Annotated in this window: 50 protein-coding genes (1 of these 50 running past the window's edge); 24 read left to right on the forward strand and 26 right to left on the reverse strand. The window is 54.1% G+C overall.

Annotated features, from left to right (window positions below):
* On the reverse strand, positions 1-751 hold a 751-nt coding region (locus RT613_RS00725), incomplete at its 3' end, for a LysR family transcriptional regulator (RefSeq protein ID WP_313612166.1).
* Between the two features lie 96 nt (positions 752-847).
* Between RT613_RS00725 and RT613_RS00730 the strand changes: the two genes are divergently transcribed.
* From RT613_RS00730 to RT613_RS00740, 3 genes are all read left to right on the forward strand, one after another.
* Positions 848-2,035, forward strand: coding sequence for an acyl-CoA dehydrogenase (locus tag RT613_RS00730; protein ID WP_313612168.1), 1,188 nt, complete (start codon positions 848-850; stop codon positions 2,033-2,035).
* A 323-nt stretch (positions 2,036-2,358) separates the two neighbouring features.
* Positions 2,359-3,795 carry an NAD-dependent succinate-semialdehyde dehydrogenase gene (locus RT613_RS00735; RefSeq protein WP_313612170.1) on the forward strand — a complete coding sequence of 479 codons (1,437 nt, stop codon included), beginning with the start codon at positions 2,359-2,361 and terminating at the stop codon, positions 3,793-3,795.
* A 117-nt stretch (positions 3,796-3,912) separates the two neighbouring features.
* A complete protein-coding gene (locus RT613_RS00740; protein WP_313612171.1) occupies positions 3,913-5,010 on the forward strand; it encodes a DNA alkylation repair protein in 1,098 nt (365 codons plus the stop codon).
* Between the two features lie 11 nt (positions 5,011-5,021).
* Here the strand turns inward: RT613_RS00740 and RT613_RS00745 are convergent, their stop codons facing one another.
* From RT613_RS00745 to RT613_RS00765, 5 genes are all read right to left on the reverse strand, one after another.
* A complete protein-coding gene (locus RT613_RS00745; protein WP_313612173.1) occupies positions 5,022-6,047 on the reverse strand; it encodes a sulfate/molybdate ABC transporter ATP-binding protein in 1,026 nt (341 codons plus the stop codon).
* The gene (gene cysW / locus RT613_RS00750) at positions 6,044-6,937 is read right to left on the reverse strand and encodes a sulfate ABC transporter permease subunit CysW (RefSeq protein ID WP_313612174.1); all 894 of its coding nucleotides are present in this window, start codon (positions 6,935-6,937) and stop codon (positions 6,044-6,046) included. Before cysW ends, RT613_RS00745 begins: the two co-directional genes overlap by 4 nt.
* A gap of 4 nt (positions 6,938-6,941) precedes the next feature.
* Positions 6,942-7,763, reverse strand: coding sequence for a sulfate ABC transporter permease subunit CysT (cysT, locus tag RT613_RS00755; protein ID WP_313612176.1), 822 nt, complete (start codon positions 7,761-7,763; stop codon positions 6,942-6,944).
* A 72-nt stretch (positions 7,764-7,835) separates the two neighbouring features.
* Positions 7,836-8,822 (reverse strand): thiosulfate ABC transporter substrate-binding protein CysP, encoded by a 987-nt coding sequence (cysP, locus tag RT613_RS00760; protein WP_313612178.1) that lies wholly within the window; start codon positions 8,820-8,822, stop codon positions 7,836-7,838.
* 177 nt (positions 8,823-8,999) lie between these two features.
* Positions 9,000-10,079: an enoyl-CoA hydratase/isomerase family protein gene (locus tag RT613_RS00765; RefSeq protein ID WP_313612179.1), complete on the reverse strand. Its 1,080-nt coding sequence runs from the start codon at positions 10,077-10,079 to the stop codon at positions 9,000-9,002.
* Between the two features lie 304 nt (positions 10,080-10,383).
* Here RT613_RS00765 and RT613_RS00770 point away from each other — a divergent pair, with 304 nt between their 5' ends.
* Positions 10,384-10,608 (forward strand): DUF2934 domain-containing protein, encoded by a 225-nt coding sequence (locus tag RT613_RS00770; protein ID WP_313612257.1) that lies wholly within the window; start codon positions 10,384-10,386, stop codon positions 10,606-10,608.
* 45 nt (positions 10,609-10,653) lie between these two features.
* On the opposite strand, the gene RT613_RS00775 is transcribed toward RT613_RS00770, so the two are convergent.
* Both RT613_RS00775 and nspC read right to left on the reverse strand, forming a co-directional pair.
* The gene (locus tag RT613_RS00775; RefSeq protein ID WP_313612180.1) at positions 10,654-11,895 is read right to left on the reverse strand and encodes a saccharopine dehydrogenase family protein; all 1,242 of its coding nucleotides are present in this window, start codon (positions 11,893-11,895) and stop codon (positions 10,654-10,656) included.
* Positions 11,896-11,978: 83 nt separating this feature from the next.
* Positions 11,979-13,076: a carboxynorspermidine decarboxylase gene (gene nspC / locus RT613_RS00780; RefSeq protein ID WP_313612182.1), complete on the reverse strand. Its 1,098-nt coding sequence runs from the start codon at positions 13,074-13,076 to the stop codon at positions 11,979-11,981.
* Positions 13,077-13,464: 388 nt separating this feature from the next.
* On the opposite strand from nspC, the gene RT613_RS00785 reads away from it, so the two are divergent.
* The 3 genes from RT613_RS00785 to galE all read left to right on the forward strand — a co-directional run bounded on the left by RT613_RS00785 (position 13,465) and on the right by galE (position 15,346).
* Positions 13,465-13,806: a DUF883 domain-containing protein gene (locus tag RT613_RS00785; RefSeq protein WP_313612183.1), complete on the forward strand. Its 342-nt coding sequence runs from the start codon at positions 13,465-13,467 to the stop codon at positions 13,804-13,806.
* Positions 13,807-13,815: 9 nt separating this feature from the next.
* A complete protein-coding gene (locus tag RT613_RS00790; protein ID WP_313612184.1) occupies positions 13,816-14,232 on the forward strand; it encodes a hypothetical protein in 417 nt (138 codons plus the stop codon).
* A gap of 136 nt (positions 14,233-14,368) precedes the next feature.
* Complete coding sequence (gene galE, locus RT613_RS00795) at positions 14,369-15,346, forward strand: UDP-glucose 4-epimerase GalE (protein ID WP_313612185.1); 978 nt, start codon at positions 14,369-14,371, stop codon at positions 15,344-15,346.
* Positions 15,347-15,420: 74 nt separating this feature from the next.
* On the opposite strand, the gene RT613_RS00800 is transcribed toward galE, so the two are convergent.
* Positions 15,421-16,002: a PRC-barrel domain-containing protein gene (locus tag RT613_RS00800; protein ID WP_313612186.1), complete on the reverse strand. Its 582-nt coding sequence runs from the start codon at positions 16,000-16,002 to the stop codon at positions 15,421-15,423.
* Positions 16,003-16,358: 356 nt separating this feature from the next.
* Here RT613_RS00800 and RT613_RS00805 point away from each other — a divergent pair, with 356 nt between their 5' ends.
* On the forward strand, positions 16,359-17,990 hold the full coding sequence (locus RT613_RS00805) for a sensor histidine kinase (protein ID WP_313612258.1): 1,632 nt from the start codon (positions 16,359-16,361) through the stop codon (positions 17,988-17,990).
* Between the two features lie 256 nt (positions 17,991-18,246).
* On the opposite strand, the gene RT613_RS00810 is transcribed toward RT613_RS00805, so the two are convergent.
* Both RT613_RS00810 and RT613_RS00815 read right to left on the reverse strand, forming a co-directional pair.
* Positions 18,247-19,266 (reverse strand): sensor histidine kinase, encoded by a 1,020-nt coding sequence (locus RT613_RS00810; protein WP_313612187.1) that lies wholly within the window; start codon positions 19,264-19,266, stop codon positions 18,247-18,249.
* Positions 19,267-19,375: 109 nt separating this feature from the next.
* Positions 19,376-20,170: a response regulator gene (locus RT613_RS00815; protein WP_313612189.1), complete on the reverse strand. Its 795-nt coding sequence runs from the start codon at positions 20,168-20,170 to the stop codon at positions 19,376-19,378.
* A 139-nt stretch (positions 20,171-20,309) separates the two neighbouring features.
* Between RT613_RS00815 and RT613_RS00820 the strand changes: the two genes are divergently transcribed.
* On the forward strand, positions 20,310-20,513 hold the full coding sequence (locus RT613_RS00820) for a NepR family anti-sigma factor (RefSeq protein WP_313612190.1): 204 nt from the start codon (positions 20,310-20,312) through the stop codon (positions 20,511-20,513).
* Positions 20,510-21,076: an RNA polymerase sigma factor gene (locus tag RT613_RS00825; protein WP_313612192.1), complete on the forward strand. Its 567-nt coding sequence runs from the start codon at positions 20,510-20,512 to the stop codon at positions 21,074-21,076. The genes RT613_RS00820 and RT613_RS00825 overlap by 4 nt, the downstream gene beginning before the upstream one ends.
* A 98-nt stretch (positions 21,077-21,174) precedes the next feature.
* Here the strand turns inward: RT613_RS00825 and RT613_RS00830 are convergent, their stop codons facing one another.
* Complete coding sequence (locus RT613_RS00830; protein ID WP_313612193.1) at positions 21,175-21,645, reverse strand: Lrp/AsnC family transcriptional regulator; 471 nt, start codon at positions 21,643-21,645, stop codon at positions 21,175-21,177.
* Between the two features lie 178 nt (positions 21,646-21,823).
* On the opposite strand from RT613_RS00830, the gene putA reads away from it, so the two are divergent.
* Entirely contained in the window at positions 21,824-25,513 is a 3,690-nt protein-coding gene (gene putA / locus RT613_RS00835) for a trifunctional transcriptional regulator/proline dehydrogenase/L-glutamate gamma-semialdehyde dehydrogenase (RefSeq protein ID WP_313612194.1), read from the forward strand.
* A 94-nt stretch (positions 25,514-25,607) separates the two neighbouring features.
* Here the strand turns inward: putA and RT613_RS00840 are convergent, their stop codons facing one another.
* The 6 genes from RT613_RS00840 to speB all read right to left on the reverse strand — a co-directional run bounded on the left by RT613_RS00840 (position 25,608) and on the right by speB (position 31,371).
* Positions 25,608-26,387, reverse strand: a complete 780-nt coding sequence (locus tag RT613_RS00840) for a carbon-nitrogen hydrolase family protein (RefSeq protein WP_313612195.1) — start codon at positions 26,385-26,387, stop codon at positions 25,608-25,610.
* 5 nt (positions 26,388-26,392) lie between these two features.
* Positions 26,393-27,193, reverse strand: a complete 801-nt coding sequence (locus tag RT613_RS00845) for an ABC transporter permease (RefSeq protein WP_313612196.1) — start codon at positions 27,191-27,193, stop codon at positions 26,393-26,395.
* Positions 27,190-28,044 (reverse strand): ABC transporter permease, encoded by an 855-nt coding sequence (locus RT613_RS00850; RefSeq protein WP_313612198.1) that lies wholly within the window; start codon positions 28,042-28,044, stop codon positions 27,190-27,192. Before RT613_RS00850 ends, RT613_RS00845 begins: the two co-directional genes overlap by 4 nt.
* Complete coding sequence (locus RT613_RS00855; protein WP_313612199.1) at positions 28,041-29,078, reverse strand: ABC transporter ATP-binding protein; 1,038 nt, start codon at positions 29,076-29,078, stop codon at positions 28,041-28,043. Before RT613_RS00855 ends, RT613_RS00850 begins: the two co-directional genes overlap by 4 nt.
* Before the next feature lie 74 nt (positions 29,079-29,152).
* Positions 29,153-30,241 carry an ABC transporter substrate-binding protein gene (locus RT613_RS00860; protein WP_313612200.1) on the reverse strand — a complete coding sequence of 363 codons (1,089 nt, stop codon included), beginning with the start codon at positions 30,239-30,241 and terminating at the stop codon, positions 29,153-29,155.
* Between the two features lie 77 nt (positions 30,242-30,318).
* Complete coding sequence (gene speB, locus RT613_RS00865; protein WP_313612201.1) at positions 30,319-31,371, reverse strand: agmatinase; 1,053 nt, start codon at positions 31,369-31,371, stop codon at positions 30,319-30,321.
* Positions 31,372-31,542: 171 nt separating this feature from the next.
* On the opposite strand from speB, the gene RT613_RS00870 reads away from it, so the two are divergent.
* A complete protein-coding gene (locus RT613_RS00870; protein WP_313612203.1) occupies positions 31,543-32,505 on the forward strand; it encodes a LysR substrate-binding domain-containing protein in 963 nt (320 codons plus the stop codon).
* A 60-nt stretch (positions 32,506-32,565) separates the two neighbouring features.
* Here the strand turns inward: RT613_RS00870 and RT613_RS00875 are convergent, their stop codons facing one another.
* Positions 32,566-33,900, reverse strand: coding sequence for an aspartate aminotransferase family protein (locus RT613_RS00875; protein ID WP_313612205.1), 1,335 nt, complete (start codon positions 33,898-33,900; stop codon positions 32,566-32,568).
* A gap of 141 nt (positions 33,901-34,041) precedes the next feature.
* Between RT613_RS00875 and RT613_RS00880 the strand changes: the two genes are divergently transcribed.
* Positions 34,042-34,590, forward strand: coding sequence for a cupin domain-containing protein (locus RT613_RS00880; RefSeq protein ID WP_313612206.1), 549 nt, complete (start codon positions 34,042-34,044; stop codon positions 34,588-34,590).
* A 12-nt stretch (positions 34,591-34,602) separates the two neighbouring features.
* Here the strand turns inward: RT613_RS00880 and RT613_RS00885 are convergent, their stop codons facing one another.
* The 4 genes from RT613_RS00885 to RT613_RS00900 form a co-directional block, all read right to left on the reverse strand.
* Positions 34,603-35,499 carry an amino acid ABC transporter substrate-binding protein gene (locus tag RT613_RS00885; protein WP_313612207.1) on the reverse strand — a complete coding sequence of 299 codons (897 nt, stop codon included), beginning with the start codon at positions 35,497-35,499 and terminating at the stop codon, positions 34,603-34,605.
* A 50-nt stretch (positions 35,500-35,549) separates the two neighbouring features.
* Positions 35,550-36,446 carry an amino acid ABC transporter substrate-binding protein gene (locus RT613_RS00890; RefSeq protein WP_409558731.1) on the reverse strand — a complete coding sequence of 299 codons (897 nt, stop codon included), beginning with the start codon at positions 36,444-36,446 and terminating at the stop codon, positions 35,550-35,552.
* A 49-nt stretch (positions 36,447-36,495) separates the two neighbouring features.
* Positions 36,496-38,775, reverse strand: a complete 2,280-nt coding sequence (locus RT613_RS00895; protein ID WP_409558732.1) for a putative bifunctional diguanylate cyclase/phosphodiesterase — start codon at positions 38,773-38,775, stop codon at positions 36,496-36,498.
* Between the two features lie 276 nt (positions 38,776-39,051).
* On the reverse strand, positions 39,052-40,863 hold the full coding sequence (locus RT613_RS00900; RefSeq protein ID WP_313612209.1) for an IlvD/Edd family dehydratase: 1,812 nt from the start codon (positions 40,861-40,863) through the stop codon (positions 39,052-39,054).
* Positions 40,864-41,251: 388 nt separating this feature from the next.
* On the opposite strand from RT613_RS00900, the gene RT613_RS00905 reads away from it, so the two are divergent.
* Positions 41,252-41,983, forward strand: coding sequence for a FadR/GntR family transcriptional regulator (locus RT613_RS00905; RefSeq protein WP_313612211.1), 732 nt, complete (start codon positions 41,252-41,254; stop codon positions 41,981-41,983).
* An 18-nt stretch (positions 41,984-42,001) separates the two neighbouring features.
* Here the strand turns inward: RT613_RS00905 and RT613_RS00910 are convergent, their stop codons facing one another.
* Together RT613_RS00910 and RT613_RS00915 are read right to left on the reverse strand one after the other, a co-directional pair.
* Positions 42,002-42,796 (reverse strand): metallophosphoesterase, encoded by a 795-nt coding sequence (locus RT613_RS00910; RefSeq protein ID WP_313612213.1) that lies wholly within the window; start codon positions 42,794-42,796, stop codon positions 42,002-42,004.
* A gap of 34 nt (positions 42,797-42,830) precedes the next feature.
* Positions 42,831-43,385, reverse strand: a complete 555-nt coding sequence (locus tag RT613_RS00915; RefSeq protein ID WP_313612215.1) for a hypothetical protein — start codon at positions 43,383-43,385, stop codon at positions 42,831-42,833.
* A 474-nt stretch (positions 43,386-43,859) separates the two neighbouring features.
* On the opposite strand from RT613_RS00915, the gene RT613_RS00920 reads away from it, so the two are divergent.
* A complete protein-coding gene (locus tag RT613_RS00920; RefSeq protein ID WP_313612217.1) occupies positions 43,860-44,975 on the forward strand; it encodes an O-antigen ligase family protein in 1,116 nt (371 codons plus the stop codon).
* Here RT613_RS00920 and RT613_RS00925 read toward each other — a convergent pair.
* On the reverse strand, positions 44,970-45,185 hold the full coding sequence (locus RT613_RS00925) for a KTSC domain-containing protein (protein WP_313612219.1): 216 nt from the start codon (positions 45,183-45,185) through the stop codon (positions 44,970-44,972). The genes RT613_RS00920 and RT613_RS00925 overlap by 6 nt on opposite strands.
* Positions 45,186-45,956: 771 nt before the next feature.
* Here RT613_RS00925 and RT613_RS00930 point away from each other — a divergent pair.
* From RT613_RS00930 to RT613_RS00970, 9 genes are all read left to right on the forward strand, one after another.
* The gene (locus tag RT613_RS00930) at positions 45,957-46,946 is read left to right on the forward strand and encodes a fibrinogen-binding protein (RefSeq protein ID WP_313612221.1); all 990 of its coding nucleotides are present in this window, start codon (positions 45,957-45,959) and stop codon (positions 46,944-46,946) included.
* Positions 46,947-47,116: 170 nt separating this feature from the next.
* Positions 47,117-49,144, forward strand: a complete 2,028-nt coding sequence (locus RT613_RS00935; protein ID WP_313612223.1) for a hypothetical protein — start codon at positions 47,117-47,119, stop codon at positions 49,142-49,144.
* A 24-nt stretch (positions 49,145-49,168) separates the two neighbouring features.
* Positions 49,169-51,385, forward strand: a complete 2,217-nt coding sequence (locus RT613_RS00940; RefSeq protein ID WP_313612224.1) for a type I secretion system permease/ATPase — start codon at positions 49,169-49,171, stop codon at positions 51,383-51,385.
* Positions 51,382-52,743 (forward strand): HlyD family type I secretion periplasmic adaptor subunit, encoded by a 1,362-nt coding sequence (locus tag RT613_RS00945; protein ID WP_313612225.1) that lies wholly within the window; start codon positions 51,382-51,384, stop codon positions 52,741-52,743. The genes RT613_RS00940 and RT613_RS00945 overlap by 4 nt, the downstream gene beginning before the upstream one ends.
* Positions 52,744-52,798: 55 nt before the next feature.
* Positions 52,799-53,290, forward strand: coding sequence for a hypothetical protein (locus RT613_RS00950; RefSeq protein ID WP_313612226.1), 492 nt, complete (start codon positions 52,799-52,801; stop codon positions 53,288-53,290).
* 82 nt (positions 53,291-53,372) lie between these two features.
* The gene (locus tag RT613_RS00955; RefSeq protein WP_313612227.1) at positions 53,373-53,804 is read left to right on the forward strand and encodes a GNAT family N-acetyltransferase; all 432 of its coding nucleotides are present in this window, start codon (positions 53,373-53,375) and stop codon (positions 53,802-53,804) included.
* 121 nt (positions 53,805-53,925) lie between these two features.
* Positions 53,926-55,539 carry a GNAT family N-acetyltransferase gene (locus tag RT613_RS00960; protein ID WP_313612228.1) on the forward strand — a complete coding sequence of 538 codons (1,614 nt, stop codon included), beginning with the start codon at positions 53,926-53,928 and terminating at the stop codon, positions 55,537-55,539.
* A gap of 448 nt (positions 55,540-55,987) precedes the next feature.
* A complete protein-coding gene (proV, locus tag RT613_RS00965; RefSeq protein ID WP_409558733.1) occupies positions 55,988-57,220 on the forward strand; it encodes a glycine betaine/L-proline ABC transporter ATP-binding protein ProV in 1,233 nt (410 codons plus the stop codon).
* A gap of 120 nt (positions 57,221-57,340) precedes the next feature.
* Positions 57,341-57,671, forward strand: partial view of an ABC transporter permease gene (locus tag RT613_RS00970; RefSeq protein ID WP_409558734.1) — the 5' end (the start) only. The gene runs 554 nt beyond the window's last position; 331 of the gene's 885 nt are visible here — the first part of the coding sequence; it begins with the start codon at positions 57,341-57,343; its stop codon lies off the right edge, out of view.

The raw sequence follows: 57,671 nt of genomic DNA on the forward strand, positions 1-57,671 counted from the left end.
GTTCGATTTCAATCAGGAACAGCGGCATCAACGCCACCCCGAGGCCAGCGATACAGGCCTGCGCAACGCTGGAAAACTGCTCGAACCGCATGCCCTTGGACGGTGCGGAAACGATGCCCGCACTCTGGAACCAGTGATCCCAGGCACCGGGCCTTGACGCCATATGTAACAGTGGCAGATCGGCAATATCCTGCGGTGTGGCAATCGGGTGTTCAGCCAGAAACGCCGGACTGCAGACTGGCGCCACCATTTCCGGCATCAGAAAGGTGCTTTCGGCCGCAGGCCAATCCGCCTGTCCGATATGGATGGCCATATCGAGGCCCTCCTTTTCGAAATCGAACTGGCCGATACGGGTAGCAAAATTGATGGTGATTTCGGGGTGGCTATCAACGAAATCGGGAATGCGCGGCAACAACCAGCGTGTACCAAATGTCGGCAACATCGCAAGGTTTAAAACACTCCCATGCGTTTTAGTCATAAGCTGCAGTGACGCCGCCCGTATTTCACCCAAGGCCGCGCCAATCGCCTTGGCATAGGAACGACCCTCTGTTGTCAGTGTAACACCCCGCGCGCCACGTTCGAAAAGCCGCACACCAAGCTGCTCTTCCAGCGACATAACCTGACGGCTGATCGCCCCTTGCGTCAGGGAAAGCTCATCAGCTGCCAGCGAAAAACTGCCAAGCCGCGCAACGGAATCGAAGGCAGCCAACGCACTGGAAGACGGCAATAATTTGCGGCTGAGCGTGGTCATGTTTCATTACTATAAGGAATAGGAAGATGAGTAAACATTGCTTGCCTGCGGCGACCGAATGGCCAATTATTCCAGCCATAAACAGGAGACGTGATTGTGAGCGAGCGTGTTGCATTCAACTGGCAGGATCCATTCCTGCTTGAAGACCAACTGACAGAAGATGAGCGGATGATCCGCGATACGGCAGCGGCATTTGCTGAAGCCGAACTTCTGCCTCGCATTCAGGAAGCCTATCTCGCAGAGACATCCGAACCGGAACTGTTCCGCCTGATGGGCCAGACCGGTCTGCTGGGTGTGACGTTGCCGGAAAAATATGGCGCAGCCGAAGCTAGTTATGTGGCCTATGGTCTCGTTGCACGCGAAGTCGAACGCATCGACAGCGGTTACCGCTCGATGATGAGCGTGCAGTCCTCGCTGGTTATCTATCCGATCTTTGCCTACGGCTCTGAAGAACAGAAAGACAAATATCTGCCGGGCCTCGTATCCGGCGAGTTGATCGGCTGCTTTGGCCTGACGGAGCCGGACGCCGGCTCTGACCCCGGCGGCATGAAAACCCGCGCCGAGAAGATCGAAGGCGGTTATCGTCTGCGTGGTGCCAAGACATGGATTTCCAACGCACCGATCGCAGATGTGTTTGTGGTCTGGGCCAAGTCCGAAGCCCACAACAATGAAATCCGTGGCTTCGTGCTGGAAAAAGGCATGAAGGGTCTTTCCGCCCCTAAGATCGGCGGCAAGCTCTCCCTGCGAGCATCCATAACAGGTGAAATCGTCATGGACGGCGTAGAAGTGGGCGAAGACGCGCTGCTGCCAAACGTCTCCGGCCTCAAGGGCCCGTTCGGCTGCCTGAACCGTGCACGCTACGGCATTTCCTGGGGTGTGCTGGGTGCCGCCGAAGATTGCTGGGTTCGTGCCCGTCAATATGGCCTTGACCGCAAACAGTTCGGCAAGCCGCTGGCTGGCATGCAGCTTTACCAGAAGAAACTTGCGGACATGCAGACGGAAATCACCCTTGGTCTGCAGGCTTCCTTGCGAGTTGGTCGCCTGATGGATGAGCACAAGATGGCCCCTGAGATGATTTCCATCGTCAAGCGCAACAATTGCGGCAAGGCACTGGACGTGGCGCGTCAGGCACGCGACATGCACGGAGGCAACGGCATCCAGATCGAATACCACGTCATGCGCCACGCGCAGAACCTGGAAACTGTCAACACCTATGAGGGCACCCATGACGTACATGCGCTGATCCTCGGGCGTGCACAGACCGGCATTCAGGCCTTCTTCTGATCTTAAAAAGGCATCGAAAGCAAGCAACCGGCATCCGTACAGGTGCCGGTTTTTTCATGGCTGAATATGGTTTGAACCGCATAAAATGCGCCCAACTGTGCCTAAAACGACGTTTCAGTTCAATAAATTTGACGGCAAATCATATTGCAATGCAGCAGGTGAGACCTAATATAAGACGTGTCCGGTCCCCACCCTTTAACGGCACAAGATTTTACAACGCGCTGTCAGCCAGTTTCACGTCTATGGTTTTCTAACCACCGGACAAGTCCTGGAATTGGTCCCTCGTTTGGCGCGTTGAGCACACCAAATCACAAAGGTTTGACATGTACAGCTATCCAGACATCCAGCTTTTCATCAATGGCGAATGGCGCAATGCCATCAACGGTGAGACGATTGCCGTCAGCGATCCAGCCACCGACGAAATCATTGGCAAGATCGCCCATGCCACCAAACCTGATCTCGATCTGGCACTGGCTGCGGCTGACGAAGGTTTCAAGGTCTGGCGTGATACCTCGCCTTATGATCGCTCCAAGATCATGCGTCGCGCCGCCGACATTCTGCGCGAACGCAAGGATTACATTGCCTGGATCATGACCCGCGAACAGGGCAAGCCGCTGGCACAGGCAGCCATGGAAGTGGTTGGCGCAGCCGACACCATCGACTGGTTCGCCGAAGAGGCCCGTAGAACCTACGGTCAGGTCATTCCGTCACGCGCCACTGGCGTTTCGCAGCTTGCCATCAAGCTGCCGGTTGGCCCGGTTGCAGCCTTCACACCGTGGAACTTCCCGATCAACCAGATCGTGCGCAAGCTGTCCGCTGCCCTGTCCACAGGCTGCTCCATCATCGTCAAGGCGCCAGAAGAAACCCCGGCATCGCCAGCTGAACTGATCCGTGCCTTTGCTGATGCCGGCGTACCAGCTGGCGTCATCAATCTTATCTACGGTGTACCGGCAGAAATTTCGGAATACCTCATTCCGCATCCGGTCATCCGCAAGATATCGTTTACCGGCTCGACCCCAATCGGCAAACACCTTGCGGCCCTGGCTGGCAAGCACATGAAGCGCGCCACCATGGAACTGGGCGGTCACGCACCGGTCATGATCTTTGATGACGCCGATATCGAAAAGGCAATTGCTGTTACCTCCCTGTCGAAGTACCGCAATGCCGGACAGGTCTGTGTTTCGCCTACCCGCTTCCTGGTTCAGGAAGGTGTCGCCGATCGTTTCCTTGAAGGTTTCGTAGAAGCTGCCAAGGCCATCAAGGTCGGCAATGGTCTTGAAAGCGATGTCACCATGGGCCCGTTGGCCAATGAATGCCGCATTCCGGCCATCGAAGCACTGATCAACGATGCTGTTTCGCATGGCGCCGAATTGAAGACCGGTGGCAACCGCATCGGCAACCGCGGCAACTTCTTCGAGCCTACGGTTCTGGCCAATGTGCCAACCCACGCCAAGATCATGAATGACGAGCCATTTGGCCCGGTCGCCATCATCAACAAGTTCTCGAAGTTCGAGGACGCGGTGACGGAAGCAAACCGCCTGCCCTTCGGCCTTGCCTCTTACGCCTTCACCGGTTCTGCCAAGACAGCCCACGACCTCGGCCGTCAGGTGGAAGCAGGCATGCTGACCATCAACCACAATGGTCTTGCCCTGCCGGAAGTGCCGTTTGGCGGCATCAAGGACAGTGGTTACGGCACGGAAGGTGGTTCAGAGGCCACACAGGCCTATCTTGAAACCCGCTTCATCAGCCAGATGAGCTGATAACAGCACAGCTTTTCAGGAAAACCCGGCGCCACAAACGCCGGGTTTTCTTTTATCGATTGCCTCGCAATTGTTTTGCGATTAAGGAACAAAAAGAGAACAATTGGAGCGCAGAAAATGGCGCAAGAACCGCAACCCGCCCTGAAGGAAATATTCAATCGCGACCGCCTGTTGCATCTTGCGTCCATTACCAAGGCGGCACATGCACCGTTTGATGAAGCGGCTTTCATGCATCACGCCATGTTGGGGTTGGATGATCTCGGCATCATGCAACGCATGCGTCAGGTGGCCACGGCATGGCACGCCGTGTTGCCCGGTGATTACAGCCGTAACCTCGAAATTCTTTCTGCGCTCGCACCTCATATCCAGCATGGCTTTACCTCGATCAGCCTTGCAGAATATGTGGCGCTGTATGGTCAGGACCACTTCGAAAAGTCGATGCAGGCCCTGCACTATTTCACCCGATTTGGTTCATCGGAATTTGCCGTCCGGCATTTTCTGGCAAAAGACTTGCCGCGCACTCTGAGCGTCATGCAGACATGGGCCTCTGACGAAAACGAACATGTCCGCCGCCTCAGTTCAGAAGGTTGCCGTCCACGCTTGCCATGGTCTTTCCAGCTGAAGGCATTGGTGGACGACCCCGCCCCTGTTATGCCGATCCTTGAGGCACTGAAAAGTGACCCTTCGCTTTATGTTCGCAAGTCAGTGGCCAATCATCTCAATGACATCACCAAGGACAATCCGGCCTTCGTTTTGCAGACGGTAGCGACATGGCCAACCGACAATCAGCACACCACCTGGATCATCCGGCAGGCGCTGCGTACCCTGATCAAGAAAGGCGACAACGCGGCTCTCGCCATCCTTGGTGTGAAGGGCAAGGCGGACGTCGAGATTGAAAGCTTTCAGGTGTCACCCGACAACATCTCACTTGGCGAGAATGTGCGAATTGCCGCTGCGATCACGGCGACCGGTACGGAGCGACAAAAGCTGGTGGTGGACTATGCCCTGCATTACGTCAAAAAAGCCGGCAGCACGGCGCCCAAGGTTTTCAAATGGAAAGAACTTCATCTGGAACCCGGCGAGAGCGTCGACCTAAGCATCAACCGCGCCATCAAAGACTTTACGACCCGGACACATTATCCGGGCCGCCATCGGGTCGATCTGCTGATCAATGGTGAAATCAAGGCGCAGGGTGAGTTCACCCTCACTTCATAAGACCCCAAGGTTTAGCTTGCCGGAAAAATGCGGGCCCGTCGCACAACCACATATCCGGTTTCGCCGGCTTCAACGCCGTTTTCCGGCGGCACATCAAATTCCAGGATGTCGCCAGCTTCGGTGCTGGCGATCACACGGCGCTCTCCCGCCCGGTCCAACACCCGGATAACCTTCGCAGGCAATCCGTCATGAAGGTGTTCCCAATCCAGATCGACTGGACGGACGAAGATATCGACCTTACCGTCACCGGAATGATAGGCAAAAGGCAATTCCATATCACCGACAAACACCTTGCCGTTTCTGGCAACGCCGGAGATGCGGTTGGCATCGCCCAGAAAGCGCATGACGAAAGGCGACACGGGGTTACGGCAGACCTCTTTCGACGTGCCCTGCTGCTCGATCTTGCCATCTTTCAGAATGACAACACGGTCGGCCAGATCGAGCGCTTCTTCCTGATCATGTGTCACAAAAATCGTGGTGATACCTAGCTCTTCATGGATCTCACGCAGCCAGCGACGCAGATCACGGCGCACATTGGCATCGAGAGCACCAAAAGGCTCATCCAGCAGCAACACTTTCGGATCGACCGAAAGCGCGCGGGCCAGTGCAACACGCTGGCGCTGACCGCCGGAAATCTGCGCCGGGAAACGATCCCCCAAACCGTCCAGCTTTACCAGCCGCAACAATTCATCAACGCGGGCAGCAATCGCCGCCTTGTCGCGTTTGACGCGCGACACCTTCATGCCAAAGGCAATGTTTTCATTAAGCGTCATGTGCGGGAACAGCGCATAATGCTGGAAGACAAAACCGACACCACGGTCTCTCACCGGAATATTGGTCGCGTCCTCATCACCAAACATGATGCGGCCGCCATCGGCATATTCAAGCCCGGCCACCATGCGCAGGATCGTCGTTTTGCCAGAGCCGGAAGGACCGAGCAGCGCAAGCAGTTCACCGCTTTCGATATCCAGAGACACATCATGCACGGCACGGAATGTATCGAAGGTCTTCACCACATTTTCGAGGCGGATTTTCATGCATGTGTCTCCGTGGATGCAGCACTGGCACCATTGTCAGCCTTGCGGCCACGCCCGGCGCCGCGTCGTTCCAGCATGACCTTGGCAATGATGGTCACCACCGCCAGGAAAGCCAGAATGGAGGCGGACGCAAAGGCACCCGCCGTCTGATAGTCATGATAAAGTAGCTCGATGTGCAGCGGCAGCGTGTTGGTCTGCCCGCGAATATTGCCTGACACCACCGAAACCGCACCGAACTCACCCATCACACGCGCGTTGCAAAGCACAACGCCATACAGCAGAGCCCATTTGATATTCGGCAATGTCACCGAGAAGAATGTCCGCCAACCGGAAGCACCGAGTGACGTTGCCGCCTCTTCCAGGTCACGACCCTGCGCCTGCATCAGCGGAATAAGCTCACGCGCCACAAACGGCGCCGTCACGAACATCGATGCAATCACAATGCCTGGGAGGGCAAACAGGATCTTAATGTCATAGGCATCCAGCAGTGGCCCAAACAGCCCCTGCAGACCATAGACAAAAAGATAGGCCACACCCGCAACAATCGGTGAGATCGAAAAGGGTATTTCAATCACCACCAGAAGCAGCCTGCGGCCGGGAAAATCAAACTTGGTAATTGCCCATGCCGCCGCAATACCGAACACCGTGTTGATCGGAACCGCAATCAAAGCCGTGATCACCGTCAGGAAAATCGCATGCCGTGTATCGGGATGAATGATCGTTGCCGAATAGGCCTTCAAGCCCGCCGAGAATGCCTCAACACCAATGATAACAAGCGGCGCAACCACCAGCAGAAAACCGATGATCAGCACAAAGGCAATCAGGGAGCGGCGGACAAGCGGCGTATCCCCAACGCGTGGCGGTTTGCGATGAGAAGAGATAACACTCATGGCTTCAGCTCCTCACCGTGTAACGCAAGGCACGAGCCTGCAGCAGGTTGGTCACCGCCAGCATCACGAATGCCGTCAACAACAGTACGGATGCAATCGCTGCGGCGGCCTGATAGTCATATTCCTCAAGCCGGATAAAAACGAGCAGCGAGGTGATTTCCGTCTCAAACGGCTGGTTGCCGGCGATAAAAATAATCGCACCGAATTCACCCAGACTGCGGGCAAAGGACAGCGACAGACCGGCCAGAATGGCGGGCGTCAGAAGCGGCAAAATGACCTTGCGAAAGATTTCCCAGTCGGACCCACCAAGCGATTGCGCCGCCTCTTCGAGAGCAGGATCGAGGTCTTCCAGCACCGGCTGCACCGTGCGCACGATAAAGGGCAGGCTGGTAAAGGCCATCGCAATCATGATGCCAAGCGGCGTATAGGCAACCTTGATGCCGATCATGGCCAGAACAGAGCCAAACCAGCCATTACCGGCAAACAGGGCCGTCAGCGCGATACCGGCAACGGCGGTCGGCAATGCAAAGGGCAGATCGACAATTGCATCAACAAAACGCCAGCCGGGAAAACGGTATCGCGTCAGCACCCATGCCAGCGCCAAACCGAACACCACGTTAAAGCACGTGGCCGCCAAGGCGCAAAGAACCGTCACGCGGTAGCTGGCAACCGCACGCGGCGATGACACGATGTTCCAGTATTCAACAGGCCCAAGACTGGCCGCCTTGAACACAAGCGCTGCCAGCGGCAGCAAGACGATAACGCCAACGTAAAAAAGGGTTACGCCGAGTGAGAGGCTTAACCCCGGCAAGACATTGCGTTTCAAACGGCATCCCCCAAACAAATTGACCCGGCAGGTTTACCCTGCCGGGTTAAATCCGTATTCAGCTCGATTTTATCAACGGTTGCCGTAAAGCTTGTCAAGGACGGCGCCAGAGGCAAAATGCTCCTTCTGTACCTTATCCCAACCACCGAAAACATCGTCCACCGTCACCAAGCGAATTGCAGGGAACTGATCCTTGAATTCTGCAGCGACCTTTTCGTTGTTGACGCGGTGGCCAAATTCAGCGGCGATCTTCTGACCGTCTTCCGTGTAGAGGAAATCGAGGTAGGATTTTGCCAGTTCACGCGAGCCGCGCTTGTCAGCAACCTTGTCCACGACAGCAACCGGGAATTCTGCAAGCAGGCTGACGGACGGCACAACGCTTTCGAACTTGTCCGTGCCATACTGCTTGGCAATGCCACGGGTTTCCGCTTCGAAGGTAATGATCACGTCACCGATTTCGCGCTCGACGAAGGTCGTAGTGGCAGCACGGCCTCCAGTGTCAAAAACCGGAACGTTGGCGAAGATCTTCTTCACAAAACCTTCAACCTTCGCCTCGTCGCCGTTAAACTTTTCCTTGGCGTAAGCAGTGGCAGCCAGATAGGTGTAGCGGGCGTTGCCGGAGGTTTTTGGGTTCGGGAACACAATCTTCACGTCATCGCGGGCCAGATCATCCCAGTCCTTGATGTTCTTAGGGTTGCCGGAGCGTACCAGGAAGGACGGGAAGGAGTAGAATGGCGAAGCGTTGTTCGGGAAATCTTTTTGCCAGTCAGCTGAAACGAAGCCCTGCTTTACCAGGAAGTCAATATCGGTCACCTGGTTGAAGGTAACGACATCAGCTTCAAGGCCTTCAACGATGGCACGAGCTTGCTTGGAGGTGCCTGCGTGCGACTGGTCGACTGTCACGCCCGGATGCGCCTTGACGAAGGCCTCATTTTCGGCGGCAAAAATTTCGCGCGCAATGTCGTAGGATGCGTTGAGAATGGTCTTCGGTGCTTCGGCATAGGCCTGACCCGACAGAAGGACAGCAAGTGCTGAACCGAGAATGAGAAGGCGCTTCATTGAATTCCCCAAAAGTGAACTGGCCATGAAACTACAGATAGCAGGCCGTCCATGCGAGGAATCCCCCTCCAACACCTCTGCGGAAAGGAGAATTTTACGCCAAATGAATTGGCGGAATGCGATTAATATTCCGCCTTTGCGCGATTAACGGATGTATTGCCTAACGCTATCACCGAGCTACAATCTATGGCTTTCAAAAATTGGACTATGATTTCGCTTAAAAAATCGGTCGATATCGGCGCTTTCAACCTGTGCCAACAGGGCTGGCTGCCACTGCGGATTGCGCTCCTTGTCGATCAGTGCGGCCCTCACCCCTTCGTAAAAATCATGGCCTTTCAGCACCTCAAGTCCAGCCGAAAATTCGCGCTCCAGGCATTCGATCAGACCGGAACTCTCACGGGCCAGTCGCAACATACGCAAGGTGATTTTCAGACTGGTCGGCGACCGTTTTTCCAGGCTTTGAAGCGTGGTCTTAGACAGATCATCATCCCTGGCCTTCAATGCGGCAATGATCTCTTCAACCGTATCATGGCTGAAAACGGCATCGATCAGTGCGCGACCGCTTTCAAACATCCCCGGTGATGGCAGCGTCGAAAATTGCGACAACAGCGTCTCGATGCCTTTGTGCACATCCGAGGGCCCGAGGGTAGAGATTGCAAGGGTCAACTCCTCCAGGCGCTCTGATGGCACGTGGACATCCGCAAGCCCTGCAAATATCGCATCTGCGGCATTGACCTCATTGCCGGTCAATCCCATCCAGGTGCCGATTTCGCCCGGCGCTTGCGGCAAAAGCCAGCTGACGCCGACATCCGGAAAATAACCAATGCCGGTTTCCGGCATGGCAAGGCGTGTGCGCTCGGTCACCACACGAAATGCCCCATGCGATGACAGACCGACACCGCCACCCATGACGATTCCATCCATCAAGGCCACATAGGGTTTGGGATAATGGGCGATGGTGTGATTGAGCGGAAACTCCTCCCGCCAAAAGCGACTGACATCAGGGTCATTCGCCTTACCGAGATCATGAATGATACGAATATCTCCGCCGGCACAAAAGGCCCGCCCACCCTCGCCACGCACAACGACACTCGCAATCGACGGATCATCGGCAAAATCGGCAAGGGCTGATTTCATGGCCCTCACCATGCCTAGATTGAGACTGTTGAGCGCACGGGGACGATTGAGGCGAATGATCCCGCAATGGCCCTTGCACTCGACGATAAGCTCGTCATTCAGATCAACCGTGTCATTCATCTCATCACCTAAAATTGATCACCTGGAATCAACATCCTGATTTCAAGTGAAAGCATATTTTTCAGGTGACAATAATTGCGAAACATCAACTTCAGTACAAGTTCGATACAGCTTTTATTCCGAAAGCAGCAGGCATTTGACAAATGACAACCATGGCGTTCTTGCAACGCAGCAAGAACGCTTGACGCATCCCGAATCATGCCTTGTAATGACGTCTCAGATTGCCGGCGCAATCCCTGTCCAGCGTCCTGCCGGCGTGCCGTATAGCGTTGCAAACGCAACGATCAGCAACAGGAGATTTGAAATGCAGTCTTCCGAACATGAATGGATCAGCAAGCGTGCCTACACCCTGTGGGAAGCAGAAGGACATCCTAGTGGCAGGGATGCCGAACACTGGGGACAGGCCAGCAGAGAGTTTCAGCTGCTGAACCAGTCCGCCGCCACGCATCCAGCAGTCAAAAAGAAAACAACGTCGAAGGCGACAACAGCGGCCAAGCCCAAAACCAAGGTAAAAGTTGCAGCCGAATAGGCCCACAAAAAAGCCCCGCAAATGCGGGGCTCTCTTTTGTTTCAATCAGGAGAAGTTCAGGGCGCGGTCACCATTCTCATCCTTGATGCGGGTCGGCAGGCCGATCCGGTTCAGGATATCGAGGAATGGCTGCGGCGGCAGCTCTTCAACATTCGCCATCTGCTTCACGTCCCATTCACCTGTTGCAATCAGCATGGCTGCAGCAACTGGCGGAACACCGGCAGTGTAGGAAATGCCCTGGCTGCCGACTTCTTCATAGGCTTCCTTGTGGTCAGCCACGTTGTAGATGAAGACTTCGCGCTCCTTGCCGTCCTTGGTGCCCTTGACGATATCGCCAATGCAGGTCTTGCCGACATAGTCAGGTGCAAGCGAAGACGGATCAGGCAACACGGCCTTGACCACCTTCAGCGGCACGACTTCCAGTCCTTCAGCCGTTTTGACCGGCTTTTCTGACAGCAGACCAAGGTTGTTCAGCACGGTGAAGACGTTGATGTAATGGTCACCAAAGCCCATCCAGAAACGGACATCGGCACCGTCCATGTTCTTGGACAGCGAATGCACTTCATCATGCCCGGTCATGTAGGCTTTCTGCTTGCCTACCACCGGCAGGTCAAACTCCTGACCGATCTCGAACATCTTGTTCGTCTGCCATTGCTGGTTCTGCCAGGAGTAAACAACGCCCGTAAATTCGCGGAAGTTGATTTCCGGGTCGAAGTTGGTCGAGAACCAACGACCATGGCTGCCTGCATTGATATCGACGATATCAACCGAGGTGACCTTGTCGAAATATTCATCCTTGGCAAGACGGGCATATGCGTTCACGACGCCAGGATCGAAACCAACGCCGAGAATGGCGGTAATGCCCTTTTCCTTGCATTCTGCGGCACGCTTCCACTCGTAGTTACCGTACCACGGTGGTGTCTCGCAGATCTTGCCTGGATCTTCATGAATGGCAGTATCCATATAGGCAACGCCCGCGTCCATGCAGGCGCGAAGAACGGACATGTTCACGAAAGCCGAACCGACGTTGATGACAATCTCAACTCCGGTTTTCTTGATCAAGGCTTTTGTTGCCTCAACATCCATAGCGTCAAGCGCATGGGCCTCAAGCTTCACCTCGGTTTTGAGGCTCTTCTTCTCGCGTACGGATTCGACAATCTTGCGGCACTTTTCAACGGTGCGTGACGCAATATGAATGTCTCCCAATACATCGCTGTTCTGGGCGCACTTGTGCGCCACGACCTGTGCTACGCCACCGGCGCCGATGATGAGAACGTTCTTCTTCATTTCAGGTGATGCCTCCTTTTCCCCACGGGGATAAGATACTGTTGGGTTTGGTTTTACAGGAACTGCCGTTTTGGCAGTTCGTGTTACGATAGACTTTGCTCGTAATCGGCAAAATCGAATTCACGGACCGGACGCAGCGAGCCATCCAGTTCCTTGATGACGATGGCTGGCATTTTCACGCCATTGAACCAGTTCTTCTTGACCATAGTATAGCCGGCTGCGTCCTGAAACGAAATCCGGTCGCCGATCTTGAGTTCAGAGCCAAAACGGAACTCACCAAAAATGTCACCGGCCAGGCAGGACTTGCCGCAGACCATGAAGCTGTGATCGCCTTCATTTGGCGTTACCTTGGCATTTTCGCGGTAGATCAGCAGGTCAAGCATATGAGCTTCGATCGAGCTGTCGACGATTGCCAGGTTCTTGCCATTGTATAGCGTATCGAGTACGGTCACTTCCAGCGTCGTGCTCTTGGTAATCGAAGCCTCACCTGGCTCCAGATAGACCTGCACGTCGTATTTTTGCGAAAACGCCTTGAGGCGGTCGCAGAACGCGTCGATCGGGTAACCTTCGCCGGTAAAGTGAATGCCGCCACCAAGGCTCACCCATTCAGCGCGCGACAGCAGCGATCCGAACTTGTCCTCGATCTGCGTGAGCATGCGGTCGAACAACGCGAAATCATTGTTCTCGCAGTTGTTGTGGATCATGAAACCGGAAATGCGGTCCATGACCTTTTCAACCTTGCTCACATCCCATTCGCCAAGGCGGCTGAATGGACGAGCCGGATCGGCCAGGTCAAAGCTGGACGAACTGACCTGGGGGTTGAGACGCAGTCCGCGCGTAATGCCAGACGCCTTGTCTGCAAAACGCTCAAGCTGGCTGATCGAGTTGAAGATGATCTTGTCGGCATGAGAGATGACTTCATCGATCTCATAATCGGCATAGGCAACGCTGTAGGCGTGCGTCTCACCACCGAATTTTTCGTGACCAAGCCGTACCTCGTAAAGCGAGGATGATGTCGTGCCATCCATATACTGGCTCATGAAGTCGAACACCGACCACGTCGCAAAGCACTTGAGCGCCAGCAAAGCCTTGGCTCCCGACTTCTCACGAACATAGGCAATCTTCTCCATGTTCTGGAGCAGTTTGGACTTGTCGATCATGTAATAAGGTGTCTGAATCATCGCGTCGTCACATCTTCGTCTAAGGATTTTGATGGGCCTTATATGATGCTTGTGACAGGAAAACAAATAAGCACGCATAAATGTTGTGCCTGTGCAAAACTTTACTTCACAAAAACCGACCGTCTGCGCCCTGCCGCTCCGTAAATTGCGCGTCACGATGGAACAATATGCTCATCGAAGATGTTTATGCCGCAGATCAAGCAATTGGCTGAACGTACTCGCTCGAACATCTGGGTGCATAGGCCAGACTGGAGATTGAAATGAAGGGCATAGTTTTGTGGATGGTGGGCATTCCGTTACCCATCATTATTCTTCTCTACTTCTTCGGGTATATGTGAAACACTTAAAACGCGAGCTTTCACACAAAAACAACTGAAAGGGACAACACATGGCTGGACCACGCAACGTGAATGAAAAGATCGATCAGGCTCTGGAAAACGACAATGTTGCGGATATTGCCGAGCAGTTGGCGCGGTTGCGTGAAGATCTAGCCGGTCTTGCCAAAAGCGTAAAAGCCCTTGGCGTTGATGCGGGTGATGAACTCAAGGCGCAGGCAAGTCGTGTGACGGATGAAGCGATCAACGCATCCACCCAGGCCGCACAAAATGTTCGCGACGAGTTTTCCGCACTCAATCAAAGCCTGGCGGAACAGGTGCAGCGCAAGCCCCTTCAGTCGCTCGGCATTGCTGTCGCCGTTGGCTTTATGCTCGCCGTCATCAACCGTCGCTAAATAAACGTCATGCTCCAGACCTTGCTCGTTTACCTCAGCGACACCCAACGTGAGGGCAGATTGGTCACCCGCCGCATGCGCTGCAAAGCCATGCTGTGGGTATTTTGCCTGTTCAGCTTTCTGCTGGCTGCCATTTTTGGTATTATCGGTGGTGCAATTTATCTGGCACAGGAAATTGGTGCCGGCCCCGCCGCCTTGCTGATTGCTGGTATCGCGTTCCTGCTTGGCGTTATCGCACTCATTTCCCTGGCGATCATGAACAGGCCACGCGCCTATGGTTCGCCACCCGGCGTCGCGCAAGCGGCGATGGCACCGCTTGTCGTGCAGTCATTGGTTGGCAACGCCATGCAATCACGGCCCTACGTGACACTGGCGGTTGCCGGTGTGCTCGCATTTCTGGCTGCCCGGCCAATCGTGCGCAAATAACACTCCATCCGGCGGTCCACGGACGGCCGGATATCGTCTGCTGCAATATATTGCCGTAACAATTTATCCGCGTCACTGGCCTCGATCCGGAAACCATGCCATGAAACGCATGGGTTCAATATTTGAGAGACTGTGGATGCCAGAAAAAATTCTCGTCGTCGGTGGAGCAGGTTACATCGGTTCCCATACATGCCTCCTGCTTGCCGAAAGAGGTTACGAACCGGTCGTTTACGACAATCTTTCCAACGGACATGAAGAATTTGTGCGCTGGGGACCCTTTGAACGGGGCGACATCAGAGATCGTGCACGTCTCGACGAGGTCATCGCAAAGCACAAACCAAAAGCAGTGATGCATTTTGCGGCGCTGATCGAAGTCGGAGAATCCGTCAAGGAACCGGTTGCCTTCTACGACAACAACGTCATTGGTGCACTGACCCTGCTCTCCTGCGCGCTGAATGCCGGCATTGATGCCTTCGTGTTTTCATCCACCTGCGCGACCTATGGCCTTCCTGAACGGGTGCCACTTGATGAGCAACACCCACAAGCACCAATCAATCCATACGGCCGCACCAAGCTGATCATTGAACAGGCTCTGAAGGATTTCGGGACCTACAAAAACCTGCGCTCGGTTATCCTGCGTTATTTCAATGCGGCAGGAGCTGATTTTGAAGGCCGTATCGGCGAATGGCATACACCAGAAACCCATGCCATACCGCTGGCACTGGAGGCAGCACTTGGTCGCCGTGAAGGTTTCAAGGTTTTCGGTACCGATTATGATACGCGTGATGGCACCTGCGTGCGCGACTACATCCACGTTCTGGATCTTGCTGACGCCCATGTGCGGGCGGTCGACTATCTCTTGGCGGGCGGCTCAACGGTTGAACTGAACCTCGGCACCGGCACCGGCACCACCGTCAAGGAATTGCTGAACACGATCTCCGAGATTTCCGGACGTCCATTCCCGGTGGCCTATGCAGAGCGTCGTGAGGGTGACTCGACCACACTGGTTGCCAACAATGACAAGGCGCGCGAGGTCTTGGGTTGGGACCCGCAATACACGCTGAAGGACATCATCAGCTCGGCTTGGGAATGGCATTCCAAACACAACGGCTGAAATATCTCTGATCGACAGACATGAAAAAAGGCGGTGCACACGGCACCGCCTTTTTATTTGAACACAATCAACCCTTACGGAGTGGTCGAGGATGTTGTTGTAGACGTATCAGGCATGGCTGGCGCCTGGGCATTCTGCGCATTACGCTTTTCCTCAAGCGTCATGAACTCAGGAGCAGCCTTCAGAGCATCCGCCGTTTCCATCGTCGTCAAACGAACTGTGCCAGCTTCTGCGTCACGTGTTACAGTTACCTTGTCGATTGGTAGAGCGACATTCTTCGCGCCAATACCCAGGAAACCGCCAACACCAACCACAACGGCATCAATGCCACCATTTTCCTCAATGATCAGGTCGGTCACATTACCAATGCTTTCGTCACCCGATGTGTAAATGGCCTTGCCGATATAGTCATTGGCACTGACCTGTTGTTCAGACTGCTCGGTCAGATATTCGCCCGTTGCAGCTGCAGCGGTATCAGGCGCAACCGCATTGGGTGCAGCCGGCGCCGTTGGCTCAGCCGGGGCTGGAGCAGGGCTTTCAATCGAAGGGCTTGCTGGAGCGCCAGGGGCCGGTGTGGTCTGCGCCATCGCAATTGGTGCGAAAGCAGTTGAACCCAGCAGTGCAGCCGAAGCGATAATGGTGAGTGTCTTCTTCATATCGAACCTTCCTTTCATCCTCTCTAGAACTTGCAAAAATCGATTTGTTCGATCTTGTTTGCGGTTCGATAAGCAAACGGCATAACATCGGCGATGGTTCCCCTTTTTCTGAGACATAATGCCCAACACACGGAAATCCCTTTGCTTTTTTGTAACAACACCCCTAGTTTCACCGAGGCATCCCACTTCCAAATTGCCAAAGCATCGCATAATGTGGCGTCACTTTGGTATTTCTGCTTACCACTTGGAAAGAGCAACCAGCCGCACGATCGACAAGGAACTGGATCATCGAAAAACTCAGAGCATGGCTTGGACATCTGTTTCCAGTTGCGTCTTTAAGAGCATATATTGTGGTGATGACCACTGTGGTCACGCTACCGCTGATCCTGTTTACCGGCTTCCTCATGTTCAAGCTGCAAGCAGATGAACGTACCGACCTGCAACGTGAAACAGTGGAAGACGCCAGAGCGATAAGCCGCAGCATCGAACGACGGCTGCAGGAAATGGCAACATCCCTCAATTTGTTGGCACAGTTCCCCGAACTCGAAAGCAACGACCTGCCGGCCTTTCAACGGCGAATCCATACAAGCCTTGCTCAAGAGGGGCTGTATGTCATTGTTGCGACCAAAGATGGACAGCAGAAGCTGAACACACGTGTCCAATCAAACGAAGCATTGGGCAAGGTGCCTGCTCAAGCCGATTTGGCGACAGCATTATCGACAAACCGGATTTCAGTGTCCAACATCTTCTTTGGCAATACCAGCCAGCAGTGGGTATTCAACGTAACCCTGCCCTTGCCACCGAGGCTGGCAGCTGCGGGTGATGCCTTGATCATGACGCAGAATGCCGTTGATCTGCGTCCGCTGATCTCCACTGAAAAGCTGCCGGCCGGCTGGTCGGTCGCTGTGCTGGATGATGCCGACCGGGTGATCATTTCAAGTTCGCCCGACAATGTCGTCCCGGGGAAACCTTTTACCGAGGAAAGCCTACTTGGCCGCATGAGCAGTTTCAGCGGCAATTTCCTCGATGATGAAGGCAATGTTTTTGCCTATTCCCAATTTCTCGGCTGGTCTTGGAAAACCGTCATCTGGGGTCCTGAAGCCTCCAGCCAGGCCGCCTTGGTCAGCACCTGGCGTAACATGATGATCGGCAGTGTTCTGATGGTGCTCGGCGCCATATTGGGGGCTTACATTGTTGGTCGCCAATTGCGCAGTTCGATCCTAGAAATCACCGACATGGCCGAACGCATCGGTCAGGGTGAAATCGTCGCACCCGTGCAAACAAAAATCACCGAAGCCAACCAGGTGGCGATTGCACTGTCCAACGCGTCGTTCGACCGCAGTCAAGCCGAGGACCGGATGCTGCTGGTTTTGCACGAATTGGTGCATCGATCCAAAAACATCCTGACCCTCGTTCAGGCTATGATGCGACAGCTTGCCCGCGAAAACACCTCGATTGCCGATTTCCAGAAGGAAGTCGATCATCGTCTGCGCGGACTTGGGATGTCCATTCGCGCCCTGACGGAAACCCAGTGGCAGGGGTTGCCAATCAACAAACTGATCGAAACGCATCTTGATGTGTTCGGCAGCGTAAGCCAGCAGGTCATCAACAAGGGTGAAGATTTCATGCTGTCGCCGGAGGCAGCACAGAACCTCGGCCTGATCCTGCACGAGTTGACCACAAACTCAATTAAATACGGCGCGCTGTCCGTCAAAGACGGTATCGTTGAAATTGAATGGCAGCACTCTGAAAGAGAAGATGGTCAGGAGATGATCACCATTTGCTGGCGTGAAAAAAATGGCCCTCCTGCCAGCCCGCCAAGCCGCAAGGGTTTTGGGTCGACCATCGTCAAGCGGCATGCTGAAGGCGCGTTTTCTGGCCTTGTTGATATCGATTATGCCGTCACAGGCTTCGTCTGGACACTCACAGCGCCTCAGCGATTTTTCATGAAATCGGCACAGTCTTCCACGGCCGAAGAAAAATATTAATTTCTGCGGAACGAAATGAATGCACGCGCATTCTTACTGCAAGCCAGGAATGTTACCCCGTCCCCCGTCATTCCTTCGGCTTATGCAGGTCCCGCCCTAAGACCTGTATAAAAAAGCCCGGTTCAGCCCCCGAACCGGGCTTTTTTTATGCGGTTTTTTGCCCCGCCATGCGGCCACAAGAAAAACCCTCCGACACCACAGGCATCAGGAGGGCTATAATGTCGTCTGGCTCACATGAGTTCATGCAGCGCCAAATTCATATTGGGAATGTCAGGCGATAGCGGATATGGCTGGTTTCGATGTCATAGGCTGCTTGACCCGCCAATGCGGCCGGAACCACTTTTTCGAGAACGACACTGCCGAAATTGGCATTCTGCTTTTGGCCTTTAGATTTGGCTTCACCAGGATTGGGTTCGGCAGGCTTGCTATCGGCGGGCCGGTTTGAAAGCGGCTCTTCCCAGAGAAGCTCCAACTGATCGCCGGTATCGCTTTGAATGCGGCTACAGTGCAATGTCACTGGCAAATGGCTTGCCAGATTGCCTCCGTGAGAAATGGTATTGACCACAAGCTCATGGAAGGCCAACCCGACATAAACGGCACCATTGGGGTTCAACAGCACGTTTTCACCATGCATGCGAACGAGATGGGGATACTCAGGTAGATAGAGGTTGGCCTGCTGGCGCAGCAGATCGAATACCGATGCACCCCTCCAATCAGAATCCGTAATTAGGTCCTGCGCCTGCGAAAGCGCATGCAACCTACCTCTGAATTTGCGCAGAAATTCATCCTTGGACAGTGTGAAGCGTGCCGTCTGTGACGCAAGGCTCTGAATGATCGCCATCAGGTTTTTGGACCGGTGGCTGACTTCACGCAACAGCGACCGCAACAACTGCTCACGCCGCCGTTCGGCTGTGACTTCGCGGATCGTCGTTTTGACAACAAGCTGCTCACCACGGGTTAGTGTGGTGTAGGCGGAAAACTGGAAGATGCGGTCTTCGCCCGCTGCAACCTCCAGCATGCCACTGGCGCCGGACACCGTAAGGCCCCTGCGCAATTCTGAAAGCCTGTGAGCCAGTTCCGACCCGAACAGGTTTTCATCATTGGGTTCACAACCAGCAGGAACACCCCAAATATCCGGAAGATTGGCAATGAAGATGTAGTTAGAGGAACAATCCTGAAGCATGACAGTTTCGCCGGAGTCCAGCAAAGCCAGTATCAGCGATTCACGTAATTCCTGCTCATCCTGCCCAGGCGTGTACCAAGCCAGACGGTGCAATCATGATCTCCTTGAACTATGTCATAACTGCCGCATTGCGGATGTTATGAGGGACATCCATGTCCGGGGAAGAGAACTGCTCCTGCCCCGACATGACCGGACACATCACTTAAGCGGCAGCACGTGAGTTTTCATTGAAGAACAAAGCCTGACTGATCAGCGCCTTCACCATGTCCGGGTTGAACGGCTTGGTCACCAGGAAGGTTGGCTCTGGGCGTTCGCCCGTCAGCAATCTTTCCGGGAAAGCGGTGATGAAGATGACCGGCAGCGACGTCGACTGGAGAATTTCGTTCATCGCTTCAAGGCCAGAACTGCCATCCGCCAACTGAATATCCGCCAGCACCATTTTCGGCCGGGTTGTCTTGAACAACTCGATTGCTTCCTTGTGGGTCCGGGCAATACCGGTGACATTGTGGCCAAGGTCGGTGACCATCTGCTCGATGTCCATGGCAATCAAAGGTTCGTCTTCGATGATCATGATATCGGTCGCCACCTGACGCGCAATTTCCGAAGCAGCCGTGTCGATCAGCTCACCCAGTTTCTTTTCAGTGACCTGAATAACCTCTGCCGCTTCACTGACGCTGAACTCTTCAACGGTGGTCAGAAGAAATGCCAGACGCGGCAATGGTGGCAATGCAGCCAGATTTGCCGATGCTTGCTTTTCCCATCCGCTCAAAGGCTCATCAGGGTTAATATTGATGTTTACGGAACCAAAAATAGAGACAAACAATTGATAGAGTGAAACTCTGTCGCTGCTGGTCTTTGGATAGATGCTGACATCTGCAATCAAAGCCTCAAGGCTCGCAGCAACATAGGCGTCACCAGTGGTCTGGGAACCGCACACGGCTCTCGCAAACCTGCGCAAATAGGGCAAGTGAGGCGCTATACGAGTGGAAACTGACATTAATAATTCTCCCCTTACATGCGATTTGCGGTGCAAATCCGTGTGTAAACACGACACTTGAAAAAAAGTTCCACACCTTCGGAACTCTTTTTTGGCTGCCGCATTTTATTGTACGGCGATGAAAGGACTGCTTTGAGATATGAGTGATTTTCAAACAGATGACGATATTGCAGGAAAGGTGGATGGACCTGCGGTTCCAGCCTCCGGGCGTACTGTTATTTCCCGCAAGTTAAGAGAACTCTACGACGCTGTTCAAGACGAAGGTATTCCCGACAAATTTCTTGATCTGCTCGAAAAACTGGATGAAGCCGAGCGTAAAGCCGGTACGTCGGAGGCGCGATGACCGGTTCTTCGGATCAGAATGAGCGCGACTTCAAGCGTGAGATGCTTGCCGCGCTTCCAAACCTGCGTGCCTTTGCCATTTCCCTGATCAGATCCCGCGACCGCGCGGACGATCTGGTACAAGACACCATCATGAAAGCCTGGGCAAAACAGGAAAGCTATCAACCCGGCACCAATATGCGGGCATGGCTTGTGACCATTTTGCGCAACGAGTTTTACAGCCAGATTAGAAAATCAGGCCGCGAAGTCCAGGACACAGACGGTGCCTTTACTGCCAAGCTGTCGGTACCGCCAGAACAGAACGGTTCGGTTGACCTCCAGGATTTCCGGCAGGCACTGGCCCAGTTGCCCGATGACCAGCGTGAAGCCATCCTGCTGGTTGGTGCTTCCGGTTTTGCTTACGAAGAAGCAGCCGAAATTTGTGGTTGCCCGGTTGGCACCATCAAGAGCCGCGTCAGTCGCGCACGCCTGCGCCTCCAGGAGCTGCTTGGCATTGAAGACGAGCGTGAATTCGGGCCTGACGCCCAGATGACCGCCGTCACCACCAGCGCCATTCTTCGCTGATAAAGAAAAGGTTTGGAAGATCGCGCTTCCAAACCTTTTTCCTTTACAAAACGGCTTGACTGCTAAAAGCACGGTCCGTGGCTTTTTAATCCCTACAATCAGATCCCGGTATCCTTGACCGATTGCATCACCACATAGGTTGAGGTGTTGGAAACGGAGGGAAGACTTGATATCTTCTCACCAAGCACCCGGCGATATTTGCGGATATCTGTCGTTCTGACCTTGAGAAGATAGTCGAACGAGCCGGCAATCATGTGGCATTCCTCGACTTCCTTGATTTTTCGTACCGCAGCATTGAAATCCTCAAGAGCCTTCTCGCGTGTGTCCGACAGCTTCACTTCGGTAAATGCGATATGTTCAAGACCCAATTTGGTGGGATTGAGCGTGGCGCGAAAGCCGAGAATGTAACCATCTTCGATCAGCCTTTTCAGCCGAGCCTGACACGGTGTTTTCGACAGACCGACCTGTTTTGAAAGCTGCAGCACGGAAAGGCGGCCATCATCACTGAGCGCCTCGAGTATCTTCATATCGAATTGATCCAGATCGCCTGATTTTATACCTTGAACCATCCAGATGATCTTTCTGTTGAGCTTAATAAGACTGTTTTGCCTATTTTATTGCAAAAATAAGGACAATGCAATTTCGTGCGAAATGTTATGTTTCAGCCAGGATAAAAGGTGCGCGAAATAGTTCTGAACACCTTTGAACAAACGATTTCACGCATTGAAAATTGGAAGGACCGAACCGATGGCGGATGTCACAGGCAGCATTGGTGTGAATGAAAAATCAACTGCTCAGGGTGTTTTCAACCAGTTCGCGCCAGCAATACGGGAACAGAATGCCTATCGTCAGGCCATTACCAAGGCTTACCGTCGCGCAGAGCAGGAATGCCTTGCGCCGCTGCTTGAGGCAGCGACAGTGTCTGAGCAGTCCGCCAAGGAAATCCGCTCTACTGCCCGCAAGCTGATCGAGGCGCTGCGTGGCAAGGCCAAGGGCACCGGCGTTGAAGGTCTTGTGCAGGAATATTCGCTGTCCAGCCAGGAAGGCGTGGCCCTGATGTGTCTGGCCGAGGCGCTGCTGCGTATTCCTGATACTGCCACCCGCGACGCGTTGATCCGTGACAAGATCGCCAATGGAGATTGGAAGTCGCATGTTGGTGGCGGTCGTTCTCTATTCGTCAATGCTGCTACCTGGGGTCTGGTGATCACCGGCAAGCTGACCTCTACCGTCAACGATACCGGCCTGTCCTCCGCCCTCACCCGTCTGATCGCCCGCGCTGGCGAGCCAGTCATCCGCCGTGGCGTTGATATGGCCATGCGCATGATGGGTGAGCAGTTCGTCACCGGTCAGACAATCGGTGAAGCCATCCAGCGCTCCAAGCCTTATGAAGCCCAAGGCTTCCAGTATTCCTACGACATGCTTGGCGAAGCTGCGACCACATCGAAAGACGCTGACCGCTATTACAAGGACTATGAGGCTGCCATCCATGCCATCGGCAAGGCCTCTGCCGGCCGTGGCGTTTATGGTGGGCCCGGCATTTCCATCAAGCTGTCGGCCCTGCACCCGCGTTATTCGCGCTCGCAGGCAGAACGCGTCATGGCGGAACTGCTGCCGCGCGTCAAAGCGCTGATGGTGATGGCGAAAAATTACGATATCGGCCTCAATATCGATGCGGAAGAAGCTGACCGTCTGGAGCTTTCGCTTGATCTCCTGGAATCGCTGGCGCTTGATCCGGATCTTGGCAACTGGGAAGGCCTGGGCTTTGTGGTGCAGGCCTATGGCCGCCGCTGCCCATTTGTTCTCGATTACATCATCGACCTTGCCCGCCGCTCGAACCGCCGCATCATGGTTCGCCTCGTCAAGGGCGCCTATTGGGACGCGGAAATCAAGCGTGCGCAGCTGGATGGTCTGGAAGACTTCCCCGTCTACACCCGCAAGATCCACACGGATGTTTCCTACATTGCCTGCTCGCGCAAGCTGCTTGCTGCCCGTGATGTGATCTTCCCGCAGTTTGCGACACACAATGCGCAGACAATGGCCACCGTCTACCATCTGGCTGGACCGGACTTCAAAATCGGCGACTATGAATTCCAGTGCCTGCACGGCATGGGCGAGCCGCTTTATAGTGAGGTTGTCGGCAAGGACAAGCTGGACCGTCCGTGCCGTTTCTACGCGCCTGTCGGCACGCATGAAACGCTGCTTGCTTACCTCGTTCGCCGTCTTCTGGAAAACGGTGCGAACTCGTCCTTCGTCAATCGCATTGCCGACCCTGCAGTTCCGGTCGATGACTTGGTAACTGATCCGGTTGCCATCGTGAAATCCATGCCGATTCCCGGTGCACAGCACGACAAGATCGCTAGCCCGGCCGGCCTTTATGGCACCGAGCGTCGCAACTCCGACGGCATCGACCTTGCCAACGAAAATGCACTTGCAGCCCTGAGTGCAGCCCTGACAGGCAGCACGACCATACAGTGGAAGGCGGCACACCCGGCCTCATCTGGCGCAAGCCGTCCGGTTCTCAACCCTGGCGACCACACTGACATCGTCGGTTACGTCACCGAACCGTCGGAAGTTGACGTCAAGCAGGCCTTCGAGGCTGCTACCGCTTCCAGCTGGTCAAACCTGCCTGTTGCCGAGCGCGCCGCCATCATTGAACGTGCGGCCGATCTGATGCAGACAAGAATGCCGACATTGCTTGGCCTCATCATCCGTGAAGCTGGCAAATCTCTGCCAAACGCCATTGCAGAAGTCCGCGAAGCCATCGACTTCCTGCGTTATTACGCCGAAGAAGCCTGCAACAATTTCGGAACTGAGCAAAAAGCACTCGGCCCGATCGTCTGCATCAGCCCGTGGAACTTCCCGCTGGCGATCTTCATCGGTCAGGTCACGGCAGCGCTGGTGGCCGGCAATCCAGTTCTCGCAAAGCCTGCTGAAGAAACCCCGCTGATCGCAGCAGAAGGCATTCGCATTCTGCACGAGGCAGGTGTGCCGGCTGACGCCGTCCAGCTTCTGCCAGGCGATGGCAAGACAGGTGCAGCACTGGTTGGTGCTCCACAAACCGCAGGTGTGATGTTCACCGGCTCGACCGAAGTTGCCCGCCTCATCCAGAGCCAGCTGGCAACACGCGTTTCGGCCGGCAACCGTCCAATTCCGCTGATCGCCGAAACCGGTGGCCAGAATGCGATGATCGTCGACTCCTCTGCTCTTGCAGAACAGGTTGTCTTCGACGTGATTGCGTCTGCCTTCGACAGCGCCGGCCAGCGTTGCTCGGCACTGCGTGTCCTGTGCTTGCAGGAAGATGTCGCAGACCGCACGCTGACCATGCTCAAGGGCGCTCTGCACGAACTCAGCATTGGCCGCACCGACCGCCTGTCGGTGGATGTTGGCCCGGTTATCACTGCTGAAGCCAAGGGCATCATCGAAAGCCATATCGAGGGCATGCGTTCGATTGGCAATCGTATCGAACAGATTGAACTGGCTGGCGAAACCGGCAAGGGCACCTTTGTGCCGCCAACCATCATCGAGCTGAAAAACCTGTCCGACCTCAAGCGCGAAGTGTTTGGTCCGGTTCTGCACGTCATTCGCTTCAAGCGTGACAACCTCGACAAGCTGATCGACGACATCAACGCAACCGGTTATGGCCTGACCTTTGGTCTGCATACCCGTCTTGATGAAACCATCGCCCATGTCCTGTCGCGCGTCAAAGCGGGTAATCTTTACGTCAACCGCAACATCATCGGCGCAGTTGTCGGTGTGCAGCCATTCGGCGGTCGTGGCCTCTCCGGCACCGGTCCGAAGGCAGGTGGTCCGCTCTATCTTGGCCGCCTATCCACCAAGGCACCGGTCTTTGCAGAAAAGCACAAGGGCAAGGCGGATGCCGCCATTGCAGACTTTGCAAAATGGCTGAATGGCAAGGGCAAGACATCAGCTGCTGCCAATGCCCGCAACACCGCAAACCTCTCGGCAGTCGGTTATGAAACCGAGCTGGAAGGTCCGGTTGGTGAGCGCAACGTCTATGCACTGCACCCGCGCGGTCGTATTCTGCTGGTTCCAGCAACGGAAAACGGCCTTTACCAGCAGATGTCTGCCGCTTTGGCGACGGGCAACGAAGTGGTCATTGACACGACAGCAAACCTGCAAGGCTTGCTCTCCGGCCTGCCGCAGACCATTGCCAACCGCATCAAGTGGTCTGCCGACTGGAAGAATTCCGGTCCATTTGCAGGCGCTCTGGTTGAAGGTGACGCCGACAAGATCAAGCAGGTCAACGGCCTGATTGCTGCCCTGCCCGGCCCGCTCGTGCTGGTCCAGGCAGCATCGTCTGAAGAGGTAGCGCGCGAAGAACAGGCCTATTGCCTGAACTGGCTGGTGGAAGAAGTATCGGTCAGCGTCAACACAACGGCTGCTGGCGGCAATGCCAGCCTGATGACAATCAGCTAACAGCGCCCAAAAACAAAACCCGTCGCACGCCTTAGAAGTGCAACGGGCTGCAATATTGACCCGGTAAAAGTCTGAGATCTTTTACCGGGTTATTTTATACGTTCTGAATGAGATCGCGCAGATAGGTGTTTTCTTCCCGAGACTGCGCATAGGCATCCGGTTCAATCTCCGCATAAAGCAAAGCCTCACTCTGCTCAGATGCCTGCGCCAAGTAACGTCCATCCGGTGACGCGATGCAGGAAAGCCCGGCATAGTCGAAAGCTCCATCACCGCCGGCATGATTGACATAGGCCACATGCACCTGGTTCTCAAAGGCGCGCGTGCGGATCAATGTCTGGGCAATGAAACTGCCAGACGTTCCCTTCGGCAAAGCCGTCGGCACCACCACCAGTTCAGCACCGGCAAGTGCCAGTCGGCGGACATTTTCAGGAAACTCGACATCGTAACAGATGAGCATGCCGAAGGTGATGCCGCGATAGTCGATCACATCAGCTGTGGGTTTTTCGGCCGTAAACAGGCCGCGTTCGTAATCGCCATAGAGATGGGACTTGCGGTAAATGTGGCTATTGCCCGTGTCATCGACAAACAGGGCGCTGTTATAGACGATGTTACCGTCACGTTCCGCAAACCCCGCCACAATGGCAATCGAATGGGTGCGCGCAATCTCGCCCAAACGCTGTTCAACCTCGCCACCGGCCGGAGATGCCAGTGACGCCATGGCCTCGCCTGCCCCGTAACCGGTGACAGCAAGTTCCGGCGCAATTAGCAATGCAGCACCTTGCGAGGCGGCCTCCTTCGCTGCGTGTTCAATACGCGCCAGATTGGCAGAAACATCTGCCAACACCGATTGCATCTGCAAAGCTGCGATCTTCATGGCACTCACTTGTCGTTGGAGGACATGGCACCCAGAAGTTTCGGCAGGTCACCGAACCGGGCCACCAGACCAAACACCACAGCTGCAATCATCAGGAACAACACGGTCACCGAGGCCATGGTCGGTGTATAGCCGTAACGCAATGCGTTGAAGATCTTGATCGGCAGGGTTTCCATGGTGAAACCAACCGTCATGTAGGCCACGATATATTCGTTGAGCGACAGCACAAACGCGAAGGCATAACCAGACACCAGATAGGGCAGGATCAACGGCAAAACGACCGTCCTGAAAATCGTGCGGTCATTGGCACCCATGGTGGACGCCGCCTCAACCAGAGAACGATCAATAGAGGAAAACCCGAGCGAGATGGTCACCAGTGGCAGCGTCACGAAAAAGATCGCGTGGCTGATTACCGCTGTCCATGGCTGGCCATAAAAGCCCGTTGTTGCCCAGAAGGTCAGCAATCCGAGAGCCGTGATAACCGGCGGCAGGGTAAAAGGCGCGACACCCAGCAACTGAAAGATATTGGCCCATGGTGCAATACGGCGCCACAGGAACCATGCCAGTGGCAGGGCAATCAAAAGCGCAAGTGCCGCCGAAAGCGCAGCCAGCGTGACCGATGCAAACAGCGCATTACGCCATTCGACATTGGTAAAAATCTCACCGTACCAGGAAAGGGAAAATCCCTGCGGCGGGAAGGCCAGTGTCTGCTTTTCATTGACCGACACACCGGCAACCACGATCAGCGGCATTGCCAGAAACAGGCCAACCAGCGTGAAGAAAAGGCGTTTCAGAAACGTGGTCATGCCGCTTCTCCCTTGCGTCCCAGAAACAGCGTCAAGCCGACAAGTCCAAGGGTTACGAGAACAAGGAATACCGCCATGGCTGCCGCAAATGGCATGTTGGACTGGTAGATGGCCTGATCCGTGATCAGCACCGACAAGGTCCAGTGCTGCGGACGACCAAGCAATTGCGGCAGCAGGTAACAACCAAGTGCAAAGATGAACACCATGATCAGCGTTGCCATGATCGTGCTTCTGAGTGCTGGCACCACAACGGTGAAGAACGCCTTGACCGGCGAGGCGCCAAGCGTGCGCGCCGCTTCGGTCAGGGTCGGGTCAAGCCGCGCAAGTGCGGGATAAAGCACCAGAACCGTATAGGGAAACGCCTGATAAACGATACCGGTCAGCACCGCGCCAAAACTTGGTGTCAGCGCTTTTGCCTGATCCATCAGGCCAATTGCCACAAACAGATTGGTAATACCTGCAGTGCGCGAAAACAGGGTCGACCAGGCAAAACCGATCATCACCTCAGACAGCGACAGAACGGACAATAGGGCAACCAGCCATAGAACCTGCACCTTACGCACCGAACGCGACAGGAGGTAGGTGAACGGCACCGCAAGGACCACGCAGCAGATGGCAACCAACACCGCCAGCATCAGAGAAAAGCCAAGCACGCGCCCGAAAAACAGGCTCATGAACCGGGCATAATTGTCGAGCACAAAGGCGGGTTCATAAAACGCGCCTTGCAGGCGCTGGAAAAACGACACCGAAATCATCGTACCGAATGGCACGACAAAAAACACGATCAGCATCAGGGCTGGAAACAGCAGCGGCCCGTAATCGGCTAGTTTTTGCGGCGCTTCCCGTCTCATGATTTCAACACCACGCAAACGTCGGAACCAAGCTTGATGCCGATATTCTGCCCGACCGTGACCTGCGGACGGGCGCTTGGCGTTGAGACGGCAACGATCTGTTTGCCACCGGCTTCAACAAAGGTTTCGATCGTGCCCCCAAGGTCGCGCACGAAGGTCACGGTTCCCGATATCGCGCCGTGACCGGGTGCGGTCAGCACGACATCTTCCGGGCGCACTGAAATCACGCCCTTGGAAAGTCCCGATGAAACGGAGAGACCTTCCACGGCTTCACCCAGCACCACGGCACGGCCCGCACTATCAGCGGCAAAATCAATCAGATTGGTCATGCCGATGAAGTCGGCAACAAAGGTATCAGCCGGCTTGCGGTAGACCTCGACCGGCGCTGCGGCCTGACGGATTTCACCGCCATTCATCACCACGACAGTATCGGCCATGGTCATGGCTTCACGCTGGTCATGGGTCACCACAATGGTGGTGATGCCCAGACGTTGCTGCAACTGGCGCAATTCAACCTGCATAGCCTCACGCAGCTTGGCGTCCAGCGCCGAAAGCGGCTCGTCCAGCAGAAACAGCTTTGGCGAAATGGTCAGGGCACGAGCAATGGCGACGCGCTGGCGCTGACCACCCGATAATTTGGACACGGGGCGGTCTGCGTAACCAGGCAGATGGATCATCGCCAGCAGTTCGTCGACGCGTTTTTTCTGTTCTTCCTTGCTGGCACCACGAATGCGCAGCGGATAGGCTATATTCTCACCCACCGTCAAATGCGGAAATAGCGCCAGTGACTGGAACACCATGCCCAGATCACGTTTATGGGTGGGAACGGTGGTAATGTCGTCGCCATCAAGGCGGATCGTACCACTGGTTGGCAGATCCAACCCGGCGATCATACGCATCAATGTCGTTTTTCCGCAGCCGGAAGGGCCAAGCAGACAGACAAAGGTTCCATGCGGCACATTCAGGCTCACGCCATTGACCGCAGTGAAGGTGCCGAATTGCTTGACGATATTGTTCAGGGCCAGACCGGACATACATTCCCCGTTTATTTTTTTGAAAACCGATCCGGGGTTTCCCCGGACCGGATGTTATCTTTTAAATGAGTGCCTTAACCGGCAATCATTTCCGTCCACTTCTGGTTCAACCAGTCGGACTTGGTCTGGTAGAGGTCGTAGCGCGGAATAACCGGATCGATATCCGAAGACACCGCCGCGAATTCTTCCGCCGTCAGATCTGTCAGCTCGCGCTTTACGGTTGGTGCAGTTCCAACCTTGCGTGACAACACGGCCTGGGTTGCAGGCTGGCTCATATATTCCATGAAGACATGAGCTTCTTCGGTCTTGGTGGACGCACGCGCCAGCACCCAGGAACCGGAATCCTGAATGCCACCCTCCTTCGGGAAGGTTGAGCGGACAGGCTGACCCTGCGAAGCAGCAAGACCCGTCACATCATGGTAATACTGGCCCATCGGGATTTCGCCAGACTTCAGGGCCTGTTCGAACTGTGCCTCATCACGGTACCACAGGCTGACATTGGACTTTACTTCCGCCAGCTTTTCAAAAGCCTTGAGCAGGCCCTCTTCCGTGTCGAGCACATTGGTGCCGCCCATGAATGTCTTGGCTGTCACTTCCAGAAGGAAGGAGTTGGAAACCAGTGCCAAAAGGCCGATCTTGTCGGCATTTGCCGGATCCCACAGCGCTTCCCAGGACGTTGGCGCTTCCTTGTAGACGTCGGTGTTGGTAACCAGTGTGATGTACCAGGACACCGCACCGATGCCGGACACACGGCCATCAGGATATTTGTTGATGAAGCGGTCGATCAGGCCGGAAGAACTCGGGATCTTGGCAAGATCAAGTGGTGCCCACAGCTCGGTTGCCTGACCCTTCAAAACCGCAACCTGCGACATCATGGAAACGTCGGCGGGAGCCTGGCCAGCCTTGGCTGCCTGCTCAAGCTGCACCAGCCATGCTTCGCCTGTCGGCTCGGCAACGGATTCAACGGCAATACCGGTGGCTTTGGTGAATTCAGGGAAAATGTTCTTATCGAACGAATCCTTGAAGTAACCACCGTAAACGCCAACCTTCAGCGACTTGTCCTGCGCACGCAGGATGGATGGCATGGCCAGCATGGATGCGCCTGCAAGACCGGCTCCCAGAACCGCGCGGCGGCTGACCGGCAAGGTAATTTTTTCAGACATCGGCTTCTCCTTTATTGTTCGGTCTTCTTTATTTTATCAGACCGTCCCCAGTTTTTCTTACGGATAATAAGACATCCCTAGCTTTTGACGGAAGGGCTAAACACCATCAGGCTCAAGATTTCGAATAACATTTGCGCACCGGCCTGCGCGGTATTGGTCGTGGCATCATATTGCGGTGCCACTTCAACCACATCACCACCGACAATGTTCATGCCCTTCAGGCCGCGCACCAGTTCCAGGACCTCACGCGTCGTCAATCCACCAATTTCCGGCGTACCGGTTCCCGGCGCAAAGGATGGGTCAAGACTGTCGATATCGAAAGACAGGTAGGTCGGGCCATCACCAATGATCGCCTTGGCCTTTTCGATGATCGCCGGGATACCAAGACCGGTAACCTCTTCAGCATGGATGACGGTCATGCCGGATTCGTAGGAAAACTCCCACAGATATTCGGACGAGCCGCGAATACCGATCTGAATCGTGCGGGTCGGATCGAGAACGCCGTCCAAAACCGCATTGCGGAACGGACCGCCATGGTGGAATTTGGTCAGATCATAGGCTCCGCCAGTGTCGCAATGCGCATCGATATGGATCATGCCAACCGGACGGTTTTTGCCAACAGCCTTCAAGATCGGATGCGTGATGGAATGATCGCCACCCACTGACAGCGGCAGGACACCGGCATCCACGATCTGATTGACGCGCTTTTCAATGTCGTCATGGCTCATTTCCAGCCGGTAGCGGCTGCGGAAAGACACATCACCAATATCAGCAACGCGCAGGTCATGCACCGGTGCGCAATTGAGAACGTGATTATAAGGTCCGATACGCTCAATGGCTCGCAGCGCACGTGGTCCGAAACGCGAACCGGTGCGGTTGGTCACACCAAGGTCCATCGGCACGCCGAGAAGGGCAACCTGGAGATTGCCGAAATCCGGCTCATCATTGTCGACAGGCATATGGGGCGCGGTCAGCAAGGTCGGCATGCCGGCATAGGGTGCCACCCGCGTACCACTCTTGGAAAAAATCTTGCTCGCAACCTTGCTGAAGTTCGGGTCGAACAATTCTCCGCCATGGCTTTCGCCATACTTCGCCTTCAGTTCCTGCAGCTTTTTGTCGTCGAATGTCATCTTGTGGTTCCCATTCACATTGACCGGCAACGCATCCAGGTGCGCCGCACATTTTTTGGACGGTAAAAATACTGCCCATGTTTTGGCCATTTCAGCGCAAGGCAATTGAAAAAGCAATTCACATTGTTATAGCAATTAATGTGAATTTTTCTCACGAAAGGACACAGCCAAATGTCCAGCCGGCTCCCTCCGCTCAACCCTCTCAGGGCTTTTGAAGCAACTGCCAGACGCGGCTCCGTATCCGCTGCAGCGCGAGAGTTGAACGTCACGCATGGCGCAATCAGCCACCAGATCAAATCACTGGAAGAGTCACTCAACACGGTGCTTTTCGAGCGTGGCGGCAGGCGACTTAAACTCACCTCTCAAGGCGCTCTTCTGTTACCTGTCGTCACACAGGCATTTGGCAGCATCGCCGCCGCAACGGCCCTGATGGCCCGTCCTGCAACGGGTGGAAAATTGACCATCGGCAGCGTGGCAGGACTTCTGTCTCTTTGGCTGATCCCGCGTCTCAACCGCTTCTCAGAGCAGTTTCCGGATATCAGCCTGACACTGATGACCGGCAATGACCCGGCCATGCTGAACTCGACGGATGTTGACCTGTGCATTCTGTATGGCAATGGTCGCTGGCCGGGTATCTGGAGCAATTTATGGAGCGAAATCAAACTGTTTCCGGTCGCAAGCCCGACCTTGCTTAACAACAGGCCGCTGCGTTCGGTGCGCGATCTCTCGGATCATGTGCTGCTGCATGGCGATACCGGACGGGAATGGAACACCTGGCTGACGGCAGCAGACGCAACCGCCGTTCCGCGTCCCCGCCAGCACTTCATGAGTGACGCCCATCTTTCAACGCAGGCCGCGCTTTATGGACAGGGCATTGCTTTGGGAGACACCATAACCGCTGCCAACCTGATTGCCGAAGGCGAGCTTGTTTTGCCCTTCGACCTGACCGTGCCGTCAGACGACGCGTTTCATGTGGCCTGCCGCCATGAAATGCGCAACGCTCCGATCGTCAGCGTTTTCATAGACTGGCTGTATGCATCGCTGGATGAAGACAAGCTACCGGAACCAAAACGGTCGGCACATACATTGCTGCGCTCCCGCTCGACACGACAGGATCCGGACGACAAACAATGAGGCTGTTTTGAAGCAGCCAACAAAAAAGGCGCCAGTGACTGGCGCCTTTTTTAGAAGTAATCAGGCTGCTCTTTTAATGGCGTCGCCAATAATCGACACAAGCGTATCGATCTGTTCCTTCTCGATGATCAGCGGCGGCGAAAGCGCAATCACATCACCGGTCACGCGGATCAGCAGACCCTTGTTGAAGCAATCAACAAACACGTCATAGGCTCTGGCGCCCGGCGCACCTTCGCGTGGTGCAAGTTCGATCGCGCCAACCAGACCGAGGTTGCGAACGTCAACGACATTTGCATGGGCCTTGAAGGAGTGCAGCGCCTCCTGCCAGTACTCGGCAAGCTCAGCCGCACGGGTCAACAGACCATCCTCGGCATAGACCTCAAGCGTAGCAATACCGGCAGCGCAGGCAACCGGGTGGCCGGAATAGGTATAGCCGTGGAACAATTCGATCTGGTTTTCCGGACCCTGCATCAACGCATCATAAACCGCACGCTTGGCAAACACCGCACCCATCGGAATGGTGCCGTTGGTGATGCCCTTGGCGGTGGTGACGAGGTCAGGCACAACGCCAAAATAATCGGTCGCAAATGGCGTTCCGAGACGACCGAAGCCGGTGATGACTTCATCAAAGATCAGCAGAATGCCGTATTTGTCAGCCGTGGCGCGCAACTTTTCGAGATAACCCTTCGGAGGCAGCACAACGCCGGCGGAACCGGACATTGGCTCAACGATGACAGCAGCAATGGTTTCGGCACCATGCAAGCCAACAAGCCGCTCCAGATCATCCGCCAGTTCAATGCCATGGGCAGGCAGGCCCTTGCTGAACGCATTGCGCTCCACATCCAGAGTATGGCGCATGTGATCTGCAGGAATTTGCGGGAAAACACGACGATTGTTGACGAGGCCGCCTACCGAAATGCCGCCAAAACCAACACCGTGATACCCTTTTTCACGACCGATGATACGGGTACGTGTCCCCTGTCCAATGGCACGCTGGTAAGCGATCGCGATCTTCAGAGCCGTGTCGACGGATTCGGAGCCGGAGCCGGTAAAGAACACCCGGTCCAGCTGAGCCGCTTCACCACCCGGCGCAATCGCCGCCAGCTTTTCAGCAAAATCGAAGGCGATCGGATGACCCATCTGGAATGTTGGTGCAAAATCCATGGTGCGCAACTGGCGCTCGACAGCTTCGGCAATACGTTCACGACCATGGCCAGCGTTCACGCACCACAAACCGGCGGTGCCATCAAGAACCTTGTTGCCATCAACGTCGGTGTAATACATGCCCGAGGCACTGGCCAAGAGGCGGGGCGCCGCCTTGAACTGCCGGTTGGCAGTAAATGGCATCCAGAAATTCTCAAGCACGGGAGTATTGGGTTTGCTATGCGCGTTCATGCTGTTCTCCATGTTTGCCAATTTGTGAAATATTTCCCCTGCAACAACAAGTCCTTTTCTTCTCAAGGCCAAGCTATTGAAATAACTCATGCCAAAGAGCTAATGTTTCGATATTTCGAACAACCGCAACAGGGCAAAGGCATGTCAGTCGATATAGGCAACAGGTTGCGACATTTGAGAATGCTGCACAACCTCTCGCAGAGAGAATTGGCAAGGCGGGCGGGCGTGACAAACTCGACCATCTCGCTGATTGAATCCAACGCATCCAACCCGTCAGTTGGCGCTCTCAAACGCATTCTGGACGGCATACCCATCGGCCTTGCCGAGTTTTTTGCCTTTGAGCCGGAAAAACCGAAACAATTCTTCTATGCGGCAGAAGAACTGACTGAAATCGGCAAGGGTTTGATTTCATTCCGGCAGGTCGGCAACAACCTGTTTGGTCGCAGTCTGCAAATTCTCAAAGAATGTTATCAGCCAGGCGCAGATACCGGCAAAGTGCCACTCGTTCACGATGGCGAGGAAGGCGGCATTGTTCTGAGCGGTCGACTGGAAGTGATTGTCGATGACGAACGGCGCATCCTTGGGCCGGGTGATGCCTATTATTTCGAAAGCAGGCGTCCGCACCGTTTTCGTTGTGTGGGCGTCGTGCCTTGCGAAGTCATCAGCGCATGCACGCCGCCAACCTTTTGAACGTGTTGAGTATTAGCCGCCCAAATTGACAGGATTATCGAACACGGCCTTAAGATCGCCAGTCATTGGCGTGTTGAGGTTGACACCATCAGGCCCGATATCCGTCATGAACCATTTGTTGTAGATGTCGTTGATTTCGCCGCTTTTATAGATCGTCAGCAGGGCATCATTGACCGCATCACGAAAACCAACATCGTCCTTGCGCAACATCAGCCCATAGGGTTGCGGTTCTGAGAGCGCCTCCGCAGACAGCACGTAATTCTCGGGATTTTGAGCGTTCGCCACCAGAGACGCCAGCAGAATTCCATCCATCACGAAGGCAGATGCCTTGCCCTGTGTGACCATTTCAAACGCGTCATTGATGCTGACGCCCTGCACCAGCGCCAGATAGAGGCTCTTTTCACGGTTGATGGTGTTGAGTTGGGCAATATTTGTTGAACCCTTGGTAACAACGACGGTCCGACCAGCGAGATCGGCAATCGTGTTGATGCCGCTAGACTTGAGCGACACAAAACGTGTTGCGGTGATGAAGTGGCTATAGGAGAACCACACGCTTCTGCGACGTTCTTCGGTATTGGTGCTGGACACACATTCCAGATCGATAGAACCGTCATTCAGCAGCACCACCCGATTGCTGGCGGTGCGTTCCACGAACTCGATTTTGATGTCAGGCCGGGAAAGTTTCTGCTTCAGCAGATCAACAACCCGCCTGCAAAGCTCGATCGTGTAACCGGTGGGTTCACCCTTCTGATCCAGGAAGGAAAATGGGATATTTCGGGTGGTGTAGCCGATCTTTATGACGCCGGTTTTTGTCATTTTTTCCAGCGTCGGAACCGGTTGCTGCGCCAAAACCGGCCCACAGGAAAACATCATCAGGCCAGCCAGAAGAAGGGCTTTAAATCGTGACATATTCACCCCCTGAAAATAGAAAACAGGATAATAAAACAATACCATGAAGCTTAATCATTGAACTCCACCGGCGATGCGTAGGCCTTTTTCAAGGCCGCTGACATGGGAAGGTTGAGGTTCATGTTGCTGGGTGGAATGGGCGATGTGAACCATTTCCCGTAAAGTGTCTTGATGTCGTCTCCCGCAAAAACCTCTCTCAGGCTTTCATTGACCAGCGTCTTGAATGTCGTGTCACCATGGCGAAGCATCAGTCCGTACGGCTCTGGATCGCTGAGTGTTTCCTCTGATAGAGCGTATTTGGATGGGTCTGGTGTTTGCGCAACCATCGCCGCCAAAAGAATACCATCCATCACGAAGGCAGACGCCCGACCGGACACCACAAGATCGAAGGACTCTTCGTTGTTCTTGGTCGGAATGACCGCAATATTGAGCTTCCGCTGGCGATTGATCTGGTTCAACTGGTCAATGTTAACCGTGCCGGACGCCGAAGTCACCGACCGCCCCGTCAAATCCTTCATGCTGGAAATGTGATCATCGCTGCGCGAAACGAACTGCGTCGCCGTCATGAAGTTCGGATAGGAAAAATCCACTGTCTTGCGCCGTTCGGCAGTGTTGGTGGTCGCAGCACATTCAATGTCGATATTGCCGGTTTTCATAAGAATGAACCGCGTCGCCGGGGTCGCCATGACATATTCAATGTCCAGCTTTTCCAGTTTCAAATGCTGGCGAATATGGTCCACGACCCTTTTGCACAAATCTATGGAAAAACCGACCACTTCACCCGAGGGCAACTGGTAGGAAAAGGGAGGCTCTGCCTCACGATAACCAAGCCGGATTTTTCCGGTTTTGGAGACGGACTGCAATGTGACACTTGTCATGTCCGCACTGGCTGTTGACCAGGAAAGAAGACTGCCAAGTGTGAGAAGAGACAACGCAATTTTACGCATTCCAAGTCTCCTGCGAGTTATCTGACAATATGAAAATGTATCGTTTCACTCACCCGTGAGCGGCTGCTTTCATCGAGAACGCCTCATTCACCGTCGCAAGGTCATGGCACAATTGCGAGGCCGGCTTCGGCCTAGCAAAATAAAACCCCTGCGCTTCCGTACAGCCGGCGACCTTCAGCACCGCCGCCTGCCCCAGCGTCTCGACACCTTCAGCGGTGATTTCCATATCCACCTGCCGGGCCAAAGTCGTGATCGCACTGATAATGGCATTGCTTGTTGTATCGTCCGGCAGGCCCGAGACGAACTCACGGTCAATTTTCAGCTTGGTAAAGGGCACACTGCGCAAGGCACCGAACGAGGCATATCCCGTTCCAAAATCATCCAGCACGATGCGCACGCCGGTTTCCTTCAGCTTGGCCAAGGCAGCGATGCTCGACGCCCCCGTCAGCATCACTGTTTCAGTCACCTCAAGCTCAAGGCGTTCTGGCTGCAAACCGGATGTCAACAAGGTGCGCTCAACGGTCGCGACGATATTGCTTTGTCGCAACTGCACGGCAGACAGGTTGACCGCCAGTTTGATATGTTCTGGCCATGCCATGGCATCGGAACACGCTTGCGCCAGGATCCATTCACCCAACTGGATGATGAAGCCGGTCTCTTCAGCGAGAGGAATGAACTTGTCCGGGGGGATCATGCCCTGCTTGCGATGGCGCCAACGCACAAGTGTTTCATAGGCGGAAATTCTGCCATCGACCAGATTGATGATCGGCTGATAATGCAGCTCGAACTCGTTGTTCTGGAGGGCAAATTTCATATCCATTTCCAACGCATGCTGGTCCTGTACGGCCATGTCCATGCCCTCTTCATAGAACACGGAAATACCGCGCCCCATGGCCTTTGCCCGGTAGAGACCAAGGTCAGCATTCTGCAGCAACTGGCCAGCAGAGGTTCCATGGGCAGGCGCACAGGCAATGCCGATGCTTGTGCCGACCATCACCTCATGGTCATCCAGCATGAAACTGGTGGAAATGGCTTCAAGAATGCGGGAAGCCAGCTTCTGGCCCTCACGCAACGGGTTGCGATTGACGATTTGCACGATGGCAAATTCATCACCACCCAGTCGCGCTGCAATATCATCAGGTCCGAGAACTGAACGAATGCGTGATGCCGTGGAAACCAGCAGAGCATCCCCCGAAGCATGACCAAGTGTGTCGTTGACCGTCTTGAACCGATCGAGGTCGAGCAGCATGACGTTGAACATCTTGCCGCTGCGCACCATCTCATTGAGGCAGGCATTCAGGGTCTTCATCAGCAAGGCACGGTTCGGTAGACCGGTCAGCCCGTCATGATGCGCCATGTGCTCCATTTGCAGCGCCATATCGCGCACCTGGCGCAGACGGCCACGTTCGACCACCGCTTCGCGCAGTGTTTCGATGGCCGTGGCCATGGCACCAATTTCATCGCGACGATTGCGAAACGGCGTGACGACATCCGTTTCTTCATTGGCGATACGCAAAGTCGCCTGAATGAGAGCCGGCACCGGTTTCAGGAACCGCTTGGCCACAAAACTGACGATAATGCCGGTGGCAGTAAAAACTCCGAGCAAGACAAGCAGGGAGTTGCGCAACAGTTTTTGCTGGACGAGATAAAGCTCTGAGGCCGTGCCGATGCTGGTTGCAACTGCACCGATGACCTCGCCACTCTGATCTTTCAGAATTGGCAGCAGGCCAATATAATGTTTGACGCCGTCGATTTCCGCAAACCCGGTGGCAAACTCACCCTTACCACCATAATCCTGAAAGATCGGATCATGGATCGGCGCCAACATGTCTGAGCCGGAACCGCCATCATAAGCAACAGCAACACTGATGAATGCGGACTGCTCGGCATCATAGCGATAGAGCCACGTGGTCTTTTTGGTCTGCGCGCTGACCAGAGCCAGCACATCAATCGGACTGAAACCCGTCACCAGAACAGATTCATCGTCGCCGATCGGTTGATCCGTGACGATGCGGTCCACCTGACCACCGTCATCCACGCTGACCGCAATATAGGTATAAATGCTACGGAGGGTTGCACTGGCAATTTGTGTATTGATACGGGCCTGATTGCGCCACTGCTCACTGGCGGCAGTCACAAACATCGACCAGCCAACAAAGGCGCCGGCACCGTAAGCAAAAATGACTCCGCCCAGAAAAACAAGTGTGATCTTGCCGACAAGCGAGCGCCTCCACGCGTTTGCACGCATGATAAAAGTTATGTCGCGGACATGATCGCCCACCTTTTGTGGCGTCCCCGTTTCAACCGAACGGAAAATTTCTTGAACCATCTGACAAAGTATTTCCCAGTCACAATAAAGGTTCTGTGTTCAGTTTGTATTTTTGTCACAGACCTTACCCCATGGGAAACAATCATCAACCGGGGGTATTGAAAACCAATTAATGAATTACAACGATTACGACCGATAAGTAAGAATCTTATCAAAAATGCATAAAAGCCGCCCTTTACAGGCGGCTTTTACAAATATGCAGCAGATTATATTACTCTCCACTACAGTGAGACGGAAACTGTTCTACGCATCAAACCGAGCAGAACAGTGCCGTTTTTAGTGGTTATCGCGCGGCAGTCCCTTGGTCTGCGCAATGCGCTGATATTTGACGGCAGGCTCAAGAACTGCACCGCTTTCCATCTGGCCAACGATCGAGCGCTGAATTTCCTGCCATGGTGTCTGGTGGGCCGGGTATTGGTAACCACCATCCTTGGACAGAGCTTCATAACGCTCTGCCAGTTCTTCACCAGAGATGAGAATGTCAGCCTTGCCGCGACCCACGTCTACGCGAACGCGGTCACCGGTTCGCAGGATCGCCAGACCACCGCCAGCGGCTGCTTCCGGAGAAGCGTTGAGGATAGATGGGCTGCCTGATGTACCGGACTGACGGCCGTCACCAATACATGGCAGCGAGTTGACGCCCTGCTTCAGCAGGTAGTCAGGCGCACGCATGTTGACCACTTCAGCGGCACCGGGATAACCGATCGGGCCTGCACCACGCATGAACAGAATGGTGTTCGCGTCGATTTCCAGTGATGGATCGTCGATGCGGTGATGGTAATCTTCCGGACCATCGAAGACGACCGCGCGGCCCTCAAAGGCTTCCGGATCATCCGGGTTGGACAGGTAACGATCGCGGAATTCTTCCGAAATCACGCTTGTCTTCATGATGGCAGACGAGAACAGGTTACCGCGCAGCACGCGGAAACCGGCGCGCTCCTTGAGAGGCTGTTCGTAAGGACGAATGACCTTCTCGTCTTCAATGATGGCACCCCGACAGTTATCGCCGATGGTCTTGCCATTCACCGTCATGGCATCTTCCTTGATCAGACCCTGCGTCATCAGCTGGTTGACCACGGCCGGAACGCCACCTGCATGGTAATAATCTTCACCGAGATATTCACCAGCCGGCTGCAGGTTTACAAGCAGCGGAACATCTTCACCATAGGTCTGCCAGTCATCGACCGTCAGTTCGACGCCAACGTGGCGGGCCAGACCGTTGAGGTGGATTGGTGCGTTGGTCGAACCACCAATCGCCGAGTTCACGCGGATGGCGTTGATGAAGGCATCCTTGGTCATGATGTCGGAAGGCTTGAGGTCTTCCTTGACCATTTCAACGATGCGAAGACCAGTGAGGTAGGACACTTCCTGACGGTCACGGTAAGGCGCTGGAATAGCGGCAGAACCCGGCAGCTGCATGCCGAGTGCTTCAGCAAGCGAGTTCATGGTCGTTGCCGTACCCATGGTGTTGCAATAACCGGTCGACGGAGCCGAGGAAGCGACCAGCTTCACGAAGCCCTGATAATCGATTTCGCCCTTTGCCAGAAGTTCGCGGGCCTTCCAGACGATGGTGCCCGAACCGGTGCGCTCACCACGGAACCAACCGTTCAGCATCGGACCAACCGACAAGGCAATGGATGGAATGTTGACGGTGGCCGCCGCCATAAGACAGGCAGGCGTGGTCTTGTCACAGCCGATGGTCAACACAACGCCGTCCAGCGGGTAGCCGTAAAGAACCTCAACAAGGCCGAGATAGGCGAGGTTACGGTCAAGACCTGCGGTTGGGCGCTTGCCGGTTTCCTGAATCGGATGAACCGGAAACTCGATGGCGATACCGCCAGCTTCACGGATACCTTCACGCAGGCGGTTTGCCAGCTCAAGGTGGTGACGGTTGCAAGGCGAAAGGTCGGAGCCGGTCTGGGCAATCCCGATAATCGGACGGTCTGACTGCAATTCCGCCTGGCTCAGGCCGAAATTCATATAACGCTCGAGATAGAGCGCCGTCATGTCAGCGTTGGCCGGGTTATCAAACCAGGCGCGAGAACGCAGTTTTCCGGGTGTGGTCGGAAGATTATCGGAATTTCCCATGGTGATTGCCTCAAAACAAAAATAAGACGACAGCCGCACCAATGCTCTGTCAAGGAAGGAATACGCACACAGCTCTGCCGTTACGGTCATCGCTTCCGTTATTTGTATTACTATTTAGCGAGAGGAAGGCTTGTCAAGCACCGTTGATGTCAAACATGGAACTCTCCTATAAAAGACCTAAACAGCATTGTTTTTAAGGTTCTAATTTACAATTGAATTACATGTGTTTTTTATTGCAAAGCAAACATGAGTACAATAATCATACTATATATTGAATCTTTATCGCCCTGCCATGGCAGAAAGCAACAAAGCTATTTCTCGCAAACCACTGCATTTTGACGTAGAGTTTTAAAGAAATGCAGGAATAGGCAAACGCCAAGGAGATTTCGTGGGGCTGCTGGAAACAACGATCACAGGACGCAAAAGGCGCAGTAGCCACGCACATGTTGTTGCGGAGCTTGGCAGTGGCATTGTGTCGGGTAGCATCCCAGAAGGGTCGATCCTGCCGGGTGACGCCGATTTGTCACTGCGGTTTGGCGTATCGCGCACCGTTCTGCGAGAGGCCATGAAGACGCTGGCTGCAAAGCGGCTTGTGGAACCAAAGGCAAAAGTCGGCACTCGGGTTCTGGGAAGCGAAAGCTGGAACTTCTTTGATGCCGATGTTCTCGGCTGGCGCTGCGAAGCGGGACTGGACCAGCAGTTCGTTGAACACTTGGCCACAATCCGCATGACACTGGAGCCGGCAGCAGCAGCGGCAGCAGCAACCCAGGCCTCCAGCGATGACATTGCCGCGCTTTATGCCATCGCTGCCAGATTTGACGATCTTAACCACACGCCTGAAACCATCGCGAAAGTGGATCTCGATTTCCATCTGGCAATCGCGCGCATGTCAGGCAATCCTTTCATGCGTTCCGCCAGTGGCCTGATAGAGGCCGCCTTGGCAATTTCCTTCAAACTGTCATCTCCAGCCGCATCACCGGAAACCATCGAGGAAATTGCCACCAACCATTTGCGGATTGCACATGCAATTGCGCTGCGAGACCCAGAGAAAGCCACCAATGCAATGCGCCACGTCATTGAGGCTGGCAAGGATCGTATCGCCGTCCACCTGACAAAATAAGCGGGAATCACGAGTACGTCAGGAAATAAGAAAACCCTTGCCATCCTCGAGCTTGAGAACGGTCAGGCGGTTGGTGTTCACCGCACCGGTATCGATGCCGATACGATTGCGCCCTGTTTCAGGCTGTTCGGTCACCGTATGGCCATGCACCACCAGAAATGGCAGCTCCGGACCACGTGACAGAAACGGCTCGCGAATCCACATCAGATCACGGTCATCCTGATCGGTGAGCGCAACGCCCGGCCGCAATCCGGCATGCACGAAAATATAAGAACCGATCCTGATGTAACCGACCATATCTCGCAGCAACTGAATGTGTTGAACCGGAATGGTGTCGTTTACCACACGTTTCAGGTCCTCAATGCCGTTCTTGCCGCGTGACAGCATGTAATCCGCATCAATGCCATAAGACAGCAACGTCTGACGGCCACCGAAATCCAACCAGTTCAAGTGCCTGGCCGGATCTTCGAAGAACTGTAGAAATGCGTCGTCATGATTACCACACACCAGAAAACGTTGCAGCCCGTAAGGCGACGGCGCACAGAGGTAGTCGAGAACAGCCGACGAACTCTTGCCGCGATCGACATAATCTCCCAACAGCACGATGATGCCGGACTTGCCATTTGCCATCAGGTCGCCAGCAACAAGACTTTCCGCATGCTGCAGCAGATCGATACGACCGTGCACATCACCAATGGCATAAATCGGGTATTGCGGCAGACCGCTACCGAGATCGATTCGTTGCCGCCTGGACTCGGGAACCGCCTGTTGCACGGTCTTGGCACCGAACAGTCGTTGAAATGTTGGTATCATTCTATTGCAAAACTTTCCTGCATGGCATTCCAATTCAATTTGGGCTGCCAGCGGCACGCACCAGCGGAATTACTGCTTCCTTTTCCAACAGCATATCAGAAACACTGCGTCCGTTTATACGGCAATTGACTAACCATGTTCTGAGCGCGATGGCGGTTCTGTTACATTCCACATAATTCCTCGCCAAAATGTTACGCAACACGACAGATGCCTTCGCACCACACGCAATTCTTTGGCCGCGCGCATCTATACATATCTGGCGTTGCGGAATTCCACTCACATTTTCGAGTAGAAACACACCGTCATCCGTGGAGAAAGATGCACTGTCGTGGATCTTCATGTTGAACCTCCCCCTGAACTTGTAGGGATACTCGTCAATCAGCGGAATGTCCGGTTCACGGCGCTGCACACGCACAGGTTCAGTTGTCCAGACCGCCCGCTGATCCGGTGAATAAAGCCCTTTTTCAAGCAATTGTTGCGGCGCATCGTGCTCCGGCGGGGCAACCATTTCAGCAAACAGCACCATCACCAGAATGAATAAACCAACGCTGCAAACCAGACGAAAAACAAGTCCTGTCACTTCTTGCATTAATTAAACCGAAAAATGTTGTTCCATAGAACTGTGCAATAGTTTATGGGCTTCAATTCTATAATGTCCCCATGATGATCTTTATAAAAAATCAAATAATGCAATGTGTTTGCATGAGGTGCTTTCTTGAGTGCGCTTTCCCTTCCAGTTAGCCTCATTGCCAGTAAGTCTCGTGGTTTTATGACGGTCATTTACTGGTTGATTATTTTATTAGCAGTTATTGATAATGGCGGGTCCGGTGTAAAAACTGTTCCAATTCTCTGTCTCGGGATTTTTACACTCCTGCCCATTTCCATGGCGACAGCAGGACTACCCAAATATTCTCGCGCCATTCTAGTTCTGGCCGCTGTGTTTTTGATAGCACTTCTGTGTTTTGTAATCTTCCAGACCTCCCCACTTCCTGGCCACATGCTTGCACATCCAGCCTGGCAGGAGGTTGCCAAGCTTAATCCGGACGCTGTTCCGGTGATATCCTTGACCCCGACCGATGATATGGGGGGCTTTTTGAAGGTGGCGCTCGCCACCGGCATCTTCATGACGGGCCTTATTCTGTTTGATACAGATGAACGTGCGCTGTCCGCTCTCAAGGTTTTTGGCATTGGCGGTGGCATCATTGCCATATGGTCCATCCTGCAATTCCTGATCCTGCCCGGTACGCTCGGCTTTGGGCAGAAAAAATTCTACCTCGACAGCCTCACCAGCTTCTTCATTAACAGAAACACAGCAGGAACGTTCCTTGGCCTGCTACTGCTTGCATTGTTTACTCTTGCCTGGCGTACGCTTGAGCCACTGGAAGTCCGCCATATCTGGGCACGGATGACCTATGGCACAGGCCTGACTAACAACCAGAAGAAACAGATCCTCAATACAAGTTTTTACACCCTCCTGCTGTTTGCGACTTTTGTGGCGCTGATGTTGACACGCTCGCGCGGCGCGACAGCCGCAACATTTGTCGCGCTGATGGTTCTTGCCATCACGCTGGTTCTTGGCACAAAAAAATCATCCGGGCAGACTTTTGCAAAACGAACACTGTGGTCGCGCATTCGCCCCTTCGCCGTAACCGCTGGCGCGGCTTTGACCGTGATGATCATGTTCTCCGCCTTTGCGGGACGGGCCTCATTGCGCATAGAGGCTGCCGGTGGTGAGGATGGCCGTTTTTGCGTCATGCCATTCATCAAATCGGCAGTGGCGGATCATTTCCCGTGGGGAAGCGGCCTTTCCAGCTTTCAGTCCGTTTATGCCGGATACCATGAAGCAGCCTGCGGCATCTCCCGCGTCTGGACTCGAGCCCACAATGTCTATCTTGAGGGGCTGCTGACCCTTGGTATGGTCTTCATCATTCTGGCAGCGACTTTTGTTCTGGTCTTTCTGACGATTTTCATCAGGGGCATGATCAAAAGAAAGAATTTCGGTTTCGCAGGCAAACTCGGATTAGCTGCCCTCATCCTTGTCGCCATTCACTCGGCAATCGACTTCTCGCTGCAAATCCCCGGCCTGACCGTCAGCTTCGCAGCTTTGCTGGTGCCGCTTGCCACCATCAGCACTCGACCGTCTGCTGGTCGACGCAAGAGACAAAGCCGCGCCTCATAACAATTTGCGAAGCGGGCTGATGTGGCGGGTATAATACCACCCAGGGGACTGGGCCGTAATCAGGTTTTCATACATGGCGCGGGGAACGGCAATCGTTCGCTGGCGGCCATCGTGAAAGGTTACCGACAGCATGCGTTTATCGTCATCATAAGATGCAGATGCAATCAGCTTTGATTTTAACGTTGAACTGTCCGTTACGTGCTCAGCCATGCCTGTTTCCATCTGCGAGGGTGTAACTTTTGGTTAATCTTGTGCGGCGCACAAAGGATTGTCAACTGAGCAAAATTCGTTTGGTATTTTGCGTAGTCATTCCCTGAATACTGGAATATCCCCGCATACCTGGCCTGCCAGTGTAAGCCACCAATTTGACGGTCGTTTAAAATAGACCAGCACCTCTGAAAAATTAAAAAATACGTTCGGTATGGGTCTTACTCATTTGATTAGCAATGAGGCCAAACTACGAACGGTACTAATCATTTTGCGCTGAAAAAGTTCCGCTCGCACAACGATGAATTGCAAACACCTAGAAAAATCTTTTTAATTCAACCAAATAAAGCAGAAGATAATTCCGCTTTCCCGCGGTTTTCTGGTTAACCCGAATTGGTATCTATCAAAACGTCGTCTTATCCGACACAGTCTGGCCGTTGCCTCAGGGCAGCCATGGAAGCGTTGTTGTGACAGGTTTGTGTTTGTCAGACGGGCAGCCCTTCCTTTCAAGAAGACAGAAAAAAGCATGACTTGCAGGCGGTAGCGACTGTGAGGACGGATTTGTGCGCCTTTGTATCGAGTGACGTGCAGTCCCAACGGCCCAGGTTAACCGGGCAACAAGACCTGAACAACAGGTCGGGGTGAACCGCAGATGAAATGTACTGATTACATCTGCCTGACTGTAACCATCACGGAGCATGCGCAGACGAAAAATCCCGTTTAGATGAGAGGGATGTCGAAAGCTGCTCCGAATTTCTTTTGGAGGAAATGGAAATGGGTGCTTACGATCCCAAATCGCCGAGTGGCAGTGACGACGACATCACCAAAATTGGTGCGCTTTCGGATGGTTTTGCCAATACGGCAACCAATGACACCAGCGTGGATGACAGCAATGTCGGCACGGCAAACGGTAACAACCGTAATAACGACAACAGCGACAACAGCACAAACACAGATATTGATGCCAAGGTCGACGTTGCCGTTGGCAATGGCGACAATCGTGACAATGATTACGACTGGAGCTACGACAGCAAAACCGTAAGCCTGTCGGACAATGACACCAACACCAAGACGACCACAATTACCGATACCGACACCAAGGTCGATTATGACTGGAGCTATGACAGCAAGACAGTCAGCGTGTCGGACGACGACACCAACATCAAGACAACCACGATTACCGACACAGATACAGACATCAAGAACATCTCGGATGACGATACGACAAATACGTCGGGAAGCTTCAATTCTTCGGACAGCTTCTACAAAGCGGACACCGATTTTGCAGTTCTTGAAGACGTGAAGGACTTCGGCAATCTGGGCATTGCCGGTGGCGATCTGACCTTCAACCTTGGTGACGACTTCTCGTTCACACTTGATGTTGACAACGTTCTCAACGGTTCGCTCAACGGTGGCGGCCATAACACGGGCTTCAGCCTCGTGCAGGCCAACCATCTTGCCGATCAGGACGTCGCCTATGACCTCAAGATGAACAATGGCGGTGCTGAAAACCACCTCACGGCGGATGCAGGCACAGCCTACGGTTCAGAAGGTGTGGACATGGACGGCAAGGGCTGGGACCTCAAGGCAGGCGACGATGTCGCAGGCACCAGCACAGCCGATGCATCTGCGATCCTGGCAAATTCTGGCTTCCACATGGAGCTGGTACAGGGCGCCAACATGCTCAGCAATGCTGTTGATGTCAGCATCATCGGTGGGAACTCTCACATCACAGATGTGGGCGAAGATACTTCAAGTCACTGATGCTCCCTCTGCAATGAAAGGCTGCACCGGCACCCGCCGGTGCAGTTTGACGGTTGTTCAGACCGGCAAAGGGCATCCGGTGGCAGCAGAAATCGCAAGCTCCCAGTCTCCCCTGAAAAGACCAGCCTGCGATTTCTGTTCGTGATGCCGCTCTAAAGGAGGGGTTCACCATGTATCTATATGACGACAAAATTTCAGACATGATCGCTCATTTCATTGGCCTTTTCGAGACCACAATGGATGAGGCGCGCATGCGCCAGAAATATCTCAAAGGCAAAAGCCAGCCTGAGAAAGACCCGGCACTACAGGCAGATGAAATCAGGGATCGTGACTTTGCTTCGCGGCTTGAACTACAGGATTACGCACCTGGCGTTAATTATCGCGCTCCCAATGACGACTGGGATTACGCAGGTTACAGACCGGCCAGAGGTTTTGATGATGCATTGGACCGGCTGCACGCAGGCAATGCGACCGGATTGAGTGCCCCACGCACGCACCATCTCGGTGCCGGACCTTTCCCGCAGGAACAGGAACTGGTCATTCATGAAGGCCCCGGCTCCATCATTGCGCACACCGTCCAGGTCAACCTGCTGCAGGATGACGATTACCTGAACATGACTGACAGCGTAAACATTCCACGCGATACGACATTCGTCACCGCACGTCTTATTGAATTTTACGACAAGGCGGAAGCCTATGTGCCGTTCTCCGGTTTCACACGCACCGACGAATACGCCAAGCTGCAGGACATCGCCCGGGACATTCACGATTACATCGACAATGCCCGCGAAAACGACATCACCTCACTGAACACTGGTGCCGATGTCGATTTTGTCCTGGCAGCCCACCAGATCAACGGCGTTTACATCAATGGTGTGCTTTCGGAAGAGGCCCCCGACGTCAATGACTTCATGCCGGACCGCGGCATTGCAAAACCGGCGGAAGAGCCGGAAAAAAGTGACGTTTCGCTCGAAGACAACAACGAACATGCCAATATCGTTGATGTTGCAACGGGTGCCAACGTCGTTGCCAATGTGGCAACACTCACCAACACGGGCGTCATGGCCCCGGTGATGGCCGTGATGGGTGACTATCACCAGATCGACGCGATTACGCAGGCCTATATTTACAGTGATCGTGACGAGATCGACACGGCACTGACGACTTCGGAAAATCACACGGCCACAGCCGCATACAACATCGCCTCCTTCGAAAGAGGCACCTACGAAAATGCGCCACACCCGTCATCGGTCGACGATGACGGCAATCTTGTTTTCCCGACCGCATGGCGGGTCAGCGTGGTTGAGGGGGACGTCTGTTTCGTCAACTGGCTGGAGCAATACCAGTTCATTTCCGACAACGACACGATGACCATCACCACCACTGGCAATGAGGTGAGTGTGCTGACCGGTGGCAACGCCGCCATCAACCTGTTTTCGTTCCTGGGCATCAGCACGCAGTTCGATCTGATCATTGTTGGTGGCAACGTTCTGGACATGAACATCATCAGCCAGATCGCGGTGCTTTACGACAATGACTGGGCACGTGCCCTCAGCGACATGAGTGACACCAACGCAGCCACTGTCCAGTCCGGCAATAATCTTATCTGGAACCAGGCATCGATCCATAATATTGGCGACAATGATCGGTTCGAAACCATGCCTGACCATATTGGCCAGGCGGTCGACGCGATCAATGAGCGTGACCCGAACCTTCCAACCGACTTCGCAACCGACCCAACATTTGCCGGTCATGAGGGACTGAACGTCCTCTACATCACAGGCAATCTGTATGATGTCACCCTCATCAAGCAGGTCAGCATTCTTGGAGATTCCGACGATGTGACCCAGGCTGCGTCCAAGGTTCTGGAAAACAACCATGACGCAACAGTCACCATCGATACCGGAAGCAATGCTCTCGTGAACATCGCCCAGATCATCGATTATGACAGCTTTGGTTCCACCACCTATCTGGCAGGCAATCTCTATTCGGATGCAATCCTCATTCAGGGCGGCATTATCGAACATGACACGTCCCAACCACAGCCAGTTGGCAGCGGCCTCGCAAACGAGGTCATCGCATTTCTGGATGACGACAACCCCGCTGTGGACAACACCGATGGCGTTCTCAACGCCGGTCACGACCTGTCCTGGTCGTTGGCACATCCGGTTGATGTCATGCAATCCGTCGTCGCCTGACGAGACATTCCGAGGAACAAGCAGATGAATCAGGTTTCGCGTAATCTAACTGCCGACGGGAAGGCGCAAACGGAAGAGGAGTTAACGGAGGCCTGCATTTCGGCCATCAATGATGCCGTTAATAAGCTGCGCACTCTGTCTCAGCCGTCTGAAAATGGGCAGGTCAGCAACAGGCAGACGCCTGTTGCAACAGCTCCGGTGAAGCAGGAGCATGCAACTCACGCAACACAAGAAATCCGACCGGAAACCGCACGTGTTTTACCGGAAGAACAGGTTCCAACAGTTGCCCCACGCGCGCCAACGGACCGGGAACGCAACGAACCGGAACCTGAGTTGAAATCAGCCCCTGAAATTCCAGCTTTCACCAAGACGATTGACAGCAATGTCGGCCCTCTGCGTGACAACGAACGGCGCGTCGCAACCGGCGGTGGCGGCAACGGCAAGGAACCGGAATTCCGCGGCGGTGGTGGTGGCGGTGGTGGCGGTGACAACACCAGCTTCCATAAACGCAGCGAACCGGTCAATTTTGCGGTCAGCCTTGCAAAAGGCATCGCAGCCGTCAGACGCAACATGATCATCGTGATGTTGTTCACGGTTGCCATCAACGTGCTGCTCTTGGCCATTCCGCTTTATCTATTCCAGATTTCCGACCGCGTTCTGACCAGCCGCTCCATGGACACATTGATCATGTTGTCCGTTGCGGTATTGGGCGCTGTGCTGTTGCAGGCGTTTCTCGATTCTATCCGTCGCTTCATCCTGATGCGCACGGCTGTTGAACTGGAAGTGCGTCTTGGTGCACCCATCCTCAGTGCGGCTGCCCGCGCATCCATGCATGGCAACGGCAAGGACTATCAGATCTTGCAGGACCTGCAGCAACTGCGATCCTTCATCACCTCAGGTACACTGATCGCCTTTCTTGACGCGCCGTTGATGCCCCTGTTTGTGGTGGTGGTCTATCTGGTGCATCCACATCTCGGCATCATCATCATGACCTGCTGCGCGGTGCTGTTTTTCATCGCATGGCTGAACCAGAAATTTACGGCCCGTCAGTTTGCCGAAGCCAATATTTTTCTCAGCCGCGCCAATTTCCACCTCGATTCCATGTCGCGCAACTCGCAGATCATCAATGCCTTGGCAATGATCCCGGAAGCCGTGAAGATGTGGGGCCGTGAAACAGCCGGCTCCTTGCAGTCTCATGTTGCCGCGCAAGACCGCAACATCATCTTCTCCGGCATTTCCAAGGCCTGCCGCATGATCACGCAGATTACCCTTCTCGGCTGGGGCGCGCATCTGGCGCTGTCAGATCAGTTGACGGGCGGCATGGTCATTGCAGCCTCGATCATTTCCGGCCGCGCGTTGGCGCCAATCGAAGGTGCAATTGAAGGCTGGAACCAGTTCAACAAATCTGCGACAGCCTATGGCCGCATCAAGGCATTGTTGTTGAATTCACCGTTGAACTTCCCACGCCTGCGTCTGCCCAACCCGGAAGGTCGGTTGGATGTCGAACGTGTGCTTTTTGTCCCACCGCCCCAGAAAAAGGTGATCCTCAACGGCATTTCCTTCTCGTTGAACAAAGGTGAATCGCTTGCCATCATCGGCAATTCGGGTTCAGGCAAAACTACCCTGGGCAAAATGCTGGTCGGTTCGATCATGCCAACATCAGGCAATGTGCGTCTGGATCTGATGGACCTGCGCAACTGGGATCAACGCCAGTTCGGTGAAAGCATCGGCTACCTGCCGCAGGACGTGCAGCTTTTCCCTGGCACCATCAAGGCCAATATCTGCCGCATGCGCGATGATGTCGAAGACCGCCAGATCTTCGAGGCCGCTGTGCTGGCCGATGTGCATGAGTTGATTGCCAGCTTCCCGCAGGGGTATGAAACGGTGGTGGCTGCCGATGGTGCACCACTGTCCGGCGGCCAGAAACAGCGTATTGCCCTTGCGCGCGCCTTCTTCGGTGATCCTAAATTCGTGGTGCTGGATGAGCCTAACTCCAACCTGGATACCCAGGGTGAAGCGGCTCTGGCAAAAGCCATCCTGCATGCAAAGAAGCAAGGCATCACAACCGTCACCATCACCCAACGGCCTGCCCTTTTGCAGTGCGTGGACAAGATCATGGTTTTGAAGGACGGCACCGTTGCCATGTTCGGTGAACGTGTGGACGTTCTGAAAGCCCTGACCCGTGGCAGTAACAAGGAGCAAAACGGCCCTGACCCGCGCATTGAGGGAGAGCGCAAATGAGCTTTCGTAACAAGGAAAAAAAGCAGGATGTGAAAGATCAGGGCCAGCTTGAGTGGTATAACGAAGTACCCCGATCAATCCGCCTGCACAGTTTCGTTGGTCTTGCCGTGTTGTTTTCGGCCTTCGGCGGGTTTGGTTACTGGGCGGGAACAGCACCTTTGGCATCCGCCATCATCGCGCAGGGCAGCTTTGTCGCCACTGGCAACAACAAGATCATCCAGCATCTGGAAGGCGGCATCATCAAAGATATGCGCGTCAGCGAAGGTGACATCGTCCATGAAGGTGATGTCCTGCTGACGCTCGACAAAACAGCCGCCCTTGCCAATGAACGCATGCTGAAACTTCGTCGTCTGCGTCTGGAAACCATCGTGATCAGACTGCGCGCCGAAGCCCAGGGCGAAAAGGTCTTCAAGGTGCCTGATATCGTGCTGGATGAAGCCAGCGACCCTGATATCAACGCAATTATCCAGAGCCAGAATGTTGTTTTTCACAGCAAGCAGATCAAGCTTGAGGAACAACTGAACCTGATTGAAAAGAACATCAGGTCACTTGAATTCCGTTATGCCGGCTACAAGGGGCAGAGGGATGCTTTTGACCGCCAATTGGCCCTGCTGACACAGGAACGGGATTCCAAGGAACGGCTTGCCAAGAATGGCGTCATTCGCAAAACGGACATGCTCGCCCTGGAACGGGCCATCGCTGATGCGATGGGAGATATTGCCCGGCTAAGCGGTGAGATGAACCAGAGCGAGGCAGAAATCGCCAAATTTCGTCAGGAGGCAATTATCGCGGTCAACTCCAACAAGCAGGCGGCACTTGATGCGCTTGAAACTGCCGAATCCGATCTCGACAGCGTTCGCCAGCAAATGCGCGAAGCCGCCGAGGTGCTGGACCGCACCATCATCCGCTCGCCTGTTAGCGGCACCGTTATCCGCGCCTATTACCATACCGCAGGCGGCGTTATCACAACCGGTAAACCCATCATGGAAATTCTGCCCGCCGGTGTTCCGCTGATCCTGGAAGCACAGGTTTTGCGCACCTCCATCGACCAACTCCACGAAGGCCAGACAGCTGCTATCCGACTGTCGTCGCTCAACCGCAGAACGACACCGGTGCTGCATGGTCAAGTGTTCTACGTATCGGCCGACAGTATCGAAGAAAGTGCCGGTCTTTCGACCAAGGATGTCTATATTGTCCGTGTGCGTATTCCCGATGAGGAAATTGCCCGCGTCAATGGTTTCCATCCCGTTCCAGGCATGCCTGCAGATGTGCTGATCCAGACATCGGAACGCACATTCTTCGAATATCTGACAAAACCGATCGCCGACAGCATGTCGCGAGCCTTCAAGGAACGTTGATGATCCCTCGGCTCAGGCATATATTCGTGGTGTCATGCCGGATGGGAGGATCACCATGGCAGCCATGTCGGATGTTCTGTTACGTGTTGGACGATTGAACTATGTCTGGACCAACACGGAAAGTCTGCTGATCTACATCATCGCGCATATGCTGCGCGTGGAGAAAGAAGCGGCAATCGTTGTGTTTTTGACCCTTAACACCACGCGTGCCCGCATCGATCTAATCGAAAGGCTTGCCAAGCTTTCCGCTACCCCCGCAGGTGAACAGAAGGCCATTCTCAGCATGATGGCACGGCTAAAGGCCGAGTCCAGAATGCGCAACAAATACAATCACTGCATTTATTCGTTCGATGAAAACGGCGAGATATCCAGCACACAGTTGATGCGCCTGATCGATGACGACACGAAGGTACGTTACGGCAAGGTTGAGCAGATGGACCAGAAAGAACTGGACAGCTTGGAAAAATCGATTGCCGAGATCGTTGATCTCAGCAAGACGATCTGGAATTTCATTCACGCCAGCCCACATGTGTCAGGGGAACTGTGAACGTCTGAGTTCGGCTTCTGGCCTGTATTGACAAGACAAAGTCAGACGCTCTTATACGGGAAAAATCCCAAGGATCCTTCCCATGAGCATGCCCATCATCGACATCGTCACCGAAAACCCGACAGAACAGGATTGTGCGGCAATCATTGCGCCATTGCGCCAATTCAACCGGGAAAATCGTGGCGCGATCGAGGACAAGCCGGATTTTGCCATTCTGGTGCGTGACGCCGAAACGCATGAGGTTCTGCGCGGTCTTTATGGCAGCGATAGTTATGGCTGGGCTTTCGTGAAATATCTCGTCGTACCCGAACAATTTCGCGGCCAGAAACTTGGTTCACAGCTGATCGAAGAGGCCGAAAAAATTGCCCGTGATCGCGGTTATATCGGTATTTGGCTGGATACTTTCGAGTTCCAGGCCAAGCCCTTTTACGAAAAAATGGGTTTCACCGTATTTGGTGAGTTAGAGGGCGGACCAAATGCCATCGGCCGTTATTTCCTCAAGAAAAAGTTCTGATCCCACCGCAAGGCTAATCCCTATTGATGCGTGTTTTTCATCCATAGGGAATATTTGAAGCCGCACAATTCCCAATACAATGAATGCTCCCGACATAAGTAGATCGTATTGGGAGGGGATCATGCGCATCGATATTATCGATACTGATCAGGCGTTTGATGACGTGCGGGAGAATTGGGATCGCGTTTTTATGAGCGATCCATATGCACAGCATTTCCTTTCCTGGGTCTGGCTGAAACGATATCTCTTTCGCCGCAAACGCTGGTTCATTCTGGCTTTGCGCGAGAAGGCTGAAGGCTCACCCTATGTCGCCTTCTTCCCTCTGCGCATCGTCACACTTCTCAACGAAAAGACTGGCCAATTCTATGATGAAATCATCATGGCCGGCAACTTCGCAGCCGATTACACCGGTTTCCTGACCATGGCGGACTATGAGGAGCACGCCGTTGCAGGCTTCTGCTCCTATATTCGCCAGCAGAACTGGACCAACCTGAAAATCGAATATTTCTATGGCCCACCCGGCCGTCGCGAAGCCATGATAAGAGCGCTGCAAGGGCCAAATGTCATGTTCCGCGACAGCACGCCCAAGAGCCTCAATGACATCAACAACTGCATATGTCCCGGCGTGCCGCTGCCTGATCGTTTTGACGCCTATCTTGATACGCGCATGAGCAGCCAATCCAGGCAAAAGCTGCGTCGCTTCCTGCGCAAGGTAGAAAGTGATCCGGACTGGAAGATCACATTCGCGACACCACAAACCATCAAACGCGACATCACGATCCTGTTTGACTTTTGGCGGACCAAATGGGCACCCTTCAAGGGCAAGGAGCGAACAGAAAGGCTGATTGCAGGTTCACGCGAAATGCTGATGGACTGTTTTGTCGATGGCAATCTCGATGTGCCTGTCTTGTGGTATCAGAACAAGCCGCTTGGCGCACTTGCCAACATTGTCGACCGTCAGAAAATGGCAATGCTGTTTTACGTGACAGGCCGCGATGAAAGCTGGAAAACACCCTCGCCTGGTTTTGTCCTTCACGGTTACTGCATCCGCCGGGCAATCGACAACGGTTTCCGGTATTATGATTTCCTGCGAGGCAATGAACCTTACAAATACATGTTCGGACCGAATGAGCGCCATATCAGCTGCACCATGTTCCGCTCGCGTAGTGGTCAAAATCTGGGTGACATTTTAAACCCACGCAGCATCCGCTTCGTCTACGAGAAGGCCCTGCAACTCTACAAGGAAGGCAAAAAGGCCAATGCCGAAGTAGCTTTCAAACAGGTGGTGGATGCGGCACCAGAGCACTATGGTGCCCGTTTTGGACTGGCCAATCTGCTGTTTGAAAAGGGAAAGCTTCCCCAGGCTGAACAGGCATTCGACGCATTGGCAAAACAGGTTGAAAGCCCCGTGCCTGTACTGATGCGTCTTGGCGAAACACAACTGGCTCTGCATCGCTATGACGAAGCCTCTGTCACCTTCCAGAACGCGCTCAAGCTGTCACCCTTTAACCGTGAAGCGCTCTACAAGCGTGGCGTGGCACTGACAGCCGCTGGCAAAACCATTGAGGCACTGGAGACATTTTCCACCCTGCGCGGATATTATTCCGACAATCCAGCCCACCGGGAATATACGGAAAAAGCCAAACTTGCCTTTGAGCGATTGATGGGAAGTCTGGGTATTGGCGTGGCAAAACTGCCATCCATTCCGACCACTCCAAAAATGCTGCAGTCCTGAGGCAAGGAAGCACTAAACGCGGCATCAAAAGCCGCCATTTTACAGGGGCTGTGGAACGAATTGCGCGCGCAGATGATAGTTCCAACAACCTAACTCGAGAACACAATTTTGCGCTATTTTCAACCTGAAATAAGGCAATTTTAGCAATGGATTTCCACAATTTTGATTTTTTGGTGGACATTTCAAGTTAATTGAATTATATGTTCAACACACTTCATCGCGGAAGCACCGTAATTATCAATATTACAGCGTGCGACATGACCGCTCAATTCGCGTGCGTAACTTCGTTATTGAGCGAGTTACACGACAAATAATCAATAATGCTCGAAAAAAATCGGGCAACCAAGAATAACGTCATAAAGATTATGTCGCAGGAGTTTTATTCTTACGCGTTACAATCTTTAAACTCAAGGAGAATGCCTGCGCTATCGAGCGCGGCTCAATTTGTATGGCTTTGACAACTGAAAATGAGACGTCTGTGCAACAGCACTCGACCAAGATCAGTCTGAAAAACATCTACAAGGTTTTTGGCGAACATCCCGAGAAAGCCTTGAAAATGCTCCAGTCGGGGCAAAAAAAATCCGACATCCATAAGGCGACCGGCTGTTCGATCGGCGTCAACAACGCCAGCTTCGATATTCGCGCCGGCGAAATCTTCGTTATCATGGGGCTCTCAGGCTCCGGAAAATCTACGCTTTTGCGTCTTCTTAATCGCCTGATTGAACCGACCGCCGGCACGATTGAAATCGACGGACGCGATATTACCCGCATGTCGCAGCGCGAACTGATTGAAGTGCGCAGACGCGATATAAGCATGGTGTTCCAATCCTTCGCGCTTTTGCCCAACAGATCAGTGCTCAACAATGCTGCTTTCGGTCTTGAGATCGCAGGTGTCGGTGAAGCCGAGCGTAACCAGAAAGCGACGGCCGCTCTCGCTGCCGTCGGTCTCGCCGGGTACGAAAACAGCCGTCCTGACCAGCTCTCCGGCGGCATGAAGCAGCGTGTTGGCCTTGCCCGCGCGCTCGCCAGCGAACCAACGATCCTTTTGATGGACGAGGCGTTTTCGGCACTCGACCCGCTCATCCGAACCGAGATGCAGGACGAACTCGTGCGCTTGCAGGCCGAACACAGCCGTACGATCGTGTTCGTCAGCCATGACCTTGACGAGGCCATGCGCATTGGTGACCGTATCTGCATCATGGAAAACGGCAATGTCGTACAGGTTGGTACACCTGATGAAATCGTCCTCAACCCTGCCAACGACTATGTGCGTTCGTTCTTCCGCAACGTTGATGTTTCGCATGTCTTCAAGGCAGGCGATATCGCCCGCAAGACCCAGGTGACGATCATTGAGCGCCAAGGTGTATCGGCCGCCGCCGCACTGGAACGCATGAAAAGCTTTGACCGCGAATATGCCATCATTCTTGGCCGCGACAAAACCTATCATGGCATGGTCAGCCAGGCCTCGGTGGTGGAAAAGGTCAAGGCTGGTGCAAGTGACCCCTACCGCAATGCATTTCTGCCAGAAGCAGAAGCCATTGCTGCGTCCGAGCCGCTTTCCAACGTGATGAGCAAGGTTGCAGGCAGCCCTTGGCCGGTGCCGGTGGTCGATGACAGCAACCGTTATCTCGGCTCGATCAGCAAGTCGACACTGCTGGAAACGCTTGATCGCACCAACTGATCCAAACGCATACCCTCGGCGTCAGCGCGTTGAGGGTATGCAGCCCTATTCTCCCGGCAAATGCGGATCGAACAGACTGTCAGCCATTCTCCGCAAACGCCGCAACAATTGGACCCTCTCATGAATTTCGATATCGGAGACGGTATAGACATTGCCGTCAATTACATACTGGACAACTTTTCCCCAGCGCTGGATTTTATCGCCGCCGCAATCGGTTTCGTGACCAGCGGCATCCAGGACAGTTTGCTGGCCATTCCCATGCCAGTTGGCATCGCCATTTTTGTCGCTTTGGCCCTTTGGCGCGTTGGGGCTGGTTTTGCGGTTTTCACCGCCCTGTCACTTTATCTCGTCAACCACATGCAACTGTGGTCAGCCATGATGGAAACCCTGTCCCTGGTTTTGGCGTCCACCATCATCGCCATGGTGCTTGGCCTGCCGATGGGTATTGCCA

This window comes from Agrobacterium sp. (assembly GCF_032092815.1).
GTDB lineage: Bacteria > Pseudomonadota > Alphaproteobacteria > Rhizobiales > Rhizobiaceae > Agrobacterium.

What these genes read in the sequence shown, in the direction of transcription:
- RT613_RS00825 (WP_313612192.1), top strand. Translation starts at nt 20,510, where the DNA reads ATGACCGGTTCTTCGGATCAGAATGAGCGCGACTTCAAGCGTGAGATG.
- galE (WP_313612185.1), top strand. Translation starts at nt 14,369, where the DNA reads ATGCCAGAAAAAATTCTCGTCGTCGGTGGAGCAGGTTACATCGGTTCC.
- RT613_RS00945 (WP_313612225.1), top strand. Translation starts at nt 51,382, where the DNA reads ATGAGCTTTCGTAACAAGGAAAAAAAGCAGGATGTGAAAGATCAGGGC.
- RT613_RS00940 (WP_313612224.1), top strand. Translation starts at nt 49,169, where the DNA reads ATGAATCAGGTTTCGCGTAATCTAACTGCCGACGGGAAGGCGCAAACG.
- RT613_RS00765 (WP_313612179.1), bottom strand. Translation starts at nt 10,079, where the DNA reads ATGAATGACACGGTTGATCTGAATGACGAGCTTATCGTCGAGTGCAAG.
- RT613_RS00860 (WP_313612200.1), bottom strand. Translation starts at nt 30,241, where the DNA reads ATGTCTGAAAAAATTACCTTGCCGGTCAGCCGCCGCGCGGTTCTGGGA.
- RT613_RS00850 (WP_313612198.1), bottom strand. Translation starts at nt 28,044, where the DNA reads ATGAGACGGGAAGCGCCGCAAAAACTAGCCGATTACGGGCCGCTGCTG.
- RT613_RS00890 (WP_409558731.1), bottom strand. Translation starts at nt 36,446, where the DNA reads ATGCGTAAAATTGCGTTGTCTCTTCTCACACTTGGCAGTCTTCTTTCC.
- RT613_RS00885 (WP_313612207.1), bottom strand. Translation starts at nt 35,499, where the DNA reads ATGTCACGATTTAAAGCCCTTCTTCTGGCTGGCCTGATGATGTTTTCC.
- RT613_RS00770 (WP_313612257.1), top strand. Translation starts at nt 10,384, where the DNA reads ATGCAGTCTTCCGAACATGAATGGATCAGCAAGCGTGCCTACACCCTG.
- RT613_RS00800 (WP_313612186.1), bottom strand. Translation starts at nt 16,002, where the DNA reads ATGAAGAAGACACTCACCATTATCGCTTCGGCTGCACTGCTGGGTTCA.
- nspC (WP_313612182.1), bottom strand. Translation starts at nt 13,076, where the DNA reads ATGATTCAGACACCTTATTACATGATCGACAAGTCCAAACTGCTCCAG.
- RT613_RS00915 (WP_313612215.1), bottom strand. Translation starts at nt 43,385, where the DNA reads ATGCAAGAAGTGACAGGACTTGTTTTTCGTCTGGTTTGCAGCGTTGGT.
- RT613_RS00790 (WP_313612184.1), top strand. Translation starts at nt 13,816, where the DNA reads ATGCTCCAGACCTTGCTCGTTTACCTCAGCGACACCCAACGTGAGGGC.
- RT613_RS00880 (WP_313612206.1), top strand. Translation starts at nt 34,042, where the DNA reads ATGTCAGTCGATATAGGCAACAGGTTGCGACATTTGAGAATGCTGCAC.
- speB (WP_313612201.1), bottom strand. Translation starts at nt 31,371, where the DNA reads ATGACATTCGACGACAAAAAGCTGCAGGAACTGAAGGCGAAGTATGGC.
- RT613_RS00870 (WP_313612203.1), top strand. Translation starts at nt 31,543, where the DNA reads ATGTCCAGCCGGCTCCCTCCGCTCAACCCTCTCAGGGCTTTTGAAGCA.
- RT613_RS00785 (WP_313612183.1), top strand. Translation starts at nt 13,465, where the DNA reads ATGGCTGGACCACGCAACGTGAATGAAAAGATCGATCAGGCTCTGGAA.
- RT613_RS00815 (WP_313612189.1), bottom strand. Translation starts at nt 20,170, where the DNA reads ATGTCAGTTTCCACTCGTATAGCGCCTCACTTGCCCTATTTGCGCAGG.
- RT613_RS00960 (WP_313612228.1), top strand. Translation starts at nt 53,926, where the DNA reads ATGCGCATCGATATTATCGATACTGATCAGGCGTTTGATGACGTGCGG.
- cysP (WP_313612178.1), bottom strand. Translation starts at nt 8,822, where the DNA reads ATGAAGCGCCTTCTCATTCTCGGTTCAGCACTTGCTGTCCTTCTGTCG.
- RT613_RS00830 (WP_313612193.1), bottom strand. Translation starts at nt 21,645, where the DNA reads ATGGTTCAAGGTATAAAATCAGGCGATCTGGATCAATTCGATATGAAG.
- RT613_RS00950 (WP_313612226.1), top strand. Translation starts at nt 52,799, where the DNA reads ATGGCAGCCATGTCGGATGTTCTGTTACGTGTTGGACGATTGAACTAT.
- RT613_RS00925 (WP_313612219.1), bottom strand. Translation starts at nt 45,185, where the DNA reads ATGGCTGAGCACGTAACGGACAGTTCAACGTTAAAATCAAAGCTGATT.
- putA (WP_313612194.1), top strand. Translation starts at nt 21,824, where the DNA reads ATGGCGGATGTCACAGGCAGCATTGGTGTGAATGAAAAATCAACTGCT.
- RT613_RS00900 (WP_313612209.1), bottom strand. Translation starts at nt 40,863, where the DNA reads ATGGGAAATTCCGATAATCTTCCGACCACACCCGGAAAACTGCGTTCT.
- RT613_RS00745 (WP_313612173.1), bottom strand. Translation starts at nt 6,047, where the DNA reads ATGAAAATCCGCCTCGAAAATGTGGTGAAGACCTTCGATACATTCCGT.
- RT613_RS00740 (WP_313612171.1), top strand. Translation starts at nt 3,913, where the DNA reads ATGGCGCAAGAACCGCAACCCGCCCTGAAGGAAATATTCAATCGCGAC.
- RT613_RS00910 (WP_313612213.1), bottom strand. Translation starts at nt 42,796, where the DNA reads ATGATACCAACATTTCAACGACTGTTCGGTGCCAAGACCGTGCAACAG.
- RT613_RS00855 (WP_313612199.1), bottom strand. Translation starts at nt 29,078, where the DNA reads ATGTCCGGTCTGGCCCTGAACAATATCGTCAAGCAATTCGGCACCTTC.
- RT613_RS00895 (WP_409558732.1), bottom strand. Translation starts at nt 38,775, where the DNA reads ATGGTTCAAGAAATTTTCCGTTCGGTTGAAACGGGGACGCCACAAAAG.
- RT613_RS00735 (WP_313612170.1), top strand. Translation starts at nt 2,359, where the DNA reads ATGTACAGCTATCCAGACATCCAGCTTTTCATCAATGGCGAATGGCGC.
- RT613_RS00840 (WP_313612195.1), bottom strand. Translation starts at nt 26,387, where the DNA reads ATGAAGATCGCAGCTTTGCAGATGCAATCGGTGTTGGCAGATGTTTCT.
- RT613_RS00775 (WP_313612180.1), bottom strand. Translation starts at nt 11,895, where the DNA reads ATGAAGAAGAACGTTCTCATCATCGGCGCCGGTGGCGTAGCACAGGTC.
- proV (WP_409558733.1), top strand. Translation starts at nt 55,988, where the DNA reads ATGGCTTTGACAACTGAAAATGAGACGTCTGTGCAACAGCACTCGACC.
- RT613_RS00845 (WP_313612196.1), bottom strand. Translation starts at nt 27,193, where the DNA reads ATGACCACGTTTCTGAAACGCCTTTTCTTCACGCTGGTTGGCCTGTTT.
- RT613_RS00805 (WP_313612258.1), top strand. Translation starts at nt 16,359, where the DNA reads ATGACCACTGTGGTCACGCTACCGCTGATCCTGTTTACCGGCTTCCTC.
- RT613_RS00875 (WP_313612205.1), bottom strand. Translation starts at nt 33,900, where the DNA reads ATGAACGCGCATAGCAAACCCAATACTCCCGTGCTTGAGAATTTCTGG.
- cysW (WP_313612174.1), bottom strand. Translation starts at nt 6,937, where the DNA reads ATGAGTGTTATCTCTTCTCATCGCAAACCGCCACGCGTTGGGGATACG.
- RT613_RS00930 (WP_313612221.1), top strand. Translation starts at nt 45,957, where the DNA reads ATGGGTGCTTACGATCCCAAATCGCCGAGTGGCAGTGACGACGACATC.
- RT613_RS00955 (WP_313612227.1), top strand. Translation starts at nt 53,373, where the DNA reads ATGAGCATGCCCATCATCGACATCGTCACCGAAAACCCGACAGAACAG.
- RT613_RS00820 (WP_313612190.1), top strand. Translation starts at nt 20,310, where the DNA reads ATGAGTGATTTTCAAACAGATGACGATATTGCAGGAAAGGTGGATGGA.
- RT613_RS00935 (WP_313612223.1), top strand. Translation starts at nt 47,117, where the DNA reads ATGTATCTATATGACGACAAAATTTCAGACATGATCGCTCATTTCATT.